Origin of the sequence: Streptomyces sp. NPDC059785, from assembly GCF_042732375.1 — a bacterium.
Classification (GTDB): Bacteria; Actinomycetota; Actinomycetes; order Streptomycetales; family Streptomycetaceae; genus Streptomyces.
Map to the genome: position 1 here is coordinate 1 of NZ_JBHWHV010000026.1, position 57,671 is coordinate 57,671.

Annotated in this window: 40 protein-coding genes, 7 tRNA genes and 1 riboswitch (1 of these 48 running past the window's edge); of the genes, 20 read left to right on the forward strand and 27 right to left on the reverse strand. The window is 72.1% G+C overall.

Going from position 1 to position 57,671, the window contains the following annotated elements; all coding sequences use genetic code 11:
• Window positions 1-450: 450 nt before the first annotated feature.
• Window positions 451-1,005: a MarR family winged helix-turn-helix transcriptional regulator gene (locus tag ACFV6E_RS20490; RefSeq protein ID WP_385161175.1), complete on the reverse strand. Its 555-nt coding sequence runs from the start codon at window positions 1,003-1,005 to the stop codon at window positions 451-453.
• A 127-nt stretch (window positions 1,006-1,132) separates the two neighbouring features.
• Between ACFV6E_RS20490 and ACFV6E_RS20495 the strand changes: the two genes are divergently transcribed.
• On the forward strand, window positions 1,133-2,404 hold the full coding sequence (locus ACFV6E_RS20495; protein ID WP_385161177.1) for an MFS transporter: 1,272 nt from the start codon (window positions 1,133-1,135) through the stop codon (window positions 2,402-2,404).
• A 61-nt stretch (window positions 2,405-2,465) separates the two neighbouring features.
• Here the strand turns inward: ACFV6E_RS20495 and ACFV6E_RS20500 are convergent, their stop codons facing one another.
• From ACFV6E_RS20500 to ACFV6E_RS20510, 3 genes are all read right to left on the reverse strand, one after another.
• Window positions 2,466-3,323 (reverse strand): class I SAM-dependent methyltransferase, encoded by an 858-nt coding sequence (locus ACFV6E_RS20500; protein WP_385463346.1) that lies wholly within the window; start codon window positions 3,321-3,323, stop codon window positions 2,466-2,468.
• Window positions 3,324-3,400: 77 nt separating this feature from the next.
• Window positions 3,401-5,092: a SpoIIE family protein phosphatase gene (locus tag ACFV6E_RS20505; protein ID WP_385161181.1), complete on the reverse strand. Its 1,692-nt coding sequence runs from the start codon at window positions 5,090-5,092 to the stop codon at window positions 3,401-3,403.
• Window positions 5,093-5,215: 123 nt separating this feature from the next.
• Window positions 5,216-6,616, reverse strand: coding sequence for an NAD(P)/FAD-dependent oxidoreductase (locus ACFV6E_RS20510; RefSeq protein ID WP_385161183.1), 1,401 nt, complete (start codon window positions 6,614-6,616; stop codon window positions 5,216-5,218).
• A gap of 375 nt (window positions 6,617-6,991) precedes the next feature.
• Between ACFV6E_RS20510 and ACFV6E_RS20515 the strand changes: the two genes are divergently transcribed.
• Together ACFV6E_RS20515 and ACFV6E_RS20520 are read left to right on the forward strand one after the other, a co-directional pair.
• A complete protein-coding gene (locus tag ACFV6E_RS20515) occupies window positions 6,992-7,765 on the forward strand; it encodes a TetR/AcrR family transcriptional regulator (protein WP_385161185.1) in 774 nt (257 codons plus the stop codon).
• A 242-nt stretch (window positions 7,766-8,007) separates the two neighbouring features.
• The gene (locus tag ACFV6E_RS20520) at window positions 8,008-10,014 is read left to right on the forward strand and encodes a sigma-70 family RNA polymerase sigma factor (RefSeq protein ID WP_385161187.1); all 2,007 of its coding nucleotides are present in this window, start codon (window positions 8,008-8,010) and stop codon (window positions 10,012-10,014) included.
• Here ACFV6E_RS20520 and ACFV6E_RS20525 read toward each other — a convergent pair.
• Complete coding sequence (locus tag ACFV6E_RS20525) at window positions 10,001-13,639, reverse strand: BTAD domain-containing putative transcriptional regulator (protein WP_385463348.1); 3,639 nt, start codon at window positions 13,637-13,639, stop codon at window positions 10,001-10,003. The two genes, ACFV6E_RS20520 and ACFV6E_RS20525, sit on opposite strands and share 14 nt — an antisense overlap.
• A 372-nt stretch (window positions 13,640-14,011) precedes the next feature.
• The gene (locus ACFV6E_RS20530; protein ID WP_385463351.1) at window positions 14,012-16,105 is read right to left on the reverse strand and encodes an asparagine synthase-related protein; all 2,094 of its coding nucleotides are present in this window, start codon (window positions 16,103-16,105) and stop codon (window positions 14,012-14,014) included.
• A 756-nt stretch (window positions 16,106-16,861) separates the two neighbouring features.
• Between ACFV6E_RS20530 and ACFV6E_RS20535 the strand changes: the two genes are divergently transcribed.
• The 4 genes from ACFV6E_RS20535 (at window position 16,862) to ACFV6E_RS20550 (ending at window position 22,047) form a co-directional block, all read left to right on the forward strand.
• Entirely contained in the window at window positions 16,862-18,286 is a 1,425-nt protein-coding gene (locus ACFV6E_RS20535; RefSeq protein ID WP_385161192.1) for an MFS transporter, read from the forward strand.
• Window positions 18,287-18,393: 107 nt separating this feature from the next.
• The gene (gene lhgO, locus ACFV6E_RS20540) at window positions 18,394-19,614 is read left to right on the forward strand and encodes an L-2-hydroxyglutarate oxidase (RefSeq protein ID WP_385161194.1); all 1,221 of its coding nucleotides are present in this window, start codon (window positions 18,394-18,396) and stop codon (window positions 19,612-19,614) included.
• Between the two features lie 122 nt (window positions 19,615-19,736).
• On the forward strand, window positions 19,737-20,603 hold the full coding sequence (gene trmB / locus ACFV6E_RS20545; protein ID WP_385161196.1) for a tRNA (guanosine(46)-N7)-methyltransferase TrmB: 867 nt from the start codon (window positions 19,737-19,739) through the stop codon (window positions 20,601-20,603).
• 61 nt (window positions 20,604-20,664) lie between these two features.
• The gene (locus ACFV6E_RS20550; RefSeq protein ID WP_385463354.1) at window positions 20,665-22,047 is read left to right on the forward strand and encodes a PrsW family intramembrane metalloprotease; all 1,383 of its coding nucleotides are present in this window, start codon (window positions 20,665-20,667) and stop codon (window positions 22,045-22,047) included.
• Between the two features lie 54 nt (window positions 22,048-22,101).
• Here ACFV6E_RS20550 and ACFV6E_RS20555 read toward each other — a convergent pair whose 3' ends face one another.
• From ACFV6E_RS20555 to ACFV6E_RS20580, 6 genes are all read right to left on the reverse strand, one after another.
• Window positions 22,102-23,046, reverse strand: coding sequence for an aldo/keto reductase (locus ACFV6E_RS20555; protein ID WP_385161200.1), 945 nt, complete (start codon window positions 23,044-23,046; stop codon window positions 22,102-22,104).
• A 73-nt stretch (window positions 23,047-23,119) separates the two neighbouring features.
• Entirely contained in the window at window positions 23,120-24,160 is a 1,041-nt protein-coding gene (locus tag ACFV6E_RS20560) for a M23 family metallopeptidase (protein ID WP_385463357.1), read from the reverse strand.
• Between the two features lie 11 nt (window positions 24,161-24,171).
• Window positions 24,172-24,329, reverse strand: a riboswitch (cyclic di-AMP (ydaO/yuaA leader).
• A gap of 300 nt (window positions 24,330-24,629) precedes the next feature.
• Entirely contained in the window at window positions 24,630-25,835 is a 1,206-nt protein-coding gene (locus ACFV6E_RS20565) for a PP2C family protein-serine/threonine phosphatase (protein ID WP_385161204.1), read from the reverse strand.
• Between the two features lie 288 nt (window positions 25,836-26,123).
• A tRNA-Met gene (locus ACFV6E_RS20570) sits at window positions 26,124-26,197 on the reverse strand.
• A 117-nt stretch (window positions 26,198-26,314) separates the two neighbouring features.
• Entirely contained in the window at window positions 26,315-27,529 is a 1,215-nt protein-coding gene (locus ACFV6E_RS20575) for an alginate lyase family protein (RefSeq protein WP_385463360.1), read from the reverse strand.
• Window positions 27,530-27,665: 136 nt separating this feature from the next.
• Entirely contained in the window at window positions 27,666-28,808 is a 1,143-nt protein-coding gene (locus ACFV6E_RS20580) for a dihydrofolate reductase family protein (RefSeq protein ID WP_385463363.1), read from the reverse strand.
• A 204-nt stretch (window positions 28,809-29,012) separates the two neighbouring features.
• On the opposite strand from ACFV6E_RS20580, the gene ACFV6E_RS20585 reads away from it, so the two are divergent.
• Window positions 29,013-29,528: a MarR family winged helix-turn-helix transcriptional regulator gene (locus ACFV6E_RS20585; RefSeq protein WP_385161210.1), complete on the forward strand. Its 516-nt coding sequence runs from the start codon at window positions 29,013-29,015 to the stop codon at window positions 29,526-29,528.
• A 204-nt stretch (window positions 29,529-29,732) separates the two neighbouring features.
• Complete coding sequence (gene ribA, locus ACFV6E_RS20590) at window positions 29,733-30,404, forward strand: GTP cyclohydrolase II (RefSeq protein ID WP_385463366.1); 672 nt, start codon at window positions 29,733-29,735, stop codon at window positions 30,402-30,404.
• Between the two features lie 47 nt (window positions 30,405-30,451).
• On the opposite strand, the gene ACFV6E_RS20595 is transcribed toward ribA, so the two are convergent.
• The 5 genes from ACFV6E_RS20595 to ACFV6E_RS20615 form a co-directional block, all read right to left on the reverse strand.
• A tRNA-Lys gene (locus ACFV6E_RS20595) sits at window positions 30,452-30,524 on the reverse strand.
• A gap of 114 nt (window positions 30,525-30,638) precedes the next feature.
• On the reverse strand, window positions 30,639-32,207 hold the full coding sequence (locus tag ACFV6E_RS20600; RefSeq protein ID WP_385463369.1) for an amino acid permease: 1,569 nt from the start codon (window positions 32,205-32,207) through the stop codon (window positions 30,639-30,641).
• A gap of 159 nt (window positions 32,208-32,366) precedes the next feature.
• Window positions 32,367-34,523, reverse strand: a complete 2,157-nt coding sequence (locus ACFV6E_RS20605) for a DEAD/DEAH box helicase (protein WP_385463372.1) — start codon at window positions 34,521-34,523, stop codon at window positions 32,367-32,369.
• Between the two features lie 409 nt (window positions 34,524-34,932).
• A complete protein-coding gene (locus ACFV6E_RS20610; RefSeq protein WP_385161218.1) occupies window positions 34,933-35,466 on the reverse strand; it encodes a hypothetical protein in 534 nt (177 codons plus the stop codon).
• Window positions 35,467-35,722: 256 nt separating this feature from the next.
• The gene (locus ACFV6E_RS20615) at window positions 35,723-36,073 is read right to left on the reverse strand and encodes a metallopeptidase family protein (RefSeq protein ID WP_041819691.1); all 351 of its coding nucleotides are present in this window, start codon (window positions 36,071-36,073) and stop codon (window positions 35,723-35,725) included.
• A gap of 83 nt (window positions 36,074-36,156) precedes the next feature.
• Between ACFV6E_RS20615 and ACFV6E_RS20620 the strand changes: the two genes are divergently transcribed.
• From ACFV6E_RS20620 to ACFV6E_RS20635, 4 genes are all read left to right on the forward strand, one after another.
• Window positions 36,157-37,719 (forward strand): metallophosphoesterase, encoded by a 1,563-nt coding sequence (locus ACFV6E_RS20620; protein WP_385463375.1) that lies wholly within the window; start codon window positions 36,157-36,159, stop codon window positions 37,717-37,719.
• An 80-nt stretch (window positions 37,720-37,799) separates the two neighbouring features.
• Window positions 37,800-37,872 (forward strand) — tRNA-Glu (locus tag ACFV6E_RS20625).
• 49 nt (window positions 37,873-37,921) lie between these two features.
• Window positions 37,922-37,996, forward strand: a tRNA-Asp gene (locus ACFV6E_RS20630).
• Window positions 37,997-38,020: 24 nt separating this feature from the next.
• Window positions 38,021-38,094: transfer RNA gene (locus ACFV6E_RS20635), tRNA-Phe, on the forward strand.
• A 495-nt stretch (window positions 38,095-38,589) separates the two neighbouring features.
• Here the strand turns inward: ACFV6E_RS20635 and ACFV6E_RS20640 are convergent.
• Window positions 38,590-39,642, reverse strand: a complete 1,053-nt coding sequence (locus tag ACFV6E_RS20640) for an ABC transporter permease (RefSeq protein ID WP_385161290.1) — start codon at window positions 39,640-39,642, stop codon at window positions 38,590-38,592.
• Window positions 39,643-39,787: 145 nt separating this feature from the next.
• Between ACFV6E_RS20640 and hrpA the strand changes: the two genes are divergently transcribed.
• The 3 genes from hrpA (at window position 39,788) to ACFV6E_RS20655 (ending at window position 44,519) form a co-directional block, all read left to right on the forward strand.
• Window positions 39,788-43,786, forward strand: a complete 3,999-nt coding sequence (gene hrpA, locus ACFV6E_RS20645; RefSeq protein ID WP_385463378.1) for an ATP-dependent RNA helicase HrpA — start codon at window positions 39,788-39,790, stop codon at window positions 43,784-43,786.
• 143 nt (window positions 43,787-43,929) lie between these two features.
• Window positions 43,930-44,004: transfer RNA gene (locus tag ACFV6E_RS20650), tRNA-Asp, on the forward strand.
• Window positions 44,005-44,321: 317 nt separating this feature from the next.
• Entirely contained in the window at window positions 44,322-44,519 is a 198-nt protein-coding gene (locus ACFV6E_RS20655; protein WP_385161224.1) for a DUF6274 family protein, read from the forward strand.
• Between the two features lie 458 nt (window positions 44,520-44,977).
• Here the strand turns inward: ACFV6E_RS20655 and bldC are convergent, their stop codons facing one another.
• Both bldC and ACFV6E_RS20665 read right to left on the reverse strand, forming a co-directional pair.
• Complete coding sequence (gene bldC / locus ACFV6E_RS20660; RefSeq protein ID WP_003949541.1) at window positions 44,978-45,184, reverse strand: developmental transcriptional regulator BldC; 207 nt, start codon at window positions 45,182-45,184, stop codon at window positions 44,978-44,980.
• A 717-nt stretch (window positions 45,185-45,901) separates the two neighbouring features.
• Window positions 45,902-46,744, reverse strand: a complete 843-nt coding sequence (locus tag ACFV6E_RS20665; protein WP_385161226.1) for a hypothetical protein — start codon at window positions 46,742-46,744, stop codon at window positions 45,902-45,904.
• Between the two features lie 233 nt (window positions 46,745-46,977).
• Between ACFV6E_RS20665 and ACFV6E_RS20670 the strand changes: the two genes are divergently transcribed.
• Together ACFV6E_RS20670 and ACFV6E_RS20675 are read left to right on the forward strand one after the other, a co-directional pair.
• Entirely contained in the window at window positions 46,978-48,069 is a 1,092-nt protein-coding gene (locus tag ACFV6E_RS20670; RefSeq protein WP_385161228.1) for a Leu/Phe/Val dehydrogenase, read from the forward strand.
• A 391-nt stretch (window positions 48,070-48,460) separates the two neighbouring features.
• Window positions 48,461-48,718 (forward strand): DUF3073 domain-containing protein, encoded by a 258-nt coding sequence (locus ACFV6E_RS20675; protein ID WP_385161230.1) that lies wholly within the window; start codon window positions 48,461-48,463, stop codon window positions 48,716-48,718.
• A gap of 208 nt (window positions 48,719-48,926) precedes the next feature.
• Here the strand turns inward: ACFV6E_RS20675 and purM are convergent, their stop codons facing one another.
• The 7 genes from purM to purS all read right to left on the reverse strand — a co-directional run bounded on the left by purM (window position 48,927) and on the right by purS (window position 56,665).
• On the reverse strand, window positions 48,927-50,006 hold the full coding sequence (gene purM, locus ACFV6E_RS20680; protein WP_385463380.1) for a phosphoribosylformylglycinamidine cyclo-ligase: 1,080 nt from the start codon (window positions 50,004-50,006) through the stop codon (window positions 48,927-48,929).
• Between the two features lie 58 nt (window positions 50,007-50,064).
• A complete protein-coding gene (purF, locus tag ACFV6E_RS20685) occupies window positions 50,065-51,591 on the reverse strand; it encodes an amidophosphoribosyltransferase (protein WP_385161234.1) in 1,527 nt (508 codons plus the stop codon).
• 61 nt (window positions 51,592-51,652) lie between these two features.
• Window positions 51,653-52,459: an META domain-containing protein gene (locus ACFV6E_RS20690; protein ID WP_385463382.1), complete on the reverse strand. Its 807-nt coding sequence runs from the start codon at window positions 52,457-52,459 to the stop codon at window positions 51,653-51,655.
• Between the two features lie 49 nt (window positions 52,460-52,508).
• On the reverse strand, window positions 52,509-53,306 hold the full coding sequence (locus tag ACFV6E_RS20695; protein ID WP_385161238.1) for a sterol carrier family protein: 798 nt from the start codon (window positions 53,304-53,306) through the stop codon (window positions 52,509-52,511).
• Between the two features lie 160 nt (window positions 53,307-53,466).
• Window positions 53,467-55,725, reverse strand: a complete 2,259-nt coding sequence (gene purL / locus ACFV6E_RS20700) for a phosphoribosylformylglycinamidine synthase subunit PurL (protein ID WP_385161240.1) — start codon at window positions 55,723-55,725, stop codon at window positions 53,467-53,469.
• The gene (purQ, locus tag ACFV6E_RS20705; RefSeq protein ID WP_385161242.1) at window positions 55,722-56,402 is read right to left on the reverse strand and encodes a phosphoribosylformylglycinamidine synthase subunit PurQ; all 681 of its coding nucleotides are present in this window, start codon (window positions 56,400-56,402) and stop codon (window positions 55,722-55,724) included. Before purQ ends, purL begins: the two co-directional genes overlap by 4 nt.
• On the reverse strand, window positions 56,399-56,665 hold the full coding sequence (purS, locus tag ACFV6E_RS20710; RefSeq protein ID WP_385161244.1) for a phosphoribosylformylglycinamidine synthase subunit PurS: 267 nt from the start codon (window positions 56,663-56,665) through the stop codon (window positions 56,399-56,401). Before purS ends, purQ begins: the two co-directional genes overlap by 4 nt.
• A 360-nt stretch (window positions 56,666-57,025) precedes the next feature.
• Here purS and ACFV6E_RS20715 point away from each other — a divergent pair, with 360 nt between their 5' ends.
• Entirely contained in the window at window positions 57,026-57,343 is a 318-nt protein-coding gene (locus tag ACFV6E_RS20715) for an Lsr2 family protein (RefSeq protein ID WP_385161246.1), read from the forward strand.
• 264 nt (window positions 57,344-57,607) lie between these two features.
• Window positions 57,608-57,671 (forward strand) — tRNA-Gly (locus ACFV6E_RS20720) (it continues 8 nt past the right edge of the window).

A 57,671-nucleotide genomic window follows, 5' to 3' on the forward strand; every position in this document is an offset into this window, starting at 1 on the left:
TACTCACCCGAGTTACTGTCTCGGGCTTTCCTCCGGGCTTTTCCCTTCGGTCTTGCGTTTCCGACTCTATCAGACCGTTTCCGGTTCCGATTTCCTCGGCGCTTTCCAGGTTTCCGCTCTCGCGGTTTCCTTTCCGGCGGTTCCGACTCTATCAGATCCTTTCGGGCCTGATTCCCAGTCAGCGGGTTTTGTCTTTCCGGCTGTTGGGCCGTTCCGACGTCCCAGACTTTAGCGGATCTTCTCGGTGCTTCCTAATCGGAGGTGCCGAGTGCCCACATCGAATCGAATTCGGGCGCGCCAAAATCCGACCCTTACGGGAGATCGTGCTGGTGGTTTGGGTGCCGCTTCAGCGGCGGAAGGTGCTGTCGCAGAACCGTTACGGCCCCGTGGCAACTCGAAGAACCTTACGGACCGGGCATCCTGGTGTCAAGGGCCTCTGTCAAGAACTTTTCAGTCGAGGTCGCTGAGCCGGCCGCCCGCGTCCGGCTGCTGGTCCTCCACCCTGCGCAGGAGGCGGGTGAGGACCTCGCCGAGGACACCGCGCTCCTCCGGGGAGAGGTCCTGGAGCAGGTCCTCCTCGAAGACCGTGGCGAGACGCATCGCCTCCAGCCACTTCTCGCGGCCCTCGGCGGTCAGCTCGACGATGACGCGTACCCGGTTGGACTCGTCCCGTTCCCTGGTGACCAGGCCCTCCGTGACCATGCGGTCGATGCGGTGGGTCATGGCGGCCGGGGTGAGGCCCAGCCTCTTGGCCAGGTCGCTCGGGCCCAGGCGGTAGGGCGCGCCGGAGAGGACGAGCGCCTTGAGGACCTCCCACTCGGCGTTGCTGATGCCGAGGGTGGCGGTCTGGCGGCCGTAGGCGACGTTCATCCGGCGGTTCAGCCGGCCGAGCGCCGAGACGATCTTCTCGACCTGGGGATCGAGGTCCCGGAACTCGCGCTGGTAGGCCGCGATCTGTTCTTCGAGGGTCGGCTCGCTGAGGCCGACGCCGGGGGTGTCACCCATGGCCGCAGTATGGCACGCCCTTACTTGGCGTTGAAGTCCTTCGAGGTGTACTGTTCAACTTCGAACTTTAGCTTCTAACTGTTCAGAGCTAACAGCACTACCAAGGCAGGTGAAAGTGACCAGGGCGATGGGCGCAGCGATGCGCCGGATCCATGTGGGCAACGCACTGAGCGCGTTCGGGCTCGGCTTCACGGTTCCGTATCTGTACGTCTATGTGGCGCAGGTGCGGGGTCTCGGGGCCATGACGGCGGGTCTCGTACTCGCCGTCTTCGCCGTGGCCGCGCTCGTCGTGCTGCCGTTCGCCGGGCGGGCCATCGTCCGGCGCGGCCCGCGGCCGGTCCTCGTCGTCGCCCTGGTCGCCGCCGCGCTCGGGGCGCTGAGCCTGGGGCTCGCGGGCAGTGCCGCGGCCGTACTGCTGTCGGCGGCGGTGCTCGGGGCCGGGCAGGCCGTGATGCAGCCGGCGCTGGCGACGATGATCGTGGACTGCTCGTCGGCGGAGACGCGGTCGCGCGCCTTCGCGATGCAGTTCTTCCTGCAAAACCTCGGCCTGGGCGTGGGTGGTCTGATCGGCGGCCATCTCGTCGACACCACGCGCGCGGGCTCGTTCACGCTGCTGTTCGCCATCGAGGCGGCGATGTTCCTGCTGCTGGCCGTGATCATGGCGACCGTACGGACGCCGCACGCGCCGCGGGTCGGGGACGCGCCGCAGGGCACGGGCGGCAGCTACCGCCAGCTCCTCGGCAACCGGGCCATGGTGCAGCTCTGCGTACTGGGCTTCGTGCTGTTCTTCGCCTGCTACGGGCAGTTCGAGTCGGGTCTGAGCGCCTACGGCGTCGAGGCGGCCGGTATCTCGACCTCCGCGCTCGGCACGGCGCTCGCGGCGAACACGGCGATGATCGTGGTCGCGCAGTTCGCGGTGCTGCGGTTCGTCGAGCGGCGCAAGCGGACGCGCGTCATCGCGGCGGTCGGGCTGCTCTGGGCCTTCGCCTGGGCGGTCGCCGGTTACGCGGGGCTCGGGCACGGCAGCCAGACCATGGCGACGGCCGCGTTCATCTCCACGTACGCGCTCTTCGGGCTCGGGGAGGCGATGCTGTCGCCGACGCTCGCGCCGCTGGTGGCCGATCTGGCGCCGACGGGGATGGCGGGGCAGTACAACTCGGCCTTCGCGCTGGTGAAGCAGCTCGCGCTGGCGGTCGGGCCCGCTATCGGGGGTCCCATGGGGGCGTCGTTGAACGCGCCGTACATCCTGACGTTCCTGTTGTTCTCCCTGGGGATCACGGTTCTGGCCGTACGCCTGGGGCGGCGGCTCACGCCGGTGCAGAACCAGCCGTCGCTGGCGCAGAGCCGGGTGGTGGCGCAGGGCGGTGCCCCGGCGGAGCCGATGGGAGTGAGCGCCTGACCGGCGAAAAAGGTGTGCACGCGCGCGTGGTCGTCACTTCGGTGGCGGCCACGCGCGCGTTTCAGCGGACGCCGGCGACCAGCGTGGCCGTGAACGGGAGGGTCGCCGTGCCGTCGGCGGCCGTGTGGTGGGTGAGCCGGTCGCAGACCAGCCGGCCCGCCGCGGCGAGGGCCTCGGGGCCGCCCGCGTCGACGACGGCCTGCCCCCATGGGAGGGCCGAGAGCTGGGCGGAGGCGTAGACCGTGAGGGGCGGCAGGGTGATGCCGAAGGTCGTGTCGTGGGCTGTCACGTCGTGGAAGCCGGCGGCGCGGACGGCGTCCGAGAGGTGGTCCGGGGCGCACGCGAAGGCGCGGGCGTGGTTCGCGGCCGCCTCCGGGCCGCCGTACTCCTCGACGGCCTCGTACTGGGCGGCGAAGTACGGGGAGCGCTCCTTGGGGGTCCAGACGGTGGCGGCGAAGCGGCCGCCGGGGCGGGTGACCCGGGCGGTCTCCGCCAGCGCCGCGTGCAGGTCGGGGAAGAACTGGGCGCCCTGCTGGCAGATCACCGCGTCGAAGGCGGCGTCCGGGTACGGGAGCGCGTCGGCGGGGGCGAGGGTGAACTCGATGCCGGGGTGCGTGCCGGGCATGTGGGTCGCGGCCACCCGGAGCATGCCCTCGTTGACGTCGGCGCCCGCGACCCGGCCGGTGGGACCGGCCCGCAGGGCGGCGGCGCGGGCCGCGAAACCCGTACCGCAGGCCAGGTCGAGGACCCTTGCCCCGGGGAAGAGCCCGGCGGCGTCCACGACCGCCGTCACGAAGGGCGCCATGATCGGCTCGACGTACCGCTCGTAGCGCTCGGGGGCGCCGCCGGCGAGCTGGAAGCCCGGCCGGTTCTCGCCCGCGTCTGCGTTCCCGCCCGCGTCTGCTTTCGCGTCTGCCATGGGTGAGCTACTAGCACCGGCGGCCGGAAGCGGCCAGACACCCGGCGGCGGCCGTGTACGCCGCCACGCGCAGCCCGTCAGGTCCGCGCGGCGCCCGGCAGGGCGAACTCGCACCAGACCGCCTTGCCGCCGCCAGGGGTGCGTCTGGAGCCCCAGCCGGAGGCGATCGTGGCGACGATCGCGATGCCCCGGCCCGCCTCGTCGGCGGGCTCGGCTCTGCGGCGGCGCGGCAGGTGGTCGTCGCCGTCGGTGACCTCGATGATCAGGCGGCGGTCGGTGCGGCGCAGCCGGAGGCGCATCGGCGGGGTGCCGTGCTGGAGGGAGTTCGCCACGAGCTCGCTGGCGGCGAGGACGCCCAGGTCGTGCAGTTCCCGGGGGAAGCGCCAGCTGGTCAGCACGCCGGAGGCGAAGGCACGCGCGCGCGGGGCCGCTTCCACGCCGCCGAGCAGCTCCAGGGCGGCGTTGCGGAAGAGCTCGCTGTCCGGTCCCGTACGGGCCGGGTGCTGGAGGACGAGGACGGCCACGTCGTCGTCGTGGTCGGCGGTGACCCCGGCGGCGCGCACCAGGCGGTCGCAGACCACCTGCGGGGTGCCGGTGGCGCCGGCGAGGGCGCGCTCCAGGGCGGCGATGCCGACGTCGAGGTCCTCGTCGCGGCGCTCGACCAGGCCGTCCGTGTAGAGGACCGCGGTGGAGCCGGGGCTCAGCGGGATCGAGCCGGAGGCGTGCATCCAGCCGCCGGTGCCGAGCGGGGGTCCGGTCGGTTCGTCGGCGCGGAGCACGGTGCCGCTCTCGTCGCGGACGAGGATCGGCAGGTGGCCCGCCGAGGCGTACATCAGCCGGCCCTCGTTCGGGTCGTGGATGGCGTACACGCAGGTGGCGATCTGGTTGGCGTCGATCTCCGTGGCGAGGCCGTCGAGGAGCTGGAGGATTTCGTGCGGCGGCAGGTCGAGTCTGGCGTAGGCGCGGACGGCCGTGCGGAGCTGGCCCATGACGGCCGCCGCGCGGACCCCGCGGCCCATGACGTCGCCGATGACGAGGGCGGTGCGGCCGCCGCCGAGGGTGATGACGTCGTACCAGTCGCCGCCGACGGCGGCCTCCGTGCCGCCGGGCAGGTAGGTGGCCGCGATGCGCAGGTCGTCGGGCTGCTCGAGCTCCTGCGGGAGCAGGGAGCGCTGGAGGGTGACGGCGGTCTCGCGCTGTCTGCGCTCACTGGCGCGCAGCCGCTCGGCCGCCTCGGCGTGGTCGGTGACGTCGGTGGCGAAGACCAGGACGCCGCCGTTCCTGCCGTCCGCGCCGTCCTTGCCGTCGGCGCAGTCCCCGGTGGCCGGGGCGTCGACGGGGGTGCAGGTGAACGTGTAGGAGCGGCCGTCGGGGGCCTTGCGGGACTTGAGCGTGCGCGGCTTGGCGCTGCGCAGCACCTGGTCGAGGAGCGGCAGCAGGCCTAGTCCGTCCAGCTCGGGCAGGGCCGTCCGGGCGGGCTCGCCGACGGGGCGGGCGCCGAAGGCCGTCACGTACGCGCCGTTGACGTACGCGATGCGGTGGTCGGGGCCGTGCAGCAGGGCGACGAGGGCCGGGACGCGGTCGAGGACCTCCCGCACCGGCAGTTCGTCGACCGCGGGCGCGGCCTGCGGATCGTCGGCCGGCGGCTCGGCCCGGGCCGGGGGTACCGTCCCTTCCCCGCGCCGGTCCGGGGTGGCCGGGTGGTCGGCCCGCGCGGCGGCGCGGCGCTGCGTTCCGGGAATTCGGGCGCTCCAGCGCGTGAAGTTCACTTGGGAAAAGCCTCGTGGGTTCGAAGAGCGAGCGGTGGGCCCGCCCAAAGTCGGGGACCAGTCTGGCCGACCGGACCGACATCCGTCAGACGCCGGTCTGTCCGCGGGAGTTCCTGCTTCCGGTCAGGACGACCCCTTCGGGTCCTGAGGAGGCTTTCCCCCGGCCGCGAGTTCGAACTCGGCCCGGGGGTGTTCGAGTGAACCGAGTGACACGATCTCCCTCTTGAAGAGTCCGGAAAGGGTCCATTCGGCGAGCACGCGGACCTTGCGGTTGAAGGTCGGCACCCGGCTCAGGTGGTACGCGCGGTGCATCAACCAAGCAGGGTAGCCCTTGAGCCGGCGTCCGTAGACGTGTGCGACACCCTTGTGCAGGCCGAGGGAGGCCACCGAACCCACGTACGCGTGCTCGTACGTCTGAAGGTCCTCGCCGCGCAGGGAGTGGGCGATGTTGTCGCCGAGGACCCTGGCCTGGCGCACCGCGTGCTGGGCGTTGGGCGCGGTCTGTGTCCCCGGCTTCTCGGCCGTCACGTCGGGCACGGCCGCCGCGTCACCCGCGCCCCACGCGTGCGTGGTGCCGTCGACCGTCAACCGGGCGGTGCACTTCAGCCGTCCGCGTTCGTCGCGCGGCAGGTCGGTGGCGGCCAGGACCGGGTGCGGTTTGACGCCGGCGGTCCACACGACCGTGCGAGTGGGGAAGCGGGCGCCGTCACTCAGTACGGCGACCCGGTCCGCGCACGATTCCAGCCGTGTCTCCAGGCGGACGTCGATGTTGCGCCGCCGCAGTTCGGTGACGGTGTACGTGCCCATCTCCTCACCGACCTCCGGCAGGATGCGCCCGGTGGCCTCCACGAGGATCCACTTCATGTCCTCGGGTGCGACGTTGTGGTAGTAGCGCGAGGCGTAGCGGGCCATGTCCTCCAGTTCGGCGAGCGCCTCGACGCCGGCGTAGCCGCCGCCCACGAAGACGAAGGTGAGGGCCGCGTCGCGGATGGCGGGGTCCCGGGTGGAGGAGGCGATGTCCATCTGCTCAAGGACGTGGTTGCGCAGGCCGATGGCCTCCTCGACGGTCTTGAAGCCGATGCCGTGCTCGGCGAGTCCGGGGACCGGCAGGGTCCGGGAGACGGAGCCGGGGGCGAGGACGATCTCGTCGTAGCGGACGGAGCGCGGCGCCGCGCCCTCCTCCTCGGCGACGAGGGTGGTGCAGGTCGCGGTCCGCCCCGCGTGGTCGACGGCCGTGACCTCGCCGACGATCACCGTGCACCGGTCGAGGACCCGGCGCAGCGGTACGACGACGTGCCGCGGCGAGATGGATCCCGCGGCGGCCTCCGGAAGGAACGGCTGGTACGTCATATAGGCGTCGGGGGAAATCACCACGATCTCCACCTCCCCCCGCTTCAGCTCGGGTTTGAGCTTTCGCTGAAGGCGGAGGGCCGTATACAGCCCCACGTAGCCGCCACCGACGACGAGAATGCGTACGCTCTTCCCGGGTTCAGGGGTCGTCCCCTCATTGATCGCAGCCGTCACCCGTCCATGACGCACCCGACTCCTGAGTTTGTCCACAGCCCCGGCAATTTGTGTGACCGGGCGCCATGGTCGCCCAGGGTTGGCCGATTTACCGGAGTGCGCGAAACACACGCAGGTCAGCGGGTGTGCGCAAGGTGGCCCGAGGGGGCGCAATCGGGACGTAACCGACCCGTGCCCCGATCGGGGGGCGCTCCGTGCGGAACCTGCCCCTTCTGAATTGACCCCCGCTCAACTATGTTCGTGTGACGACGGGGTGTAGGGGGAGGCTCGACGGGTCCGCTCGAGCGGCTCGGGCAACACGCTCCTTCCACACACCTCGGCTTCCAATGGCGGGGAGAGTCTCCGGGGGGAGACGTCATTACCGGGGGAAAGCTCATGCATATTCAGGACTCTCATTGGTCTTCCGCGTCCGCTGTCGCACCACCGGGCGGCGCGGTCGGAGCGGCGGGGGGCAACGGACGCGGTCCGGGCGAAGGGCCGGTCTCGCGTACCACCCCGCTGCGCGTGGACGCACAGCGCAATCTCGAGCACGTACTGCGCGCGGCGCGCGAGGTCTTCGGCGAGCTGGGGTACGGCGCGCCGATGGAGGACGTCGCACGCCGCGCCCGGGTGGGCGTCGGCACGGTGTACCGGCGCTTCCCGAGCAAGGACGTCCTGGTCCGGCGGATCGCCGAGGAGGAGACTTCGCGGCTGACGGACCAGGCGCGTTCGGCGCTCGGCCAGGAGGACGAGCCGTGGTCGGCGCTCTCGCGCTTCCTGCGGACCTCGGTGGCCTCGGGAGCGGGGCGGCTGCTGCCGCCGCACATCCTGCGGGTGCATGTGGCCGAGGACGCGGCGGACGGTGCTGTCGTGGACGGCGCCCGGGTGCCGCAGCAGCGGTCCGGGCCCGGTTCCGAACTGCGCCTCGTGGACCGGGCCGCCACGGTGGCCGGTGACGACGCCGGTGCCGCGGCGCTGCTCGACGTCGTGGGCCAGCTCGTGGAGCGGGCCCGCGCGGCGGGCGAGCTGCGGTCGGACGTGACGGTGGCGGACGTGCTGCTCGTGATAGCCACGGCCGCGCCCTCGCTGCCGGACGCCGCACAGCAGGCCGCGGCCTCGGCCCGGCTGCTGGACATCCTGCTGGAGGGACTGAGGTCCCGCCCGCTGTAGTGCGGCGGCCGTCGCACGGTGACGGCCGGCGCTCCTGAACGCGGGTGCTGCGCCACCCGCGTCCGGGCCCCGGTGGACGCACCGGGCGAATACTTCTTCCCCGTTCGGGTGATCTTCAGTACCGCGGTGCGGCAAGTCCCCACGGACGAGTGGTTGGTCCGTACGAGGGGAACCGCCGCGGGCCCCCTGTGGCAGCCTGTCCCGGTGTTCGGGTCCGAAGGTGCAGGTGGGGGCAGTCCGCGATGAGCGTTGACGAGCGGGACGAGTCACTCGGCGACGGCGGCACGCAGGCGGGCGGGCCCCGCTCCGGCGTCCCGCCGCAGCGCGAGCCACATGAGCGGCAGGGGCCGCAGAAACAGCAGGGGCCGCAGGGACAGGGGGATCAGGGGGACGACGGCGGGGTGCCGCCTTCCGCCGAGCCGCCTTCCTCGGACGCCGGTCTCATCGGGCGGATGCGCGCGGGTGACGACACGGCGTACGAGGAGCTGTACCGCAGGCACGCGGGGGCCGTCCGCCGCTACGCACGCACCTGCTGCCGGGACGGGCACACCGCCGACGACCTCACGGCCGAGGTGTTCGCCCGGATGCTCCAGGCGGTCCGCGGCGGCAGCGGCCCGAAGCACGCCGTACGCGCCTATCTCCTCACCAGCGTCCGGCGGGTCGCCGCCGGCTGGACGAAGTCGGCCAGGCGCGAGCAACTGGTCGACGACTTCGCGGTGTTCGCCGCCCAGGCCGTCCGCGGCTCCGAGATCTCCGACGCCGACACCCTCGACCTGGGCGCGGACGTACGGGCGATGCACGAGGCCGAACAGTCCATGGCCATGCGGGCGTTCCGGTCGCTGCCCGAGCGGTGGCAGGCCGTGCTCTGGCACACCGAGGTGGAGGACGAGTCGCCGAGCGAGGTCGCCACGCTGTTCGGGCTCGACGCCAACGGCACCCGTGTGCTCGCCAGCCGGGCCCGCGAGGGCCTGCGGCAGGCGTACCTCCAGGCGCACGTCAGCGCCGTGCTCGTGGCGGACGAGGAGTGCGCCCGCTACGCCGACCGGCTCGGCGCGTACGCCCGCGGCGGGCTGCGGACCCGGGCCGAGCGCGGGCTGCGCGACCACCTGGCGGAGTGCGCCAAGTGCCGGCTCGCGGCCGGGCAGATCAAGGAGGTCGCGGGCGGGATCCCCGCGGTCGTGCCGGTCGCGGTCATCGGCTGGTTCGGCGCCGCGGGCTATGCGAAGGCCGCCGCGATCGTCGCCGGGGGCGCCGGGGCGGGCGCGGCCGGTGCCGCGGGCGCGGCGTCCGCGGCGGGCGGCGGCTCCGGAGGAGCGGGAGCCGGGGCCGGAGCCGGGGCCGGAGCGGGAGCCGGGGCCGGAGCGGGAGCCGGTACGGGTGCGGCGGCGGGCGGTGGTTCCGGGAGCGGGGCGGGCGCGGGCGGTGGCGGGGCGGCGGCCTCGGAAGGGCTCGGCGCGCCGGTGAAGGCCGGTATCGCGGCGGGCGTCGTCGCGGTGGCCGCCGCGGTCGTGGCGCTCGCGCTCGCGGGCAACGCCACCCACGACAAGAAGCAGCCCGAGGCCGCGCCTGCCACCTCGCACGCCGTCGAACCGGTGAGCCCGACGCCGTCCCCGGCGCCCCCGAAGCAGGCGCCCGCGCCGACGCCCGCATCAGCGTCCCCGACGCCCACGCCCTCGCCCACGCCGTCCGTGACACCGGAACCGACACCGACGCCGACACCGACGCCGACCAGGACCACGCCGGCACCGGAGCCGACGCCCGGCCGGACGACGCCCACCCCACCGCCGCAGCCGACTCCCACGCCGCCGCCCGCACCGGCCGACTACCCGTGGAACGAGCTGACGTACGGCCTCCTCGGCGACGGCACCGAGCCCGAGATGCGGCTCGGCGAGAGCAGCTGGGTGTGGCAGCGCTGGGGCGTCTCGATCGGCGGGGTCCGGTACGCGCGCGGGGTGACCGTCCACGGCGACTCCTCGGTCACCGTCGACCTCAACCGCGACTGCACGTCGTACGACGCGATGGCCGGTGTCGACGACCTGATGGCCGGGATCGGCCGGGTGCGCTTCTCGGTGTACGCCGACGGCGTGCGACTCTGGCGGTCGCCGCTGGTGCGGGGCGGTGACCGGGCGGTCCCCGTCCATGTGGACCTCACCGGCCGCGAGACGGTCCGGCTGGTGGTCGAGCCGCACACCCCGTTCGACGGTGTGACGCTGGCGGACTGGGCGGACTCCCGGTTCAAGTGCCGCTGACGGGCGGGTCGTCGCCGGGCACGGAGTGCCGGTCGACGGGGCCGTCCGCGAGCGCGGCGGGGCTTTGCCCGACCGCGGTGGGGGCCTCCGCGAGCGCGTCGGCCAGTTCCCGCAGGACGTCGTCCGGGGTGAGGGCCGTACCGGCCGCGCGCTCGGCCTCGTAACGGGGGACGCCGAGGAGGGTGCGTGCCTCGGCCTCGATGCCTTCGACGTAGCGGCCCTCCGGGGCCGGGCGGCGGTGGCGGCCGCGCCAGTGGCCGGATGCGGCGACCAGGCGGACCGCGCGCGGGTGGTCGCCCGCCGCGGCCAGCATGCGGGCCGCGTTGTCCACGAGGGAGCCCGTCACCCACTCCGCACAGTGCGTCTCCACCGCCCCGCGCACGGCCTCCGTCAGCTCGGCGAGGCCCTTCAGGGGGCCCGACTCGGCGGCCGTGACCATCGCTTCCGCCTGTCTCAGCAGCGCGATGAACTGCGGCGGCGGGGTGCCGTGGCCGGCCTCGGCGAACGCCGCCCGGCACAGCTCGCGCGCGCGGGACACCGCCCCGTCGTCCAGCGCCAGATGGGCCCGGAGCAGCAGCACGAACGCGCGGGAGTCGACGACCCCGTGGCGGTCGGCGGCGGTGGCCGCCTCGTCGAGCAGGTCCTCGGCGACGGGCCGGTCCCCCGCGCGGTACGCCAGCTCGGCGAGCCGGGCGATGAGGAACGGGGTCTCCGCGTAGGCACCCACCTCGTAGGCGAGCCGGAGCGCCTCCTCGTACTCGCCCTTCGAATCGTCGAACCGGCCGCGCGCCATGGCCGCCTCGCCCGCCGCGCTGGCCACCTGGGCGCGCATCCAGCGGTCACCGGTGCGACGGCTGAGCGTACGCAGTTCCGCCAGGTCGTCGTCCACCTCTAGCAGCCCGCCCGACGAGTCGACGATCATGTGCGTACGGAACATCAGGACGACGCCGATCTCCCAGTCGCCGCCGTACTCACGGCAGTTGGCGAGGGCCGCGTCCAGGCCGGCCCGCAGGGCGGCCGACGCGCCCAGGAAGAACTCGCCCATCGGCCAGATCAGGCCGGGCAGCCGTGCCGCCTGCGGGCCGCCCTTGTTGAAGTGGTCGCACACCCGCCGCATGTACGCCGCCGAGAGCCGGTCCCGCAGGACGTCCGCCGGCTGTGTCTCGGAGAGCAGGAAGACCTGCTGCATCCGCAGGCTCATCCGCATCTCGTGCAGCGGATGGTCCCGCTCACCGTCCTCGGCGGTGAGGAAGGCCGTGAAGTGCCGGACGGCCTCCGGGTCCTCGAGACGGCCGTCGGCGATCCCCGCCGGGTCGGTGTCCAGCAGCGCGCCCAGACGCAGTACGTAGTCCGTCCACTCCGCGCCCTCGAGCCGGAAGTTGCGCAGCCACCAGAACCAGCCCATGGCCAGGGCCACGGCGCCGGCCTCCTCCTCGGCGCCCGCGAGGGCCGCCCGGTGCAGGGCCGCTCTGATGTTGTCGAGTTCCGTCTCCAGGCGGCCGATCCAAGGAAGCTGTCCGGCGGAGCGGAGCTGGGGCTCGGCCTCCTCGGTGAGCGCGCGGACCCACGCGCGGTGGCGCAGCTCGGCGGCGGCGCGCAGCCCGGGGGATTGGGCGGCACGCTCGCCCGCGTACTCGTGGATCGTCTCCAGCATGCGGTAGCGCATACCGGTGCCGCCGGTGGCTCTGGTGCCGCCGTGACCGTCGTGGTCCCCGTGGTCGCTTCGGCCACCGTGGCTGTCGTGGTCGCGGCCGGTGTCCCCGTACGGCGTCGCGACGATCAGGGACTTGTCGACCAGCGCGCCCACGAGGTCGGCCGCCGGGCCGGTGCACACGGCCTCGGCGGCGGCGAGGTCCCAGCCGCCCGCGAACACGGACGCCTCGCACAGCACCGTCCGCTCCTGCTCGTCCAGCAGGTCCCAGGACCAGTCGACGACGGCCCTCAGGGTCTGCTGCCTGGGCAGCACCGTACGGCTGCCGGAGGTGAGCAGCCGGAAGCGGTCGTCCAGGCGGTCGGCGATCTGCCGGGGGGTGAGCAGCCGCAGGCGGGCGGCGGCCAGCTCGATGGCCAGGGGCAGGCCGTCGAGCCTGCGGCAGATCTCGTCCACGGCACCGGGGTCCCGTACGGCGTCCGTGCCGGGGCGCACGGCGGCGGCACGCTCCATGAAGAGCCGGTGCGCGGCGCTGGGCGGCAGCGGCTCCACGGGGCGGGCCAACTCGCCGGGCACGCCGAGGGGTTCCCTGCTGGTGGCGAGGATCGTGAGCCCTGGGCAGCGGGTCAGCAGCGTCTCCGCGAGGGCGGCGGCGGCGCCGATGACGTGCTCGCAGTTGTCAAGGATCAGGAGCAGGCTGCGCGGGGCGCAGTACTCGACGAGCAGGGCGAGGGGGTCGTCCTGGAGCACCGCCGCGGACATCTCGTTGGTGATCAGCACGGTCTCGCGCAGGCCGAGCGCGCTGACCACCGCGCCCGGCACCGCCTCCGGCCGGTCGAGCGGGGCGAGCTCGGCCAGCCATGCCTGCGGGAGCCCGGTGGCGGCTTCCTCGGCGAGGCGGGTCTTACCGGAGCCGCCCGGCCCGGTCAGAGTGACCAGACGTGCCCTCTGCACATCCGAACGGATGGCGTCGATCTCCGGTTCCCGCCCCACGAACGAGTCAAGCCGCCGCCGGATGTTGCCATTTCGGGGGGCTCGGGGGATGGGGGTGTGCGGATCGGCCGCGAGGGCGGAGGCGGCACCTGAGGCGGGCGCAGACCCGGAACCCGAGGCGGGCCGGGGCTTGGGCGCGGGCCCGCGCGCAGATGCGAGGCCGCGCCCTGTCCCAGGGTCAGTACCGGGCGGAAGCCCGTGATCAGCTACCGGTGGGGCCTCCGGCGAGACCCCCTGCGACGTGTCCCGCGAGATCCCCGACGTGTCGTTCGTCAGCATCTCCCGGTGCAGGGCACGCAGTTGCGGACCGGGGTCCGTGCCCAGGCCGTCGGCCAGAGCGCGGCGGACGGTCTCGTACGCGGTGAGGGCGTCCGCGTGCCGGCCCGCGGCGCGCAGCGCGCGGATGAGCAGGGCGTGCAGAGGCTCGTCGTACGGGTGGTCGGCGGTCAGTCCGTGCAGTTCGGGTACGGCGTCGGAGGCGCGTCCGAGCCGCAGGTCCGCGGTGAGGCGGGCGCGCGTCGCCTCCATGCGCAGGGCTTCGGGCCGGGCCGCCGCGCCCCGGTCGGGCAGGTCCGCGAGGGCGGGGCCCCGCCACAGGGCGAGCGCCTGCCGCAGTTCGGCCGCGGCGGTCACCGCGTCGTCCCGGCCCAGTGCGGCGGTGCCCGACCGTACGAGGCGCTCGAAGACGAACAGGTCCACGTCGTCCCGGGTGGCGGTGAGCCGGTAGCCGCCGGTCTCGGAGGCGACCGCGTCCCTGCCGAGGGCACGGCGTAGCCGGCCGACGAGTGCCTGGAGGGCCGCGGGGGCGTCCTGCGGCGGGTCGTCCGCCCACACCTCGTCGATGAGGGTTTCCGGGGTAGCCGTGCGGCCGCCGCGCAGCGCCAGTGCGGTGAGCAGCGCGCGCAGCCGCGGGCCGCCCACCGTGATGGGGGTCCCCAGGTCGTCCGCCGCCTGGGTGACGCCCAGGATTCCGTACCGCACCGGCCCATTCTCGCCGGGCCGGCCGACCGGGGCACGGCTTTCCCCGGTGAGCCGGGGGCCGGGGGCCTGGCGGGAGGGCTGAAGGGTCGGTAGAACGTAGCCACGGAGTGGACGTCGCCCCCGCCGGGCCGGCGGGGGCGCCGCTTTCCCGGGGGCCCGGGGCCCCGGCCGGGGGCCGGCAGAGCGGCAGAACGTATCCGCGGAATGGGGCGTCAGCCCCGCCGGGCCCCGCGTCCGCCCCTAGGGGCGATATCCGCGGGCAAGGCGCGCTGTCCGGCCGGCGGGGCCGGCCAGGGCGGCGCTTTCCCCGGTGTGCCGGGGCGGGAAGGCCGGACGGACGAGCGCGCCGGAACGTATCCGCGGATGTGAGCGTCAGCCCCGTCGGGCCCCCGCGCCCAGGGCTCGTCCCTGGGGGGCGATGCCCGCCGGTACGGCGCGTTGGCGGGCCGGGGTGCCTGTCCAGCAGGTGCCGCGGCGGGCCAGCAGTCTGCGGAGCCACAGTTCCAGGGCGACCAGGTCGGCGAGGCCGTCCAGGGGCAGGGGTTCGCCCTCGGCGGCGGCCCGCAGCGCCTTGCGGACGACGCGGGCCTCGACCAGTCCGGCCTCGGCGAGCAGCGGGGTGTCGAACAGCGCGATGAGCTGGTCTATGGCGACCCGCAGTCCCGCGCGCGCGGCGGCGGCCGAGGACGCGTGGGAGGGCGCGCCCCAGCCCGGCGGCAGGTCGCCGACCCCGGCGCCCTCCAGCACCGTGCGCAGTATCGCGGCGCGGGCGCCCGGCTGGACCCGCAGGGCCTCGGGAAGGGCGCGGCAGGCGCGGACGACCTGGTTGTCCAGGAACGGTGCGTGCAGCCGCTGGAATCGGACCTCGGCGGCCTGTTCCAGTACACGCAGGTCGGTCGCGTGCCGGGCGAGGGCCGCCCGCGCGCGGAAGTCGCCGGGCCGCTGCCCGGGGCTGACACCGGGACGTCCGGTCGCCCCCTGGAGGCGAACCGATACTTCAGCGAGGGCCTCGCCGGTCAGCCAGCGCGCGGCGGGTCCCGGCCTCGCCCAGGTCAGGGCGGCCAGTGACGCGCCCACCGCGCCGCCGGGTTCCTCGAAGCTGCGGTGCATCAGCCGGTCGGCGAGGACGTCGACGCCGGCCCGGTAGGACGTACGGGCCAGCTTGCGCGCGGCACCGTACACGCGCGCGGGGACCATGACGGAGCCGTCGGCCTTGGCCAGGGCGGCGACGGGCCGCACCAGGTGGCGCCGTCTGCGGTCCATCAGCAGATCGGCCAGGCGCGCGGGGTGCGCGTCCAGCACCTGCCGTGCCCCGTAGCCGGTGAAGTGGTCCGCGCTGCCGGTGGCGAGCCGGGTCCGGTGCCGGGCGGCGGTCACCAGCGAGGGCCCCGGCTCGTCGGTCAGCGGCCCATCGAGGTCGGCATAGGGGAGGACCTCTTCGCCGCCGGCGACGACCACGTGGTGCAGCCGGGGGTTGGCGGCGAGCGATCCGGCCCGCTCGAGCTCGGCCTCCCGGCCGCCGACCGCGAGGTCGTTGAAGGTGACCGCCAGCAGCCGTTCGCCCGCGCCGGTGCCGTGCCCGAGGACCGTGCCGGGCATCCCGGGGAGTCCGGCGGCGAGCAGGGCGAGCGTGCCGGAAGCCGGTCCCCCGGAGAGGTCGGCGCCGATGCCGGGCACCGGCATGCCGCGCTCGGCGCGCCGCTCGGCGGGGCCCATCCCGGGGACGGGCCCGGGGTCGACGTCGGTCCCGGGGACGTGCCTCGGCGCGGCGAGCCGGGCGCGTACGGCTTCGACCAGGGCGTCCCGTACGGCGTCCACGGCGCTGGTGGGGTCGGCCGGGGGTGCGGCGACGGCGAGGGAGGCGACCGGCTCGTACCCGGCGATCTCGCGCGCCCCCGCCCGCAGGATCAGCGCGTGCCCCGGCGGGATGCGCCGCACGCCGTCGTAGGGCGTGGAGTCGTGGACGGCGGCCGGTACGTCGGGGGCGGCGAGGAGGGCGGCGAGGTGTCCGAAGTCGAGGTTGGCCTCGATGAGGTCGGCCAGCGGCAGGGCGGCGGTCGCGTACGCGGTGCCGCCCGCCCAGGGGGTGTAGAACACCGGCCGGGCGCCCGCGAGATCGCCGCAGACGGTGACCCGGCGGCCGACCTGGACGACGGCCGTGTAGCTGCCGGCCCAGTTGGTGAGGTGGCGCAGCGCTCCGCCGCGGGCGGCGAAGAGGCCGACGCGCAGCTCCTCGTCGGAGGCGCCGCAGGTGCCGAGTACGGCGATCCGGGTCTGGGCGTCGGCCTTGACCACGCGGACTTCGTCGGGACGCCAGTCGCCGACCGCCCAGAGCGGATCGGGGTCGCCCCACAGGAGCTGGGAGCCCACGGGGTGCACGGTCTCGCCGTCGCTTCCGGTGGCCCCGGCCGAGCCGAACCCGGGCGCTCTGGCGGCGGTACTGCTCCACCCCACCAACCACCGCATCGCCGCCTCCACAGGCTGTGGACAACCAGTGCACCGCACGAACTGGGCACCATGCTGCCACGAAGGAGGCACACAAGAGGCTCTGTGCGACTGCTTGCGCCCCCTGTTATGCGCCCCCATGGGCCCCTGCGGGCCCCTCCGGGGACGTGCGGGAACGGATGGTCGACCGCCGGTATACGGAGGGTCGGCGCGGGCCGGGAGGGTCACCCCCGGGGCCCTTTCAGGGCGTTGACGAGGGACACCTTCCAGTACATCGACGCGAATGCGCCCCCGAAACGCTCCCCCAAAACACCCTGCGCGCCCTCAAGTATCGTGGTGAGAGCGCTAATCGACCTCCAGGGGCACCGTCGATTATCAGCCAAATTGGCGCCGCGCGATCCGCGATGCACACTCTCCGTACATGCCGTGCGCAACGCAGGGTGTGCACAGTCCGGGAGGCGGAGCACGCCTCCCGGACCGGTCCGCCGCCCGCGGGGATGGAGGCGGCGGTGTCCCCCAGCCCACTGGATCCAGTACAGCGGGCCGACCCACGCGTGTTCCATGGAAGCGCTCCCCCGATGGCCGGAGAAGAGCGCACGGACGGGCGCACGGCCACACAGCGGGAGCACGTCGCAACCCTCCGTGCTGTCGTGCGGACCGCATTCCCGCCATCCGGAATTACGCCCCTTAACGCTTGGGATTGGGCGAACTACGCTGGGTTTACGAATGCCGCGTGGTTATGCCATCGCGGCAGCCGTCTGTGTCGAGGGGTGGCGCATGTCCAGGGAGCAACGCGGGCCGAACGAAAAACTCGGCACCGTTCTCGCCCTCGCGGGGATCAGCAATGCCGGCCTCGCGCGACGCGTCAACGACCTTGGCGCACAACGCGGGCTGACTCTTCGCTACGACAAGACGTCGGTGGCGCGCTGGGTGTCGAAGGGAATGGTGCCCCAGGGTGCTGCCCCGCACCTCATCGCCGCTGCCATCGGCCAGAAACTCGGCCGCCCGGTACCGCTCCACGAGATCGGTCTGGCGGACGCGGACCCCGCACCCGAAGTGGGTCTCGCCTTTCCCCGTGACGTAGGACAGGCGGTTCGGTCGGCGACGGAGTTGTACCGGCTCGATCTCGCGGGGCGCCGGGCCGGGAGCGGAGGTATCTGGCAGTCGCTCGCCGGATCATTCGCAGTCAGCGCATACGCAACTCCCGCGTCGCGATGGCTGATAACCCCGGCCGACAGTTCGGTGGCGCGCGACGCGAACCCGGCCGAGGGCTCCGGCGCACCGCTGAAAGTCGGCCACAGCGACGTGCAGAAGCTGCGCGAGGCCGCCGAGGACGCGCGGCGCTGGGACTCCAAGTACGGCGGCGGCGACTGGCGTTCGTCGATGGTCCCCGAGTGTTTACGGGTGGAGGCGGCGCCGCTGCTGCTCGGCTCGTACTCCGACGAAGTCGGAAGAGCCCTCTTCGGCGCCAGCGCCGAACTGACCCGGCTGGCCGGCTGGATGGCCTTCGACACCGGCCAGCAGGAGGCCGCCCAGCGCTACTACATCCAGGCACTGCGCCTGGCCCGCGCGGCCGCCGACGTCCCCCTGGGCGGGTACGTACTGGCCTCCATGTCCCTGCAGGCCACCTACCGCGGCTTCGGTGACGAGGGCGTCGACCTCGCGCAGGCCGCCCTGGAGCGCAACCGCGGACTGGCCACCGCGCGCACGATGAGCTTCTTCCGGCTGGTCGAGGCGCGGGCCCACGCGCGCGCGGGCGACGCCCACGCGGCCGGCGGCGCCCTGAAGGCCGCCGAGGGCTGGCTGGAACGGGCCCGCGACGGCGACCAGGACCCCTCCTGGCTGGGCTTCTACTCGTACGACCGGTTCGCCGCCGACGCCGCCGAGTGCTACCGGGATCTGAAGGCACCGCGTCAGGTGCGCCGCTTCACCGAGCAGGCCCTGTCGAAGCCGACGGAGGAGTTCGTACGCTCGCACGGGCTGCGGCTCGTGGTGTCCGCGGTCGCCGAGCTGGAATCGGGCAATCTGGACGCGGCATGCGAGCAGGGCGTGCGGGCGGTGGAGGTCGCGGGGCGCATCTCGTCGGCGCGCACCACCGAGTACGTGAAGGACCTGCTGCACCGCCTGGAGCCGTACGGCGACGAGCCGCGCGTGGTGGAGCTGCGCGAGCGCGCGCGGCCGCTGCTGATGGCGCCGGCCTGACGCGCTCCGGCATCGGACGTGACGCGCGTCGATCCAGTCCGCGGGTTCGGCGGCTTCCCGGGTTTGAAGGCATTGTCAGTGGCGCAGTGCACTATCGGATCCGGGAGGTGGAGCGAGTGCGGCGACGTGTTGCATACGACTGCGATGTGCTGGTGACCGGCGGCGGGATCGTCGGCCTGTCCACGGCGTATGCGATCTCGCGCGTCGCGCCGGGCACCCGCGTGACGGTGCTGGAGAAGGAGCCGGGCCCGGCCCGCCACCAGACGGGGCGCAACAGCGGCGTCCTGCACAGCGGGATCTACTACCGCCCGGGCTCCCTCAAGGCGCGGTACGCGGTGCGGGGCACCGCCGAGCTGGCCAAGTTCTGCGCCGAGCACGGCATCGCGCACGCCCTCACCGGCAAGCTGATCGTCGCCACCGAGAAGTCGGAGCTGCCCCGGCTGCACGCCCTCGTCCAGCGCGGCCGGGAGAACGGCATACCGGTGCGCGAGCTGGGCCCCTGCCAGATCGCGGAGTACGAGCCGGAGGTCCGCGGCCTCGCCGCCATCCACGTCGCCACCACGGGCATCTGCGACTTCGTCTCGGTGGCCCGCCGGCTCGCGGAGTCCTCCGGCGCCCGCGTCGAGTACGGCGCGCGGGTGGTCCGCATCGACCGCCGCCCCGACCTCGGCGTCGCCGTGCGCACGGCCGCCGGACGGGTCCTCCGCGCGCGCGTGCTGGTCAACTGCGCCGGGCTGCACTGCGACGAGGTGGCCCGCCTCGCCGGGGACGACCCCGGCATGCGGATCGTCCCGTTCCGCGGCGAGTACTACACGCTGGCCCGCCCCGAGCTGGTGCGCGGCCTGGTCTATCCGGTGCCGGACCCGGCGTTCCCGTTCCTCGGCGTGCACCTCACCCGCGGCATCGACGGCAGCGTCCACATCGGGCCGAACGCGGTCCCCGCCCTGGCCCGCGAGGGGTACGGCTGGGGCACCGTCCGGGCGCGCGACCTCGCGTCCACGCTGGCCTGGCCCGGCTCCTGGCGCATAGGCCGCCGCCACTGGCGGTACGGGGCCGGGGAGCTGCGCCGCTCGCTGTCGAAGACGGCGTTCACCGAGGCGGTACGGCGGCTGCTGCCCGCGGTCACGCCGGAGGACCTGATACCGGCGGCGGCGGGCGTCCGCGCCCAGGCCGTGCTGCGCGACGGGACGCTGGTGGACGACTTCCTGATCCAGGAGCGCCCCCGCACGGTGCACGTGCTGAACGCGCCGTCCCCGGCGGCCACGGCGTCCCTGCCGATCGGCCGCGAGATCGCCGACCGGACGCTGGCGGCGCTGGAGGCCGCCTGACCCGGGCGGCCCCCGCTCCCGTACTCCGGGCACGGTCACGCGCCACGGGCGCCCAGCTCACGCGTGTGACGGGCCGGCGCGAGCGCATGCCCGCCCCCTCCGGCCCGTAAAATCGACGCACTGTGTCTGCATCCCGCAACTTCTCCGAAGAACCCCGGCCCGCCCCCGAGGCCGAAGGCGTTCCCGCTGTTCCCGGGGGCACCGGCCCCTCGCCGCGCCCCAGCCGGGCCAAGGGCGAGCCCCGCTTCCCCGACGGTCCGAGGGCCGATCCCGCCGGATCGCACTTCGAGCGGCGGATCCGGAGCTTCCAGCCGCGGCGCAGCCGGGTGACGGCCGGGCAGGCGGACGCCTTGCAGCGGCTGTGGCCCAAGTGGGGATTCGACATCGACGGGCAGCGCGTCCTGGACCTCGCGGAGCTGTTCGGCACCGGCCGGCCGGTCGTGCTGGAGATCGGCTTCGGGATGGGCGAGGCCACGGCGCGGATGGCGGCCGCGGACCCGCACACCGGCATCCTCGCCGTGGACGTGCACACCCCGGGTCAGGGAAATCTGCTGAATCTGGCCGACCGCGACGGGCTGGACAACGTCCGGGTGGCCAACGGGGACGCGATCATCCTGCTCCGCGAGATGCTGCGCCCCGACTCGCTCGACGGGCTGCGCGTCTACTTCCCCGACCCCTGGCCGAAGAAGCGGCACCACAAGCGCCGGCTCATCCAGCCGGAGTTCCTGACCCTCGCCGCGGCCCGGCTCAGGCCCGGCGCGATCGTGCACTGCGCGACCGACTGGGAACCGTACGCGGAGCAGATGCTCGACGTGCTGAGTGGGCACCCGGACTTCGAGAACACACAGCCCGGCGGCGGCTACGCGCCCCGGCCCGAGTTCCGGCCATTGACCCGTTTCGAGGGCCAGGGCCTTGACAAGGGTCATGTGGTGCACGACCTGCTGTTCCGCCGTGCCGAACACCGAGACGAACCCCCCGCCGGCGACTGAGGACCGCACGGGCCACCCGGCACCGTCGCGGCCGGCGCCCCTCCTCGTTAGGGTCGATGCCGTGGCCACCTGCCCCCCGTATCCGACGCACCCCAGCGGCCCCGCCGACGGTGCGCGCCGGCATGCGCACTGGTGGCAGCGCGCATGGGTGCGCTACGGCGCGCTGATCACCCTGCTCGCGCTCTCCGGGCTCGTCATCCTGGCCCTGGTGCGGCAGCAGACCGGCACCCAGGGCTTCCTGGTGGGGCTCGGCCTCGCCGTGCTGCCCGTGCCGCTGCTGACAGCCGCGTTCCGCTGGCTGGACCGGGTGGAGCCGGGCCCCTGGCGGAACCTGCTGTTCGCGTTCGCCTGGGGCGCCTGCGCGGCGGCGCTGATAGCGATCGTCGCCAACAGCTTCGCGACCCGCTGGATAGCCACCGCCACCGCCGATCCGTCCAGCGCGGACACCCTCGGCGCGACGGTGATAGCGCCCGTCGTGGAGGAGTCCGCCAAGGCCGCGGCGGTCCTGCTGGTCTTCCTGTTCCGCAGACGGGACTTCACCGGGATCGTCGACGGCGTCGTGATAGCCGGGGTGACCGCCACCGGCTTCGCCTTCACCGAGAACATCCTCTACCTCGGCACCGCCTTCGGCACCGACCAGCTCAGCGGGGAGAGCGGACTCGCCTCGGTGACCGCCGCGACGTTCTTCGTGCGGGTGGTGATGTCGCCCTTCGCGCACCCGCTCTTCACCGTCCTGACCGGCATCGGCTTCGGCGTCGCGGCCCTGTCGGCGGAGCGCCAGCATCTGCGGCGGGTGTTCCTGCCGCTGTCCGGACTGCTCCTGGCGATGGGCATGCACGCCGTGTGGAACGGCTCGTCGTCCTTCGGCGAGTACGGGTTCTTCGCCGTCTACGCCGCGTTCATGGTGCCCGCGTTCGGGCTGCTCACCTGGCTCGTCATCTGGACCCGGCAGCGGGAGCTGCGCACGGTGCGCGCGGAGCTGCCCGCGTACGCCGCGGCCGGCTGGCTGGCCGCGCCCGAGCCGTTCGTACTCGGCTCGATGCGGGCGCGGCGGATGGCCCGCGACTACGCGGCGCACCACTTTGGCCGGGCCGCCGCCCGCTCCGTCGCCCAGTACGAGGCGTACGCGACGTCACTGGCGTTCCTCAGGCACCGGGGCCGCCTCGGCCGCGCGGGCGCCGACTTCGCCGTACGGGAGCGGGAGCTGCTGCACGAGCTGTGGCGGCGCCAGGAGGTCGCCCGGCCCGCGCTCGCCTACGCGGCCCGGTCGGCGGCTCCCGCGCCCGCCCCGCCGCCGTGGCCCGTGTACATGCCGGTCTACGGAACGCCGAATTACGGAAGCCCGGGGTACGGAACGCCGGGGTACGGACGCCCGCACCCCGGCCCGGCGGCGCCCCCTCCGGCGTACGGCCCCGGGCCCGCGTACAACCCGTACCGCTCGTGACGGCCGGGCGGTACGGGGGTTCCCGTACCGCTGCTCAGGGGCGCCCCAAGGGGCTCAGGCCGACGCCTCCGTCAGCTTCGCCAGCTCCGCGTCGGTGAGTTCCAGGTCCGCCACCGCGAGCAGGGCGGGGAGCTGCTCGACCGTGCGGGCCGAGGCGATGGGCGCGGCCACCGTCGGGCGGGCGGCGAGCCAGGCCAGGGCGACGGTCGCGTGGGCCGCCCCGCGCGCCCCGGCGATCTCGTCGAGCGCCGCGAGGACGCGGGTGCCCCGCTCGGTCTCCAGGTGCTTGCCCGCGCCCGCGGCCCGCGCCGAGTCGACGTCGGTGCCGGGGCGGTACTTGCCGGTCAGGAAGCCGGCGGCCAGCGCGTAGTACGGGACGGCGGCGAGCCCCGAGCGGGAGGCGACCTCCTGGAGCGGGCCCTCGTAGGTGTCGCGCGAGACGAGGTTGTAGTGCGGCTGGAGGGCGACGTAGCGGGCCAGGCCCTCGCGGTCGGAGAACTCCAGGGACTCGCGCAGCCGCTCGGGCGAGATGTTGGACGCCGCGATCTGCCGTACCTTGCCGGCCCTGACCAGCTCGTCGAGCGTGCCGATGATGTCCTCGACGGGGACCGCCGGGTCGTCGTAGTGGGTGTAGTAGAGGTCGATGTAGTCCGTGCCCAGGCGGCGCAGCGAGGCATCGGCCGCTGCCCTGATGTTGGCGGGGGCCAGGCCCTTGTAGTCGGGGTGCGCGCCGACCTTGGTGGCCAGGACGACGTCGGAGCGGTTGCCGCGCGCGGCCAGCCACTTGCCGATGACCGTCTCGGAGACACCGCCGCCGTTGCCCGGCACCCACGAGGAGTAGGTGTCGGCGGTGTCCACGAAGTTGCCGCCCGCGGCCGTGTAGGCGTCGAGGACGGCGAACGACTGCGTTTCGTCGGCGGTCCAGCCGAAGACGTTGCCGCCGAGGGAGAGCGGGAAGACCTTGAGGTCGGACGAGCCCAGCTTGCGAAGAGAAGTCATGCCTGTGGTCAACGTACGACGCTGAACCACGTATTCCGGACGTTCGGCCCTGTACTCCGGACGTTCGGCCCTCTTACGGGTTGAGGCCCTTGCTCTGCAACCACGCCATCGGGTCGATGCCGGTGGCGGCGCCGCCGGGGTGGACCTCCAGGTGCAGGTGCGCGCCGGTCACGTTGCCGGTGGCGCCCACGCGGCCGATGACGTCGCCGGTGTTCACCTTCTGGCCGACGCTGACGCTGATCGAGGACTGGTGGCAGAACCAGAGCTCGGTGCCGTCGTCCAGGGTCAGGATCGTGCGGTAGCCGTAGGAGCCGGCCCAGCCCGCCTCCGTGATGGTCCCGGAGTGGATCGCCTTGATGAGGGTGCCGGTGGGCGCGGCGAAGTCCAGCCCGGTGTGGTAGCCGGAGGACCACAGGGAACCGGCCTGCCCGAAGGTGGAGGTGATCGTGTACGAGGAGGTCGGCAGCGTGTACTGCTTGGCCAGCTTCGCCAGACGCTCGGCCTCGGCCTTCTTCTCGGCCTCCTCCTTCGCCTTCTTCTTGGCGGCGGCTTCCTTCTTCTCGGCCTCGTCCTGGGTCTTGGCCGCGGCCTTGACGGCCTTCTGCGCGGCGGCCTCGGCGGCGGCCTGGGTGGCGGCGTTGTCCACCTGGTCCTGCTGCGACTCGGCCTGCTGCATGATGCGGGCGCGCAGCGCCTCGCCCGCGCCGGTGCTGCCCTGCGCGGAGTCCGCGTTGGTCAGGCCGACGTTGCTGAGCGGTGTCGTGGAGCCCTGGTCGGCGTCGGAATCGCCGTCCGACATCAGGGACTTGGCGGAGTCGGTGACCGAGCCCAGGTCGGGCATCGAGATGGAGACCGGCGTCTTGCCGGGCGCCGCGGTGGCCATGCCGCCCGCACCCACGGCGGCGATGACGCCCACGCCGAGGACGGTGGAGCTGCGGGCGAGTCCCCCGCCGCGCTGCTTGGCGACGCGGTGCCGGCCGCGGACGGGACGGACGGATTCCGCGGTGGGATTCCACTCGTCCCAGGTGCCCTCCCCGGCGCCGTAGCCGAAGGTGTCGCTCTGCTTCTCGGACGGCGCGAACGAGGTGGACTGGGCAGGCCGGTTTGACGCCACGTGGGCGTGCTCCTTTCCTTCCTTCTCGCCTACCGGGTTAGCTGACGGGTTCGGAGCAGGAAGGTCTCCTACGCGCGTTGATCACGGCCTGATTCACCGTGGCAAACGCCCGATTCACCCCAAGTTGGTGGTTCCCCGGTTCCCTCGCGGGATTCGGCACGTGCGCACGGAGCCGCCTCTTGTGACGGCTGGGACGACCGCGCTGCGTTATCGAACGTTAATAGACCCGGGCTGGGTATTCCAAGCCGTTCGGACTGATCATTAACGTTTTCGCCACGGACTTAGGGGTCAGCCGCGGTGAAATCCGGGCGAGTTGACCACGATTCGTAAACTCGCATTCAGTTGATGGTTCGTCACTTGTTACCTCTCGGGCGTCGCTCGATCACGGCTGGTGACGGCCGCACCTCTGTGACGGAACCGGACGGCGGTCACCGGCCACGGCGTACGAGGGCAGGGCGGTGTACGGCGGTCACGGGCGGCGTACGGCGAGCAGTGCCAGGTCGTCCGTCGTCCCGCCGCCGGTGTGCCGGCGCACGTCCCGGGTGAGGGTGTCGAGGAGCGCGTCGGGCCCGGGGAAGACCCGGCCGGCCAGGCGCGCCGCCGGATCGTAGAACTCGCCCTGCTTGTCGCGGGCCTCGGACAGACCGTCAGTGTAGAAGAGCAGCGTCGACCCGCACGGGAACGGCGTCTGCTCGGCGCGGTCGGGCCAGCTCCCCAGCTCGCCCATCCCGAGCGGCAGGGCGGGCTCGCTCGCCGCCAGCACCAGCAGGGCGCCGCCGGAGTCGAGGAGCAGGGGCGGCGGGTGGCCGCGGTTGACGACGCGGACGACGCCCTCGCCGTGCGGGATCTCGGCGAGCACGGCCGTGGTGAACCCCTCGAAGGCGTCGAGCCCTTCGCGCCGGGTGCCCTCGCGCGCCAGGGACCGCTCCAGACGCTGGGCCACCGCCTCGAGCGACGCCTCCTGCTGGGCCGCCTCCCGGAAGGCCCCGATGACGACGGCGACGGCCGCCACCGCGCCCATCCCCTTGCCCCGCACGTCCCCGACGAGCAGCCGTACGCCGTGCGGGGTGTCCTGCACCGCGTACAGGTCGCCGCCGATGAACGCGTCCGCCTGCGCGGCCTCGTACCGGGCCGCGATGTCGAGTCCGCCGATCCGGTCGTCCGGGCGGGGCAGCACGGCGCGCTGGGCGGCCTCCGCGATCTCCTTGGCGGAGGCGAGCTGCTGGTCGCTGCGCCGGACCAGGAGGTTGATGAGGACGGCCAGGACGGCGACGGTCGCGACGGTGGCCGCCTCGGTGACCGCGTCGGCGTCCATGACGATGCCGAGCCCGATGTGCACGGTGACGACGGCGATCACCGACATGATCCCGGTGACGACCGTGGAGCGCAGCGAGAACAGCGGCGCCGCGACGAGGGGGGCCGCGGTGAAGAAGGGCGCCGCGGTGAACTCCGCCGGGGTGAGGCAGTCGTAGACCACCCCGACCGCGATCAGCAGCACGGGCAGCATCCGCACGAAGGCGCGCGCGTAGGAGTACCGCCGGCTGCCGGACGGCTCGGCGCGACCGGGCGACGGCCCGTCCCCGAGACCGGGGTCGGGCACGGGGTCACCGGGCAGCCGGCCCCCGGCCCGCTCGGACAGCCGGCTCCCGGCCTGCTCATCCGGCCGGAAGGCCACGCGGTCGTCCGGCAGAGGACCCGCACGGCCGCCGGTCCGCGGGCGGGGCCCGTCGTCGCCGCCCGCAGGCCCCCGGTCGCCTCCGGGAACCCCGTCTCCGGTTCCGCCGGTCGGTTCCGTCGGCCGTTGCCCGCCTTCTCGCTGCCCCACCCGTCCAGGCTTCCCGGAGCGCGGACGGGCGGCGACCGCTGTGGGCCGACCGGATGACACGGGCGCCGCGGGGCCAAGGTCGTGGAACGCACCGAGGGCCGGAACTCGATCTCTCGAGTTCCGGCCCTCGGCCTTCAGTAGCGGGGACAGGATTTGAACCTGCGACCTCTGGGTTATGAGCCCAGCGAGCTACCGAGCTGCTCCACCCCGCGTCGGTGAAACCAGTGTACGTCATCCGCAGGGCCGGGGCACACGCGTATCCACCGCGCCCCCTCCTGCCGCCGCCTCACCCGTCCGCGGCCGCCGTTCCACCCGCCCGCGGACGCGGCTCAGGCGGCGGGGTTGCCCGCGTGCGTGAGCGTCTCCCAGGCGACGAAGAGATCGTCCGTCCCGGCGGGCCGGGTGCGCTCGGCGTACGTGCGGGCGGCGGGGACGCGGTCGCCGAGGCGGCCCTCCAGGTGGTTCAGGGCGACCTCCAGGTCGGGCCCCATGTTCCGGTCGATCCGGCCGCCGCACAGCCAGCGGGGCGCGGGCTCGCCCGACTGGTAGCGGGCGTGGAAGGACACCGCCGCGCGCAGCCGGTCCTCGACCTCGCGGTAGAGGTCGACGCCCTGGTGCCAGGCGGTCTCGGCGATGTGCGCCGTGGCGGCGAGGGCGTATCCCACGTGCTTGAAGTTGCGGCAGGTCTCCTGGGCGACCCCGTCCTCGTAGCGCCGCTGGCCGAACCAGTAGGTGGTCATCTTCTGCGGGGTGTCGACCGTGCTGCCCGCCGGGGTGACCGGTTCCTTGCCGTCCTTGCGCAGGTAGAAGTAGGCGGGCACGCGCTCGCGGAAGCGTTTCAGCGCGTGGTCGAAGGCCTGCTGGTCGTCGAGGAAGACGGCCATGCCGATGGCGGCGTCGGTCATCACCAGGTCCCAGTTCCCGTTGAAGTCCGGGACCTCGCGGGTGACTTCGGGGAGGTAGGCGGTGCGCAGCATGGTCTTGAACCGCGCGACGTCCGCCCGCGGCCAGCCCGCCCCCGTGTGCCGGACGATCTCCGCGGCGCGCGCCCACGTCGAGCCCGCCCAGGCGGTCTGGAGCCCCGCGTTCGCGGCCGTGTGCCGCCGTACCCTCGCCGACCAGGCGTCCATGATCTCGATCGCCTTGCCCGCGTGCTTCCGCTCGCCCGTGACGCTCCACAGCAGCGCCTGGGTGTAGGCGGCGATGGCGTCCTCACGCTCTTCGACGCAGCCGTGCCCGGCCGCCGCGTCCGGCGGGCACTCGACCGTCTCGTACGGCTGCGCCCGGTACGCGTACGAGCCGTACTTGCTGTCGCGCATGTCGAGGAACGCGTTGAGCCACGGCTGCTTCCCCTCGTCGACGTGTGTGCGCGCGGCGTCGAGCTGCGCCTTGCTGACCAGCACCCCTGGGTGGACGAACGCCGCGCCCTTGGACCGCGCCCGCACCACCGAACGTCCGTGTGTCGTCGCCCCGCACGACACCATCAGCCCCACCAGCAGCGGTGCGAGCAGCGCCGCCGCCATCCGGCGCCCCACTGAACTCATCGTTTCCAACCTCCGAGTCGGTTCACTCGCAGCCTGGCTCTCCGGTGGCGCGTCCGCAGATTCTCTTAGCCCGTCCGGCGGGAGCCCGCGCCCGTCCGGCGGGAGCCCGCGCCCGTCCGGCGGGAGCCCGCCGGTGTCACGGGAGCAGGTGGCCGTTGGGCGCCTTCGCGGCGGCCGCGTACTCGGGCAGGACGACGACGTCGGCGCCCGCGGCCGTGAGGATGCCGTTGCCGTCGGCCCCCGGCACGAACGTGTCGGGCTCGCGCCAGGCCGTGACGACGCGCCGCACCCCGGCGTCGAGGATCAGCCGGGCGCACGGGGCGGGCCGGGAGGCGCGGCGGGCGCACGGCTCCAGGCTGCTGTAGACGGTGGCGGAGGCCAGCCGGGGGTCCGCCGGGTCGATCTTGGCGAGGGCGGCTTCCTCGGCGTGCTCCACGGGGTCGCCCTCCCGGGAGTGGCCGCGGGCCAGTTCGGTGCCGTCGGCGGCGACCACGACCGCGCCGACGCTGAACGCGGTCCGCGACGGCGGGCACAGTCCGGCCAGTTCGCAGGCGAGCGCGAGCCAGTACCGGTCGGCTGCGGAAGCGTACGGGCCGGTGCCGGGCGCCGTCGGCACGTACCGCATGAGGACGACGTCCCCGACGGGACGGGTCTCCGCCAGGCGCAGCCGGCCCGCCGGGCCGCCCGGGTAGGGGCCGGGGCCGAACAGGCGCGGCGCCCCCGGCTGGCCGACCAGCAGCGGCGCGAGCGCGAGCTGGAGCTCGTCGGCGAGGCCGAGCCGGAGGAGCTGGGTGTGCACCCGGCCGCCACCCTCGACCATGAGCCGCCGCACGCCCCGGACGTCGTACAGGTGCTCCAGGACGACGTGCCAGTCCAGGTCGGGGCCCGCCGGGACGACGTCCACGCCGAGGCCGTCCAGCGCCTCGGCGGCCCGGGCGGCCCCCTTGTCGGTCGTGTAGAGCACCTTCTCGCCGCCCGTGTGCCAGAACCGCGCGTCCGGATCGAGGTCCCCGGAGCCGCTGACCGTGACCTTCAGCGGGTACTCCGGGCGCCCGGCGGCGACGCGTGCCGCCCGCCGCTCGGCCGAGTTGACCAGCAGCCGCGGGTTGTCGGCGCGGATCGTCCCGGCGCCGACCAGGATCGCGTCACTGGCCGCCCGTACCTCGTCGACCCGGTCGAAGTCGGCCGGGCCGGAGAGCAGCAGCCGGTCGGGCCCGGTGTCGTCCAGGAAGCCGTCGAGGGAGACGGCGGCGGACAACAGTACGTAGGGGCGGGGCATGGCGCTCACTCCTGCTCCGAGCTCACGGCTCGCATCGACGGAAAGGGACGGGAGGGATGGACGGGAGGGATGGATGGGACGGAGAGGGACGGGACGGAGAGGGACGGGGCCGGGGCCTGCCGACCGGACACGTCCCCGGGTGCTTGGGTGCGTGGAATAGCGCTTAGGTGCTTCAACTTTTGAACAATACCTAGACTGGCCGGCATGACGACGACCCGCTGGCTCACTCCCGAGGAACAACGCGCCTGGCGCGCGTACGTCGCCGCCTCCTCGCTCCTGGAGGACGCGATCGACCGGCAGCTCCAGCAGGAGGCCGGCCTGCCGCACCTGTACTACTCCGTCCTCGCGACCCTCTCGGAGGCGCCCGGCAGGCGGCTGCGCATGACCGACCTCGCCGAGGCCCTGAAGATCACCCGCAGCCGCCTCACCTACGCCGTGACGCGCCTGGAGAAGGACGGCACGGTACGGCGCGAGGGGTGCCCCACGGACCGGCGGGGCAGCACCGCCGTGCTCACGGACGCCGGGTTCGCGCTGCTGGAGCGGACGGCGCCGGGGCACGTCGACACGGTGCGCGCCGCGGTCTTCGAGCGGCTGACCGCGGAGCAGGTGGGCCAGCTGGAGGCCATCTGCACGACCATTGCCGACACCCTCCAGTCGGACCGGTCCGGCGCCGTGTGCGACGACCTGCCCTGGCGTCGGCGGGCCGGGCAGACAAACTAGTTGCTTGAACTTTTAAGCACGAGTTAGAGTCTGGCCCCTGGTTGTGCTTCAAATCTGAAGCACAACAGCACACGCCCGAAGCACCACCGCACACGCCCGAAGCACCACAGCACACGCCCGAAGCACCACCGCACGAGCCCACGAACCGCAGCGGACCCGCAGCGGACCCGCAGCCGCCGTCCTACGCCGGACCGGAGAACTCATATGCGCGACACAGTCCAGGGGCGCGACCTCCCCACCGCCACGGTGCGCACCCGCGTCCCCGTACCGCTGCGCTTCGGCGACGGCTACGCGGTCGACGCCGAACTGGTCACCTTCCACGGCCTGACCGACGGCCGCGAACACTTGGCCGTCGTGCTCGGCACCCCGGCCGCCGGGACGGTCCCGCTGGTCCGGCTGCACTCCGAGTGCCTGACCGGAGACGTCTTCGGCTCCGCCCGCTGCGACTGCGGGCCCCAGCTCCGCGAGGCGGTGGAGCGCATCGCGGAGCGCGGCGGCGTACTGCTCTACCTCCGCCAGGAGGGCCGGGGCATCGGCCTCTACAACAAGCTCGACGCGTACGCCCTCCAGGACGAGGGCCTGGACACCTACGCGGCCAACGCGGCCCTCGGCCTGCCCGAGGACGCCCGCGACTACGCCCCCGCCGCCCAGATGCTCGAAGCGCTCGGCATCGGCGCCCTGGACCTGCTGTCCAACAACCCGGACAAGGCCGCCCAGCTCCGCGGCCTCGGCCTGGACGTCCAATCGCGCGTCCCGACCGGCGTGTTCGCCACCGAGCACAACGTCCCGTACCTGCGCGCGAAGGTACTCCAGACGCAGCACACGCTCCCGCTGCCGGAACTCCCGGGCCAGCAGCGGTGGAGCAGCACGGCATGAAACGACCGAGCCCCCGGTCAGACGCGCTCTGACCGGGGGCTTCTCGGTAGACCCTGTGGGACTCGAACCCACAACCAATGGATTAAAAGTCCACTGCTCTGCCAATTGAGCTAAGGGTCCACACACCGCACCGGCCGGAGCCGATGCATCCCCGAGCATAGCCCGACGCGGCCGCGACTCCGATCGGGTATCGGTACCCGGCCGCGCCGGACTGCCGGAAGTGGGCGGAGACGGTCAGGGATCGACCGGTTCGGGCGCGCCCGACCGGGCCGCCTCGCGGGCGATCGTGCGTTCGTGATCGGGGTTGAGGAACCAGTGCCGTGCCGAGGCCAGCCACCAGGTCGCGGCGAATCCGAGGACGACCAGGACCGCGACCGGGGCGTAGTTGAAGGACTCCCAGGTGACGGGCGAGACCTGCGGCAGCATGAACAGGACGGTGATCACGCCGACCCAGGAGACGGCCACCACACCGATCGTCCGGGACCAGCGGCCCAGGTGCCACGGCCCCCGCTCGAACGCCTCGCCCTTGCGCAGCCGCAGCAGCGTCGGGATGACGTACGCGACGTACAGACCGATCACGGCGATCGACGTCACCGCCGCGTACGCCGTCGCGTTGATCAGGTACGGCAGGCCGAGCGCCATGGCTCCGAACGCCGCCAGCCAGACCGCCGCCACCGGCGTGCGGGTCCGCGGGTTCACGCTGTGCCACACGGCCGAGAACGGCAGCGCGCCGTCCCGCGAAAAGGCGTAGATCATGCGGCTGTTGGCGGTGACCGACGCCATCCCGCAGAACAGCTGGGCGCCGATCACGACCAGCAGCAGGAGTTTGCCCGCCGTCGCCCCGAGCGCGTCCAGCAGGATCTGCGCCGGCGGCGCGCCCGTCGGCGACCGAAGCGCCCCGTCGTACGACTGGATGGCGAAGGTGAAGCCGAGGAGCAGGACGAAGCCCGCCACCCACGAGGTCCAGATGGAGCGGACGATGCCCTTCGGGCCCGCCGTCGACGCGTCGTGCGTCTCCTCGGTCATGTGGGCCGAGGCGTCGTACCCGGTGAAGGTGTACTGCGCCATCAGCAGGCCGATGAGGACGACGTAGAGCCCGCTGCCCCAGCCGGTGTTGTTCACGAACTCCGTGAACACGAAGGACGTCGACCGGTGATGATCGGGTACGAAGGCCAGCGCGCCGACGATGACCGCGACGCCCAGGACGTGCCACCACACGCTGATGCTGTTGAGCAGGCCGACGATCCGCACCCCGAAGGTGTTCAGCAGCCCGTGCAGGACGAGGATCCCGGCGAAGAGCAGCATCGTCCGGCCCGGGGTGACCTCGAAGTCGAACTGGAGATTCAGATACGCGCCGAGGAACGAGGCGGCGCCGAAGTCGATGCCCGCGGTCACCGCGACCTGCCCCAGGACGTTGAACCAGCCGGTGAACCACGCCCAGGCCGCGGCCGTACGGGGCGGTGCGAGCCGGTGGGCCCAGAAGTACAGGCCCGCCGAGGTCGGGTAGGCGGAGCAGATCTCGGCCATCGCGAGTCCGACGAACAGCGTCATCAGTCCGACCGCGACCCATCCCCAGGTGATCACGGCGGGACCGCCGGTGTTCATCCCGAACAGGTACAGCGTCAGACAGCCCGACAGCACCGAGATGATCGTGAAGGACACCGCGTAGTTCGAGAACGCGGACATACGGCGGGCGAGGACCTGTGTGTAGCCGAGCTGGGCGAGCCGCTCCTCGTCGGAGAGGGGGGCCGGGCCGGGGCCCTCGGCCGGGTCGCGCGCGCCTGCGGCGGAAGGTGTTGTCATGCCCCCAGCGATTCCCGCGCCGGCGACCCGACATGCGCCGCACGGCGGAAGGGCCCGTACGGCGACGGGATGCGTCGTCGTACGGGCCCTTCCGGTCAACCGGGATCAGCCGGCGATCGGCCTCACTCGGTCCTGCTCAAGCCTGCTCGGCCCTGCTGCTCAGCCGTTGCGCTTCCAGCGCGGCTTCTCGTCGCGGCGGCCGCCGAAGGAGCCGGTGCCGCGGTGGTCGTCACGCCGGCCGTAGGGGCGCTCGTGGCCGCCGGAGCGGTAGCCACCCGAGGGGCGGTCGCCCTGCCGGTCGCGGTTGAAGGGACGGTCGCTGCCCCGGTGGCCGCCGCGGTCGTCACGGCGCTCGAAGGAACGGCCACCGCGGTCGTTGTCCCGGCGGAAGCCGCCGCGGTCGTCGCGGCGCTCGAAGGAACGCCCGCCGCGGTCGCCGTCACGGCGGTCGTCACGACGCTCGAAAGAACGGCCGCCGCGGTCGCCGTCACGACGGTCGTCACGGCGCTCGAAGGAACGCCCACCGCGGTCGTCACGGCGGAAGCCGCCGCGGTCGCCCCGGTCGTCACGACGGTCGTCGCGGCGGTCGAAGGAACGGCCACCGCGGTCGCCGTCACGACGGTCGTCACGACGCTCGAAAGAACGGCCGCCACGGTCGTCACGGCGGTCGAAGGAACGGCCGCCACGGTCACCGTCACGACGGTCACGGTCGAAGCCACCGCGCTCGTTACGGTCGTCGCGGCGGTCACGGCGCTCGTAGTTGCCCCGCTCGTCCCGGCGCTGGCGCGGCGCCTCGTACGACGGACGCTCCTCGCGCTCGGCGGACTGCTCGGGCACGACGGCCTCGGCCGGAGCCTCGGCGGCCTGCTCCGCGGCGGCGGCGACGGCCGCCTCCGGGTCGTCACCGCGCTCCCGCGCGGCGCGGGCCACCAGCCGGTCGGCCTCCTCGCGCAGCTCCACCGCGCGCCGCTGCGCCCGCTCGAGCTGCTTGGTGAGGTGCGAGACCTCGCGCTCGGCCTGCTGCGCGGCGTTGCCCGCGGACTCGGCCTGGACCTCGGTCATCGACCGGGCGCCGGTGATCTCGGCGACCTCGGGCTCGAAGGCCGTACCGGAGTTGATGATGTGCCGCGAGGCGTCGACGCCCGCGTCCTCCATCAGCCGGAAGATCTGGCGCCGCTGGTGCGGCAGGGACAGCGAGACGACGGTGCCGGACCGGCCCGCGCGGGCCGTACGCCCTGAACGGTGCAGGTAGTCCTTGTGGTCACCGGCCGGGTCCACGTTCAGCACCAGGTCGATGCCGTCGACGTGGATGCCGCGGGCGGCGACGTCGGTCGCGACGAGGACGTTGACGTAACCGTCCTTGAAGTCCGCCAGGGTCCGGGTGCGCGCGCCCTGCGTCATGCCGCCGTGCAGCGCGTCGGCCTTCACGCCCGCGTCGCGCAGCTGCTCGGCGACACGGTCGGCGCCCAGCTGGGTGCGGACGAAGATGATGGTGCGGCCCTTGCGGGAGGCGATCGCGGCGGTGACCGGCGCCTTGTCCTTGGGCTTCACGATCAGGATGTGGTGCGACATGGTCGTCACCGCGCCCTGCGCCGCGTCGACCTCGTGCGTGGCCGGGTCGGTCAGGTAGCGCTTGACCAGGGTCGCGATCTCGTTCTCCATCGTGGCGGAGAAGAGCATGCGCTGGCCGCCGGACGGGACCTGGTCGAGCAGCTCGGTGACCTCGGGCAGGAAGCCCAGGTCGGACATCTGGTCGGCCTCGTCGAGGACGGTGACCTGGACGTTCTCCAGGGAGCAGGCGCCGCGGTTGATGATGTCGCGCAGCCGGCCCGGGGTGGCGACGAGGATGTCGACGCCACGCTCCAGGGCGTAGATCTGGTTGCCCATCGACGTACCGCCGCAGACGACCTTCATCTTCAGGCCGAGGACGTCGCCGTACGGCTGGAGCGCGTCCGCGACCTGCATCGCGAGCTCACGGGTCGGGGTGAGGATGACGGCGCGGGGCTTCTTCTTCTCGGTGTGGCCGCCGGCCAGCGTGGCCAGGGTCGGCAGACCGAAGGAGAGGGTCTTGCCGGAGCCGGTGCGACCGCGGCCGAGGATGTCCTTGCCGGCCAGGGCGTCCGGGATGGTCGCCGCCTGGATCGGGAAGGGGGTGGTCACGCCGTTCTGCGCGAGCTTGCGGACGACGCCCTCGGGGAGACCCAGGTCGCCGAAGGTGATCTCGGGGGCCGCGGCCTCGGTGGCCTCGGCGGTCTCGATCGTCTCGGGACCCTCGTTCTCGGGCACGACGACGTGGTCAGTACTGGAAACAGACATGCGAAATGCGAACCTTCCGGAGTTCTACGGCACGCGCCCACAACTCCGTGAAGTCGCAATCGACCGCCTCTATGCGGTCCGGCCACGGCAAAGGAGAGAACGCGCCACGCGGCGCTCTCTGCAATGGCGCCGGGCAAATGGGATCAAACGATCTACCACCATACGCACCCTCCACCCCCGAAGGCAAACCGAGCCACAGAACCCCGGACCGCCGGCAGTGCGTACAGCGCCCCCGCGCCGCCGCGGCACCGGCCCATCGGCCGGCCCGGGAACACGGGGACATGAGCCTGAACACCGGGCTCCGGCCGTTTCATTCCCGACCGGTGTGCGGGCGCCCGGCTCCGGTGTTCCCGCCGGTGCACGGGGCGCCCGGCTCCGGTGTTCCCGCCGGTGCACGGGGGCGCCCGGCTCAGGTGTCCCCGCCCGTGAACGGCGCGCCCGCCCGGGGGGCCGGCTCCCGCTGCACGAGCTGGGTCTCCTGCTCGTGCGCGGACGACGAGGGCTCGGCGCTCGGGTCGGCCGTGGGCGTCGGGGACGGCGTGGGCGTCGGCTGCGCCGTGCGGGTGGGAGCCGGTACGTCCTTGGTCGGCGCGGGCCGATTCGTCCCGCCCCCGCCGCTGCCGCCGCCCCCCGGGGTGGTCCCGGCCGAGGGCCGCGCGGACCGGGACTTCGCGGGCGACGCGGACGCCGGTCCGGAGGAGGAGCCGTCCGACCGGGAGCGGGCCTCGCCGTCCCCGCGCCCGTGTCCGTGCCCGTCGGGGCGGCCCGCTCCGCCCCCGGTCATCGCGGACTCTCCGTCGGGCACCGCACCGCCGCCGGGCCCCGCCGAGTGCGCGGGCCCGGACCGACCCCCGCCGCCGTCGCCCACGCTCATACAGCCGGCGGCCGCGGCGACGGCGATGAACGTGGCGGCCAGACGGACGGGTACGTACACGGCGCGCACGGGCAGCCACCTCCGGTCGTGGGTCTCCCCGGCACGAGCGGCCACGAACGGCACGGGGAGGGGTCAGGGAGTACCTCTGCCCAACTCCGCCCGCCCGCGCGAGGACACGCGCCCTTCACACACCCACACATCCGGTCCGACCGCGCCCCGCACCCCGTACGGCGCCGTACCTCCCCTACGGACCGGCCGGTCCCGCGTACGGCGCCGCACCTCCCCTACGGACCGGCCGGTCCCGCACCGCCTGCGCCACCGCGTCTCACCCGTAGCCGAGCGCGTGCAGCCGGGCGTCGTCGATGCCGAAGTGGTGGGCGATCTCGTGCACCACCGTGACCTCGGTCTCCGCGACCACGTCCTCGCGGGAGTCGCACATCCGCAGGGTCGGCCCCCGGTAGATGGTGATCCGGTCCGGCAGGACGCCCGCGTACCACTCGCCGCGGTCGGTGAGCGGCGTGCCCTCGTACAGCCCGAGCAGCTCGGGGTCGTCGGCGGGCGGCTCGTCCTCGACGAACACCGCCACGTTGTCCATCAGCCGCGTCAGCTCCGGCGGGATACGGTCCAGCGCCTCGGCGACCAGTTCCTCGAACTCCTCGCGCGTCATCTCCAGCACACGGCCATTGTCGGGCACGCCCGCCCCGGGGGGAGGGCGGGACGGCCCGCATATCCGGTCACCGGGTTGGGCATACGGGACCAATGGTCCGCGTCCCCGCCGCCGCCCTGCACCGCGCACACAGCATCGCCCGTACGGCACAGCGTGCCGCCGCCCGCCGCTACCGGGCCCGCCGCCCGCACCCGGCGGTCGAACTCGTCCCCCAGCCGCACCCCTACGTCCGCGCCCTCGGCCTGGTCGGAGTCGTCCTGCTGGGCGCGTGGCTCGGCCTGCTGATCGTCGGCAACGTCCGGGTGCCGGTCGGCCCGATGGACACCACGATGACGCTGCGGCCCTCCCTGACCGGCGGTACGAAGATCAACGTCTCGCCGCTCGGCGCGCTGGAGCTGAGCAGCCACGAGGCGCCGCTCCGCCTCGACGTGGACGTCGACCGGCTCGACCCGGACCGGTCGCAGGCGCTGGTCGACCACCCCGAGCGGATCTCCGGCCTCCAGGACGAGGTCGCCCGGGACGTCGAGCACGGCACCGTCGACCTGGCCGTGCGCTCCTGCGTGGCGGTGGTCTCCGGGGCCACGGCGCTCGGCCTCGCGGTCTACCGCCGTCCGCGCCGCGCGCTCGCCGCCGGCGGGCTCGCGCTCGCCCTGCTCGCCGCCTCGGGCGCCACGGCGTTCGCCACCTGGAACCCCAAGTCGGTCCTGGAGCCGAAGTTCTCCGGACTGCTCTCCTCCGCCCCGTCCCTGGTCGGCAACGCGCGCAGCATCGTCACCGAATTCGACGCCTACCAGAAGGAGTTGGCGCGCATGGTGACGAACGTGACGAAGCTGTACGACGTGACGTCCACGCTGCCCGCCTACCAGCCGGACCCGGCCACCATCCGGGTGCTGCACGTCTCCGACATCCATCTGAACCCGGCGAGCTGGAAGATCATCGCGTCGCTGGTGGAGCAGTACGACATCGACGTGATCGTCGACTCCGGCGACACCATGGACCACGGCTCGGCCGCCGAGAACGGCTTCCTGGACCCGATCCCCGACCTCGGCGCGCCGTACGTCTGGGTGCGCGGCAACCACGACAGCCGGGGCACGCAGCGCCACCTCGAAGGCATGAAGAACGTGCACGTCCTGGACGACGGCAAGGCGGTCTCCGTGGCCGGTCTGCGGTTCGCGGGCACGGGCGATCCGCAGTTCACCCCCGACCGGTCGGTGGCGGCGGGGGGCGATGCGGCGGAGGAGCTCGCCGGGGCGCGGCTGGCGTCCGCCCTCAGCGACCAGAAGGCGGCAGGCACGCCGGTCGACGTCGCGATCGCCCACAATCCGGACGCGGCCCGGCAGACGGACGGGGACGTGCCGCTGGTCCTTGCGGGGCACATCCACCATGAGAAGACGGAGGTCCTGAAGTACGGCACCCGGCTCCGGATCGAGGGTTCGACCGGCGGGAGCGGGCTGCGCGCCGTCGAGGGCAAGTACCCGGATCCGATCCAGGCCTCGGTGCTCTACATGGACCGCGACACCCGCCGGCTCCAGGCGTGGGACGAGATCGAACTGGGTGGCCTCGGCCTGACGACGGCCGAGGTCAGCCGCCACCTGGCGGAGGAGAACCGCCCCGGCGCGACGGACTCCCCCAGCCCCTCCGCTTCGGCTCCCTAAACCGTTTTGGCGATACCTCCCGCCATCCCATATGCTTCTCACGTCCCCGACGCGCTGAGAAGCGCCCAGGCGGGCCGATAGCCCTCATCGTCTAGCGGCCTAGGACGCCGCCCTTTCAAGGCGGTAGCACGGGTTCGAATCCCGTTGGGGGCACGCAACACCGTGTGCGACACTGTCTTACGCAAGACGCACACAACAGCTTGGTCCTGTGGAGCAGTTTGGAGTGCTCGCCACCCTGTCAAGGTGGAGGCCGCGGGTTCAAATCCCGTCAGGACCGCTGGAGTCTTTCCTAAGACTCCGTGGCTGGGTAGCTCAGTTGGTACGAGCGATCGCCTGAAAAGCGATAGGTCGCCGGTTCGACCCCGGCCCCAGCCACAACCCAGAAGGCCCCGTCCCACACAGACGGGGCCTTCGCCGTACCCAACCCGACCCGGCCCGACCCGGCCGTCACCGCATACGCATCGGCCCGCCCCGCAATGCAGGCCCGAGAGCTCCACCCGCCTCCCCGAACCACCCCGGAGGCCGCGCCCGCGGCGGAGCCGCAATCGATACAGCAAATCCCGTCAGGACCGCTGGAGTCTCCCCGCGGACTCCGGCACCAGGCAGCCCAGTCGGCACAAACGATCACCCGAAAAGCAACAGGCCGCCGGTTCGACCCCAGCCCCAGCCACAACCCAGAAGACCCCGTCCCACACAGACGGGGCCTTCGCCGTTCCTTCGTCGAAGAACTCGGCCCGTGGGCGATACCGCCACCGTCCGCTCCCTCGACCACCCGCAGGCCGCGCCCACGGCAGAGTCGCGGTCGGTACGGCGATTCCGGGCCGCCGTACCCCGGCCCGGCAGCCTCAGCCCCTGTACCCGTCCGGCAGGTCACGGGGCCGCGTGAGTAGGGCGAGGTGGGCGGCCGCCCGGGTGGCGGTGGCGCCAGGTCAGGAAGACCGCGCAGGAGACCAGGGCCCAGCCGGCGAGCACCAGGAACGGGAACACGTGCTGGTGGCCGGCGAAGTACACCGCTGTGTGCTGCGCGTTCACCGAGGCGCCCGGCGGCAGCCAGCGCCCGATCGCGCCGAGCGCGGACGGCAGCAGCGGCCAGGACACCGCACCGCCCGAGGACGGGTTGCCGAGCAGCACCATCAGCCCCCAGGTGGGGATCATCGCCCACCGCTGGAAGAGGGTGTTGAACATCGTGAAGACCATGCCGGAGGTGAACATGGTCAGCGCCAGGATCAGCCAGGACTCGACGAACGGCAGGTTCAGCGCGCCGAGCCCCCAGTCCACCACCGCCGCGATCGCGAACCCGCCGAGCAGCGCGTACGCGACCGTGAACGCGATCCGTTCGAACGGGTTCAGCGCCCGCGCGTGCACGGAGATCTGGATCGCCCCGACGAACCCGATGATCACGGCCGCCAGCGAGATGTAGAAGATCGCCAGCCCGCGCGGGTCGCCCTGCTGAAGGGGCTTGATGTCCCGGACGGTGACCGCCGTCCCCGTCTTCTTCCCCACGGCCGGCGCCGCCTGCTCCAGCAGTTGCGCGACCGAGGACCCCGACGCCCCGGACACGTCGAACGTGACCGCCCGCCCGGCGTCCTCGATCTCGATGATGCCGAACGCCTTCTGGTCGTCCACCGCCTCCACGGCCGCCGCCCGGCTGTCGTACGGGCGGATCTTCAGCGAGGCGTTCAGCGCCTTCTCCATCCCGGCGAGGAACGCCTTGCCGCGCCCCTCCTCGTACGGGCCCACCACCGCCGTCGGCACATGCCGCGGCGTCGGGTTCGCCATGGAGTACGTGTACGAGCCCGCGAAGAGCCCCGCCGCCGCGGCGACGATCAGCACGAGCACGGTCGCGGGCAGGAACGGCGACTCCTTGAAGGCCGCCCACCGCTCACCGCGGGTGGGCCGCCTGCCGTGAGCACCGTGCGGCATCTCGGACATACGGCCACGCTAAAGGGGCATACGGAATATTTCTCACCTCAGGACTCAAGGGAGTCGTCTTCGACCGGTCTCCGACAAGTCCGCGACGCAAAAGCGTTCGCCACTCTTTTCGCCGAAGTGAGATCCTGGAACGCGTATGTCTACGCACCCTGCTCCCGTTCTCGGCGATCTCGCCGCCCGTCTGGCCGAGCTGTCCCTGCGCGACGCGCACCGGCTCGGGCGCAGGCTCGAAGGCGCGCGCAAGATCCGTAAGCCCGAGGCCCGCTCCGCTGTGCTCGCAGAGATCGAGACGGAGACCGCGAAGGCCGAGGCCCGGATGGCCGAGCGCCGCGCGCGCGTGCCCGCCGTCACGTACCCCGAAGAGCTTCCGGTCAGCCAGAAGAAGGACGCGATCGCCGAGGCGATCCGCGACCACCAGGTCGTGATCGTGGCCGGTGAGACCGGTTCCGGCAAGACGACCCAGATCCCGAAGATCTGTATGGAGCTGGGGCGCGGCGTCCGCGGCATGATCGGGCACACCCAGCCCCGCCGCATCGCCGCCCGCACCGTCGCCGAGCGCGTCGCCGACGAGCTGGACACCCCGCTGGGCGAGGCCGTCGGCTGGAAGGTCCGTTTCACCGACCAGGTGAACCCGGACGGCACCTTCGTCAAGCTGATGACCGACGGCATCCTGCTCGCCGAGATCCAGACGGACCGCGAGCTGCGCGCGTACGACACGATCATCATCGACGAGGCCCACGAACGTTCCCTCAACATCGACTTCCTGCTGGGCTATCTGGCCCAGCTGCTGCCGAAGCGCCCGGACCTGAAGGTCGTCATCACCTCGGCGACCATCGACCCCGAGCGGTTCTCCCGGCACTTCGGCGACGCCCCGATCGTCGAGGTCAGCGGCCGTACGTATCCCGTCGAGGTCCGCTACCGCCCGCTGCTCGAAGAGGACAGCGAGGACGCCGACCGGGACCAGATCACCGCCATCACGGACGCGGTGGAAGAGCTGATGGGCGAGGGCAAGGGCGACATCCTCGTCTTTCTCTCCGGCGAGCGGGAGATCCGCGACACGGCGGACGCGCTCACCAAGAAGCAGTACCGGTTCACCGAAGTCCTGCCCCTCTACGCCCGGCTGTCGCACGCCGAGCAGCACCGCGTCTTCCAGCCGCACACCGGCCGCAGGATCGTTCTGGCCACGAACGTCGCCGAGACCTCCCTCACCGTCCCGGGCATCAAGTACGTCATCGACCCGGGCACCGCCCGCATCTCCCGCTACAGCCACCGCACGAAGGTGCAGCGGCTGCCGATCGAGCCCGTCTCGCAGGCCAGCGCCAACCAGCGCAAGGGCCGCTGCGGCCGTACGTCCGACGGCATCTGCATCCGCCTGTACAGCGAGGACGACTTCCTGGCCCGCCCGGAGTTCACGGACGCCGAGATCCTGCGGACCAACCTGGCCTCCGTCATCCTCCAGATGACCGCCGCCGGGCTCGGCGACATCGAGAAGTTCCCCTTCATCGACCCGCCGGACCACCGCAACATCCGCGACGGCGTCCAGCTCCTCCAGGAGCTCGGCGCGCTCGACCCGGCCCAGAAGGACCCGCGCAAGCGGCTCACCCAGACCGGCCGCAAGCTCGCCCAGCTCCCCGTCGACCCCCGGCTCGCCCGGATGGTCCTGGAGGCCGACAAGAACGGCGCCGCGCGCGAGGTGATGGTGATCGCCGCCGCGCTCTCCATCCAGGACCCGCGCGAGCGCCCCGCCGAGAAGCAGACCCAGGCGGACCAGCAGCACGCCCGGTTCAGGGACGAGTCGAGCGATTTCCTCGCCTTCCTCAACCTCTGGCGGTACGTCCGCGAGCAGCAGAAGGAGCGCGGCTCGTCGTCGTTCCGCCGCATGTGCAAACAGGAATTCCTGAACTTCCTGCGCATCCGCGAGTGGCAGGACATCTACACCCAGCTCCGCACCGTCGCCAAGCAGATGGGCATCCAGCTCAACGAGGACGACGCGCCCGACCAGAGCGTCCACGTCTCGCTGCTGGCCGGCCTGCTCTCGCACATCGGCATGAAGGACGTGAAGGAGAGCGGCCAGGACGGCGGACGCGGCAGCGGCACGGGCAAGGACGGCGGGCGGAGCACCGGGCGGAACGAGTACCTGGGCGCCCGTAACGCCAAGTTCGCGATCTTCCCGGGTTCGGCCCTGTTCAAGAAGCCGCCGCGGTTCGTGATGTCCGCCGAGCTCGTCGAGACCTCCCGCCTGTGGGCCCGGGTCAACGCGAAGATCGAGCCCGAGTGGGTCGAGCCGCTGGCCGAGCACCTGCTCAAGCGCACGTACAGCGAGCCGCACTGGGAGAAGGACCAGGCCGCGGTGATGGCGTACGAGAAGGTCACGCTGTACGGCGTCCCGCTCGTCGCCCAGCGCAAGGTGAACTACGGGCGCATCGACCCCGAGGTCAGCCGCGAGCTGTTCATCCGCAACGCGCTGGTCGAGGGCGACTGGCGCACGCACCACAAGTTCTTCGCCGACAACCGAAAGTTGCTTGTCGAGGTCGAGGATCTTGAACACCGGGCCCGGCGCCGCGACATCCTCGTGGACGACGAGACGCTGTTCGACTTCTACGACCAGCGGGTGCCCGAACACGTCGTGTCGGGGGCGCACTTCGACTCCTGGTGGAAGCACAAGCGCCACGAGGAACCCGAACTGCTCGACTTCGAGCGGTCGATGCTGATCAACGAACGGGCCGGGGACGTCAGCAAGGACGACTATCCGGACTCCTGGCGCCAGGGGCGGCTGAAGTTCCGGGTCACGTACCAGTTCGAGCCGGGCTCGGACGCGGACGGTGTGACCGTCCACGTCCCGCTCCAGGTGCTCAACCAGGTGACGGACGACGGCTTCGACTGGCAGATCCCCGGGCTGCGCGAGGAGGTCGTCACGGAGCTGATCCGCTCCCTGCCGAAGCCGATCCGCCGCAACTACGTCCCCGCGCCGAACTTCGCGCAGAAGTTCCTGGAGCGGGCCGTGCCCCTTCAGGAGCCGCTGCCGGTGACGATGGCCCGCGAGCTCAAGCGCATGGTCGGCGTGCCACTGACGGCCGACGACTTCGACTGGTCGAAGGTCCCCGACCACTTGAAGATCACCTTCCGGATCGTCGACGAGCGGCGCCGCAAGCTCGCCGAGGACAAGGACCTCGAAGCCCTGAAGCTCCGGCTCAAGCCCAAGGCCCGCAAGGCGATCTCGCAGGCCGCCGCGGCCACCGCCGAGCGCACCGGCGGCGAGTCCCTGGAACGTACGGGCCTGGCGGACTGGACGATCGGCTCGCTCAGCCGCGTCTTCGAGACCCGGCGGGCCGGCCAGCCCGTCAAGGCGTTCCCGGCGCTGGTCGACGACGGCGACACCGTCTCCGTACGCCTCTTCGACACCGAGGCGGAGCAGCAGGAGGCGATGTGGAAGGGCACCCGGCGGCTGATCCTGCGCAACATCCCGGTCAATCCGGCGAAGTTCGCCTCGGACAAGCTGACCAACGCCCAGAAGCTCGCCCTGTCCGCGAACCCGCACGGCTCCGTCCAGGCCCTCTTCGACGACTGCGCCATGGCCGCCGCCGACCGGCTGATCGCGGACTTCGGCGGCCCCGCCTGGGACGAGGAGTCCTACCGGAAGCTGTACGACAAGGTCCGCGCGGAGATCGTCGACACCACGGTGCGCACGGTCGGCCAGGTGCAGCAGGTGCTGGCCGCCTGGCAGGCCTGCGAGCGCCGGCTGAAGTCCGCGAAGAGCCCGGCGCTGCTCGCCAACCTCACGGACGTACGGACGCAGCTCGACGCCCTGGTGAAGCCCGGGTTCGTCACGGCGACGGGGCTGCGCCGGCTGCCGGACCTGATGCGCTACCTGGTGGCCGCCGACCGCCGGCTCCAGCAGATGCCGACCGGCGTCCAGCGGGACACCACCCGCATGGAGAAGGTTCACGAGATGCAGGACGAGTACGCCTGGCTCCTGGAACAGCTCCCGCAGGGCCGTCCGGTGCCGCAGCAGGTGCGGGACATCCGCTGGATGATCGAGGAGCTGCGGGTCAGCTATTTCGCCCACGCGCTGGGCACCGCGTACCCCGTCTCCGACAAGCGGATCGTGAAGGCGATCGACGCGGCGGTGCCGTAGCCCGCGCCGCGGCCCGCGCCGCCGTCCGTGCCGTCGTCCGTGTCGTAACGGGGCGGGCACAGTGGGTGAGTTCGACCACCGGGCCCACCCTCCTGTAGAGTCTCTTCTCGCAGCCCAGCGCAGGAAAAGTGGCTGCGAGACCAGGTCCTGTGGAGCAGTTTGGAGTGCTCGCCACCCTGTCAAGGTGGAGGCCGCGGGTTCAAATCCCGTCAGGACCGCACGTACTGAGAAGGGCCCCGATCCGGCGACGGATCGGGGCCCTTCTCGTGTCTCCCCTTCCCCGCGCGCCACACCCGTCGCGGCGTTCCGCCGGTGCGACCGCCCGTTCGCCGTGCACGGTCGGTGCGGGCACTCGTTCGCCGTACGCCGCCCGTTCAGGGCCCGGCCCGGGCCCGCGGTCGCCTCGTGAGCCCCACGGCGTCTCACGGGCCGTCAGGCGCCCGTCGGCCCGGTGTCCGGCGCCGCAGGGTGTCTTGACGCCGTCACATTCCGCCGGTACTCACGAACCAGGCCCTCGACCTCCCGGAGGTGGCGTATGGCGGCGACCGCCAGGCACGAGACGCGAGCCCTGCTCCGCGCCCACCTGTCGGCCGCTACGCGGTACCGCCATCTGACGCGGCACTGCGCGATCTGCCATCGCCTCCAGCGCCTGGCCCTGGAACACCCTCCGCACGGCGAGGAGAGCACACGGACGGCCCGGCCCTGCGCGGACGGCGGCTCCTCCAGGGCGTGATCCGCCCGGCGCCTCCCGAATCCGGCCTCCATTAGCGCAGGCCGCCCAACCGCAACAAGCGGCCCGGCATGTGACGGGTGTCACCGCATAAGTTCTCTGGGGTGCGGTACTTACACCCCTCCTACAACGGGTCAATTTAATATGTGCAATTGCACCGGCCTCAGAGGTCGCGCACAGGAGATCCGACACCCCTCCCCAGACTCCGACAAGGCCGCGCACAGTCGGCCCGTTCAGCACACAACACGGGCAGAAGCAGGACACATTCGAAGCCGGATCAGGGCATAAAAAGATCGCGCTGGACCCGGCGGAGTCCAGCGCGATCTACGACGCACCCTTGTCACAAGTTCATTCAGCGTGGGCGTGGGTCCTGTTGGGGCAGCACCCGCGTCGCTTGGAGCTGTGATCCAGACGTTTCGGCAGGTTGGGGGACGTACCGAAATGCCCGGCTATGCAGTTGTTCAGGCCTCGCTGCGCTGCTGCGGGATGCCCGCGAGCAGTGCACGGACCTCCGCCTCGCGGTAGCGGCGGTGCCCGCCGAGCGTACGAATCGAAGTGAGCTTGCCGGCCTTCGCCCACCGCGTGACCGTCTTGGGGTCGACGCGGAACATGGTGGCGACCTCAGCGGGGGTCAGCAGCGGCTCGGCATCAGGGGTGCGAGCGGTCATGAGCGGCCTCCTCGGGAGAACCGAACCTTCTCGGTTCTTTCCTCTAAATTCTGCACCTTGACCCGCGTTGCCCGAAATGGCGGACGCGAGTCGAGTCGGTTATAGGACGAACGGCTTGTCCTCGGCACTACAACTACACCATCTGTCCAGCCGCGTCGGCCAAACCGATGGAATTGCCCTCCCAGGTGTTCATCAGCGACGGAAGCCGATGGACCATGCCATAGCGGACAGTCACGCCGCTGTGACGATCAGTCACAGTGGCGATCAGGAGTCACCAGACCCCCTATAGCGTGCAATGCTGAGATTCCACCCAAAGTTGGACGGAGAGAGCCCTCCCCGGACTCCTTGTCCTATTTTGGCATGAGGAGGGGCAAGCGGCGCAAGGGGTGAGTACGTGCGGTCCGTCACGCTTGCGACAAAAGCCCGGATCGGGACCTACGTCCCAGACCGGACGAACGCCGACGTTCGGCACTTGTCCCGCCTGCCGTCGGAGCCGTCCGACCCGGTGCCGACAGTCAACCCTTGGCCAATGGTGGTCAGTTCACCACGACTGCCCGGTTCTGTCAGCCCCTTCCGTCACACGAGTATCACCCGCTGTCCCGACATGGCCGGTCCGCGCACACTTCTGGACGGTTTCTGATCGGATCACGACCGTCAGGCGCCCGGACGTCGCTCGGTCCGCCGAGCGGCCCGCCCCGCGTCCCTGGCGCTTCGGGGTCAGTTCGCCGAGCGACGGTCCCGGACCGAGCGCCAGCGCTCCACGAGCCGGCCGTACGCCTCGCCGGCCGCCTCCCCGTTGCCGTTGCGCAGCGCCTCGATGCCCTCCGCGACGTCGGCCGCCGAGTGATCGCCCTCCAGCTCGCCGGCCGGCAGCACGTGCACGAGACCGGCGTAGTCCAGCTCCACGAGGGAGCGCGGGTGGAACTCCTCCAGCCAGCGCCCGACGTCCAGCAGCCCGTCGATCAGCGGGCCCTCGTCGATGGTGTCCTTGAGCGTCTTCAGCCCGCGCGCGACCCGGCGCCGCGCCTGCACCATCGGGGTCCGGTAGCGCAGCACCGGCGGCTCCTCGCCCGACCCCTTGTCGTACTCCCGCTCCTCGTCGCCGACCAGGACGAACCAGTTCAGCGGGATCTGCCAGGTGGAGGTGCGGATCCAGGGGCGGGCGTCCGGGTTGCGGGCCAGCCAGCGCTCGTAGTCCTGGGTGGCCTGATGACGCACGAACGGGGGCAGCAGCGCGTCCAGGACCGGTCCCGGGAACTCCTCGGCCAGCTCGCCCAGGGCCTGCCAGCCGCGCAGCCTGGTCCGCCAGGGACAGACGCAGATCACCCCGTCCTGCTCCAGGACGAAGGCGTCGCCGCTCTCGTGCACCGGCACCGCAACGGGCGGCGTGGGCAGCAAGTCGGCCAGCGAACGCCGCAGTTCGTCCTGGTACGACGGACGCTCCGGGCGCCGGGCATAGCGGGCCCAGTGGCCGCGCTCCGGCTCGGGGAAGGCGGCCAGTGGTTCGTACACCCGCAGATAGGACGCGTAAGGGACGATCACCGAGGACACCTTGGGCACGCCTGCTCCCTCCCCAACGGACCGGTCACGTAACCCGCTCGACCCGTGCACAAGTGACCGGGAAAACACTGCAAATCGTCCCACGGCCGTACGGGAAGCTACTCCGCGAGGGGGTGATCCTGAACACTGCGGCGATGGCGGTGGGACACAGGCTTTAATCTCGTGCCCACGGGAGCCCGCCACCCGCACGGGCACCGCCTTCAACCGCCGCTACTTACCTGGGAGTCACCACAGTGACCGACGTAAACGGCAGCCCCTCTGACGTGCTCCACTCACTGTTCCAGTCGGATCAGGGTGGACACGAGCAAGTCGTGCTCTGCCAGGACCGGGCCAGCGGTCTCAAGGCCGTCATCGCCCTCCACTCCACCGCCCTGGGCCCCGCCCTCGGCGGCACCCGCTTCTACCCGTACCCGACCGAGGCCGAGGCCGTCGCCGACGCGCTGAACCTCGCGCGCGGCATGTCCTACAAGAACGCCATGGCCGGGCTCGGCCACGGCGGCGGCAAGGCCGTGATCATCGGGGATCCCGAGCGGGACAAGACCGAGGAGCTGCTGCTCGCCTACGGGCGGTTCGTGGCCTCCCTCGGCGGCCGGTACGTCACCGCCTGCGACGTGGGCACCTACGTCGCCGACATGGACGTGGTGGCGCGCGAGTGCCGCTGGACGACCGGCCGCTCCCCGGAGAACGGCGGCGCGGGCGACTCCTCCGTGCTGACGGCGTTCGGGGTGTACCAGGGCATGCGGGCCAGCGCCCAGCACCTGTGGGGCGACCCGACGCTGCGCGGCCGCAGGGTGGGCATCGCCGGGGTCGGCAAGGTCGGGCACCACCTGGTGGAGCACCTGCTCCAGGACGGCGCCGAGGTCGTGATCACGGACGTCCGGCGGGACGCCGTCGAGCGCATCGTCCAGCGGCACCCGTCCGTACGGGCGGTCGCGGACACGGAGGCGCTGATCCGCGTCGAGGGACTGGACGTCTACGCCCCGTGCGCGCTGGGCGGCGCGCTCAACGACGACTCCGTGCCGGAGCTGACCGCGAGGGTGGTGTGCGGCGCGGCCAACAACCAGCTCGCCCACCCGGGTGTGGAGAAGGACCTCGCCGACCGCGGGATCCTCTACGCGCCGGACTACGTGGTGAACGCCGGCGGTGTCATCCAGGTCGCCGACGAGCTGCACGGCTTTGACTTCGACCGCTGCAAGGCGAAGGCGGCGAAGATCTTCGACACCACGCTCGGGATATTCGCACGTGCGAAGTCCGACGGTATTCCGCCGGCCGCGGCGGCCGACCGGATCGCCGAGCAGCGGATGGCGGAGGCGCGCACCCGCTGACCCCGGACGCCCGCCGCGCGGACCCGGAATCGGCCGCCGCACCGCCCGCGGGACCCGCCGTCCGGCCGCCGGAAAAGCGGCATTCGCGCCCGTCGGACGGCACCGGGGCATGCTTGTCAGGGACTCGCCGACGGTCACTTCGAGAGAACTCTCACGCCTGTCGGCGGGTCGGACCCCGAGAAGAGGTTAAAATCGCGGTTGACCAGCGGGGACGGGGCACCTCGCGGGTTCTGGGCCGAGGCACGTCCTGCGGGCGACGTACCGTATGGGCGCGGGCTCAGGTACCGTGGAAGCCCTACGGACCGGTCTCTCCACGGAGAGCCCGTTCCAGATCATGAACGCGTGTCAAGACTCTGGGGCCGTCGAGCCCCGTCACCGAGGGGGTCGAGCCATGGGGCGCGGCCGGGCCAAGGCCAAGCAGACGAAGGTCGCCCGCCAGCTGAAGTACAACAGCGGCGGGACTGACCTGTCGCGTCTGGCCAACGAGCTGGGCGCTTCGACTTCGAGCCAGCCGCCGAATGGCGAGCCGTTCGAGGACGACGACGAGGAAGACGACCCGTACGCCCAGTACGCGGATCTCTACAACGACGACGACGAGGACGACGACGACCAGTCCGGTCCTCAGTCGCAGCAGCGTCGCGGCGCTTGACGCCGATCAGCGGGCTCAGCAGGTTCCTCGGCTCTCGTAGGACCTCCTAGCACTGCACCTCACCCGGTCCGGGGCGGTTTCGCGCCGGACCGGGTTCTGTGCTGCCCGTGCGATCCGGCGTCCCCGGGCGACCCGGCCGGGATCTTCGCCCGCGGCTCCCCCGCCGCCCCATGCTGGGCATCGGCGGGGGGCCGCGAGCGTCGTGGGTCTATGCGGCGTACTCCCCGGTCAGCTCCGCGCCCGTGCCGTGCCCGCCGCGCTCGGTGATCTCGCCGGCGACCCAGGCGTCGACGCCCCGGTCCGCGAGGGTGGCGAGGGCCGCGTCCACGGAGTCGCCGGGCACGATCGCCATCATGCCGACGCCCATGTTCAGCGTCTTCTCCAGCTCCAGGCGCTCGACCTGTCCGGTCCTGCCGACGAGGTCGAAGACCGGGGCCGGGGCCCAGGTGGAGCGGTCGACGGTGGCGTGCAGGTGGTCGGGGATCACCCGGGCCAGGTTGGCCGCGAGGCCGCCGCCGGTGATGTGCGAGAAGGCGTGCACCTCGGTGGTCCTGGTGAGCGCCAGGCAGTCCAGCGAGTAGATCTTGGTGGGCTCCAGGAGTTCCTCGCCGAGGGTGCGGCCGAATTCCTCGACCTGTCCCTCCAGGCGGAAGCCGGCCCGGTCGAGGAGGACGTGCCGGACGAGCGAGTACCCGTTCGAGTGAAGTCCGGAGGACGCCATGGCGATCACCGCGTCGCCCTCGCGGATGCGGTCGGGGCCGAGCAGCCGGTCCGCCTCCACCACGCCGGTGCCCGCGCCCGCGACGTCGAAGTCGTCGGGGCCGAGCAGGCCCGGGTGCTCCGCCGTCTCGCCGCCGACCAGCGCGCAGCCCGCGAGGACACAGCCCTCGGCGATGCCCTTCACGATGGCGGCGACCCGCTCCGGGTGCACCTTGCCGACGCAGATGTAGTCGGTCATGAACAGCGGCTCGGCGCCGCACACCACGATGTCGTCCATGACCATCGCGACGAGGTCGTGGCCGATGGTGTCGTACACGCCGAGCTGCCGGGCGATGTCGACCTTCGTGCCCACGCCGTCCGTCGCGGAGGCGAGCAGCGGGCGCTCGTAGCGCTTGAGGGCGGAGGCGTCGAAGAGGCCGGCGAAGCCGCCGAGGCCGCCGAGGACCTCGGGGCGCTGCGTCTTCTTCACCCACTCCTTCATCAGCTCGACGGCGCGGTCGCCCGCTTCGATGTCGACGCCTGCGGCTGCGTAGCTGGCGCCGCCTCCGGCACTGGGGATCTCAGGCATGGCTGGGAACTTTCGTGTCGTACAGCTGAGTCGCTGCGCTGTCTTACCTGGCGGCGGATTACGGGCGGCGGATCGCGTCGGCCGCGGCGGTGGCCGCGGGTCCGGCGGCCAGCTCCGTCTCCAGCAGCTGCTTGCCCAGCAGCTCCGGGTCGGGCAGGTCCATCGGGTACTCGCCGTCGAAGCAGGCGCGGCACAGATTCGGCTTGGCGATGGTGGTCGCCTCGATCATGCCGTCGATGGAGATGTACGCGAGCGAGTCGGCGCCCAGGGACGTACCGATCTCGTCGGTGCTCATGCCGTTGGCGATCAGCTCGGCGCGGGTCGCGAAGTCGATGCCGAAGAAGCAGGGCCACTTCACGGGCGGGGACGAGATCCGGATGTGGACCTCGGCCGCGCCGGCCTCGCGGAGCATGCGGACCAGGGCGCGCTGGGTGTTGCCGCGCACGATCGAGTCGTCTACGACGACCAGTCGCTTGCCCTTGATGACTTCCTTGAGCGGGTTCAGCTTCAGGCGGATGCCGAGCTGGCGGATCGTCTGCGAGGGCTGGATGAAGGTCCGGCCGACGTACGCGTTCTTCACCAGTCCTGAGCCGAACGGGATGCCCGACGCCTCCGCGTAACCGATCGCCGCGGGCGTCCCGGACTCCGGGGTCGCTATGACGAGGTCGGCCTCGGCGGGTGCTTCCGCGGCCAGCTTGCGGCCCATCTCGACGCGCGAGAGGTACACGTTGCGGCCGGCGATGTCCGTGTCGGGACGGGCCAGATAGACGTACTCGAAGACACAGCCCTTGGGCTTTGCCTCAGCGAATCGCGACGTACGCAGACCGTTCTCGTCGATGGCGACGAACTCGCCCGGCTCGATCTCGCGGACGAAGCTGGCGCCGCAGATGTCGAGGGCGGCGGACTCGGAGGCGACCACCCAGCCGCGCTCCAGGCGGCCGAGGACCAGCGGGCGGATGCCCTGCGGGTCGCGGGCGGCGTACAGCGTGTGCTCGTCCATGAAGACGAGGCTGAAGGCGCCCTTGACCTGCGGGAGGATCTTGGCGCAGGCCTCCTCGATGGTCAGCGGCTTGCCGTCGTCGTCCACCTGGCCCGCGAGGAGCGCGGTGACCAGGTCGGTGTCGTTGGTGGCCGCGACCCGGGTGGTCCGGCCGTCCTGCTTGGGCAGGTCGGCGACCATCTCGGCGAGCTGCGCCGTGTTGACCAGGTTGCCGTTGTGGCCGAGCGCGATGGAGCCGTGCGCGGTGGCACGGAACGTCGGCTGGGCGTTCTCCCAGACGGAGGCGCCGGTGGTCGAGTAGCGGGCGTGACCGACCGCGATGTGACCCTGGAGCGAACCGAGGGAGGTCTCGTCGAAGACCTGGGAGACGAGGCCCATGTCCTTGAAGACGAGGATCTGGGAGCCGTTGCTGACCGCGATTCCCGCGGATTCCTGGCCCCGATGCTGGAGGGCGTAGAGCCCGAAGTAAGTGAGCTTGGCGACCTCTTCGCCCGGGGCCCAGACCCCGAAGACGCCGCATGCGTCCTGGGGGCCTTTCTCACCGGGGAGCAGATCATGACTGAGTCGACCGTCACCACGTGGCACGTCTCCGAGTGTAGGCGAGGCCGACCACTGGTCCGAATTGGGGATCTCGGCCCGGCATGCATCACTTGTCGGCGACGGCCGTCACGGTCTCGCCATTTGTGCTGGTCAGCGTGATGGTGCGGTGGTCGAGCCGGTAGTCGATCCGGCCGTCGAGCGCGGACAGAAGGCTCTTCTCGGCCTTCATGAGTGAGCCGTCGCACATCACGCGCGTGGTCTTCGGGGTGCCCAGGGTGATATGCCCGTCGCGCACGGTGGCCTTCGCGGTCCCGCTGTTGCAGCCGAACCGGCCGCTCAGGGTGCCCTTGTCCTCGTCGAGCACGAAGTACGCCTTGCCGTCGGCGCCCTTCGGCAGGGACTCGGCGACGTCCTTGTCGCCGAGCGCCGTGACGCGCCACTTGGTGCCGTAGAGGGAGGCGTCCTGCTCCTTGGAGAGGCGGACGCGGTCGCCGTCGCCGGTGGTCAGGGTGAGCCGCTGGTCCTTCACCCGGGTCTTCAGGGAGCCCGCGGTGAGCGTGCGGGTCAGCGTCGTCTCGAAGCTCGCCGGGACGTCCTCGCAGGCCATCTCGGTGGACGAGGTGTCGCCGAGGTCGATGCTGTCGCCCTTGAAGGTGGCGGTGGCGGAGAAGTGGTTGCAGCCGGAGTTCCCCTGCACCCTGCCGTTCTCGCCGATCTCCACATGGGCCCCCGAGGGGGCGTCGTGGGTCTTGCCGTCGACGGTGACGCTGTCGATCGTCCAGTGCGCGCCCGTCACCGAGGAGGCGGCGTCGCGGGCGTCCGAACCGACCGAGCCGCTGCCTGTTTCGGTGCCACAGGCCGCGGCCAGCGGTAGCAGGGTCAGGGCGGTGAGGATCAGTCGCTGCCTGTACATGCCGGTTGGACGGGACGGGTGGGGTGATTGGTTCCCCTCGTGGCGCGAATCAGCTGAGGAGCGGGAGCAGTGCGCTCAGGTCGGCGCGCTCGCCGCTCGCGCTGACCTGGGCCTCCTTGAGCGCGGTCGGCCAGTCGAGGCGGCCCGTGGCGAGCCGGAGCCAGGTCAGCGGGTCGGTCTCGACGACGTTCGGCGGGGTGCCGCGGGTGTGCCGGGGACCCTCGACGCACTGCACCACGGCGAACGGCGGGATGCGCACCTCGGTCGAGGCGCCGGGGGCCTTCAGGGCGAGCGCGTCCGCGAGGAGCCGGGTGCAGGCGGCGAGCGCCTGGCGGTCGAGCGGGATGTCGAGCTCCGGCACGGCGCGGTTCAGGTCGTCGGTGTGGACGACGAGTTCGACCGTGCGCGTCACGAGGAAGTCGGTCAGGGTCATCGCGGCGGCGCGCATGTCGACGACCCGGTCGCCGGGCACCCCCGCCAGCCGCTCCGTCAGGCGTTCCTCAGTACGGGCGTACAGCGCGTCCAGGTCGGGTTCGGCCGCGGCGAGCGCGTGGCTGCCCTCGGCGATCGCGTCGGCGAACGGGGCCGTCACGGACGGGTACTCCGGCACGGTCAGCCCGGCCCGTGGCGGCGCCGGCCGGTCCAGGGCGAGGCTGACGCTCTCGACGGTCATGCAGATGTGCGCGGCCAGGTCGCGTACGGACCACTCGCCGAGCCCGCTGGACAGGGCGAGCTGCCGCTCGTCAAGGGTACGCAGACCGGCGCGTACCGCACTGAACTGGGTCAGCACCGCCGTGCGGGTCCGGGCGGCGTCGTAGGTGCGGGAGCGTTTCTTGGCCGGGGGCATGACAGCGACCCTAGTCGGGTGGGGAGGCGGAGGCCCCAGGTCCCGCGTCGGCGCGGGTTGGGGGGCCGGGTGGCGGTGTCGGGTCGTGGGACGGCGAAGGCCCCGCCCATTCCCCGGGCGGGGCCTTCGTCTGCCGAGTCGCGACGTGCCGCCGCTCCCGTTACGCCAGCAGCGCCGGGATCGTCGCCTCGTGCGCCGTGCGGAGTTCGTCCAGGGAGAGGGCGAACTCGCCCTGCACCTCGACGGCGTCCCCGTCGACGACGCCGACGCGGGTGACGGGCAGCCCCCGCGCCCCGCACATGTCGTTGAAGCGGAGCTCCTCCGAGCGCGGGACGGCGACGACCGCGCGGCCCGCCGACTCCGAGAACAGGAAGGTGAACGCGTCGAGACCGTCCGGTACGACCAGCCGCGCGCCCTTGCCGCCGAGCAGCGCGGACTCGACCACGGCCTGGACCAGACCGCCGTCGGACAGGTCGTGCGCGGAGTCGATCATGCCGTCGCGGGAGGCGGAGATGAGGATCTCGCCGAGCAGCCGCTCGCGCTCCAGGTCGACCTTGGGCGGCAGCCCGCCGAGGTGGTCGTGGACGACCTGCGACCAGGCCGACCCGCCGAACTCCTCGCTGGTGTCACCGAGCAGGTAGAGGAGCTGGCCCTCCTCCTGGAAGGCGACCGGCGTGCGGCGCGCCACGTCGTCGATGACGCCGAGGACGGCGACCACCGGCGTCGGGTGGATGGCTGCCTCGCCGGTCTGGTTGTACAGCGAGACGTTGCCGCCGGTCACCGGGGTGCCGAGCTGCTGGCAGGCGTCGGCGAGACCGCGGATGGCCTCGGCGAACTGCCACATGACGGCCGGGTCCTCGGGCGAACCGAAGTTCAGGCAGTCGGAGACCGCGAGGGGCTTGGCGCCGGTGGTGGCGACGTTGCGGTACGCCTCCGCGAGCGCGAGCTGCGCGCCCGTGTACGGGTCGAGCTTGGCGTACCGGCCGTTGCCGTCGGTGGCGATGGCGACGCCGAGTCCGGACTCCTCGTCGATGCGGATCATGCCCGAGTCCTCGGGCTGCGCCAGCACCGTGTTGCCCTGCACGAAGTGGTCGTACTGGGAGGTGATCCAGGACTTGGACGCCTGGTTCGGGGACGAGACCAGCTTCAGGACCTGGTCCTTCAGCTCCTCGGACGTGGCGGGCCGGGGCAGCTTGTTGGCGTCGTCGGCCTGGAGGGCGTCCTGCCAGTCCGGACGGGCGTAGGGGCGCTCGTAGACCGGGCCGTCGTGCGCCACCGTGCGCGGGTCGACGTCGACGATCTTGCCGCCGTGCCAGAAGATCTCAAGGCGGTCGCCGTCGGTCACTTCGCCGATGACGGTGGCGATGACGTCCCACTTGTCGCAGATCTCCAGGAACCGGTCGACCTTCTCCGGCTCCACGACCGCGCACATGCGTTCCTGCGACTCGCTCATGAGGATTTCCTCGGGCGAGAGCGTCGAGTCGCGCAGGGGCACGTCGTCCAGCGTCACGCGCATGCCGCCGGAGCCGTTGGAGGCCAGCTCGGACGTCGCGCAGGACAGGCCGGCCGCGCCGAGGTCCTGGATGCCGACGACGAGCTTCTCCCGGAACGCCTCCAGGGTGCACTCGATGAGCAGCTTCTCCTGGAAGGGGTCGCCGACCTGGACGGCGGGCCGCTTGGAGGGCTTCGCGTCGTCGAAGGTCTCGGAAGCGAGGATGGAGGCGCCGCCGATGCCGTCGCCGCCGGTCCGGGCCCCGTAGAGGATGACCTTGTTGCCGGCGCCGGACGCCTTGGCGAGGTGGATGTCCTCGTGCTTCATCACGCCGATGGCACCGGCGTTGACCAGCGGGTTTCCCTGGTAGCAGGCGTCGAAGACGACCTCGCCGCCGATGTTCGGCAGGCCCAGGCAGTTGCCGTAGCCGCCGATTCCGGCGACGACGCCGGGCAGTACGCGCTTGGTGTCGGGGTGGTCCGCGGCGCCGAAGCGCAGCGGGTCCACGACGGCGACGGGCCGCGCGCCCATGGCGATGATGTCGCGCACGATGCCGCCGACGCCGGTGGCCGCGCCCTGGTAGGGCTCGACGTACGACGGGTGGTTGTGCGACTCGACCTTGAAGGTGACCGCATAGCCCTGGCCGACGTCCACGACACCGGCGTTCTCACCGATGCCGACGAGCAGCGCGTCGGACTGCGGCGCCTTCTCGCCGAACTGGCGCAGGTGGACCTTGCTGCTCTTGTACGAGCAGTGCTCGGACCACATCACCGAGTACATGGCGAGCTCGGCGCCGGTGGGCCGGCGGCCGAGGATCTCCACGACCCGCTCGTACTCGTCCTTCTTCAGACCGAGTTCGGCCCAGGGCAGCTCGACGTCCGGGGTCGCGGCCGCGTTCTCGACCGTGTCCAGAGGAGTGCGGCTCATGCGTTGACCAGCTTCTTGAGGATCGAGGTGAAGAAGGGCAGGCCGTCCGTGCGGCCGGACCCGATGAGGGGCTCGACGGCGTGCTCGGGGTGCGGCATCAGACCGACGACGTTGCCCGCCTCGTTCGTGATGCCGGCGATGTCCCGCAGCGACCCGTTGGGGTTCATGCCGAGGTAGCGGAAGGCGACCCGGCCCTCCGCCTCCAGCATGTCGAGCGTGCGCTCGTCGGCGACGTACCGCCCGTCCATGTTCTTCAGCGGGATGTGGATCTCCTGGCCGGCCGTGTAGTCGGTGGTCCAGGAGGTGTCCGCGTTCTCCACCCGCAGCTTCTGGTCACGGCAGATGAAGTGCAGGTGGTCGTTGCCGAGCATCGCGCCGGGCAGCAGATGGGCCTCGGTGAGGATCTGGAAGCCGTTGCAGATGCCGAGGACCGGCATTCCGGACTTCGCCCCGTCGATCAGGGTCTCCATGACCGGCGAGAAGCGCGCGATCGCGCCGGCCCGCAGATAGTCGCCGTAGGAGAAACCCCCGCACAGCACTACGGCGTCGACCTGCTTGAGGTCCTTGTCCTTGTGCCAGAGCGCGACGGGCTCGGCACCGGCCAGCCGGATCGCACGCTGTGTGTCCCGGTCGTCGAGGCTTCCCGGAAAGGTGACGACGCCAATGCGAGCGGTCACTTTCCGACCTCGGCCTTCTCGTCCTCCACCTTCACGGTGAAGTCCTCGATCACGGTGTTGGCGAGGAAGGATTCCGCGAGTTCATGGATGCGGGCGAGCGCGGCGTCGTCCACCGGCCCATCCACTTCGAGCTCGAATCGCTTTCCCTGACGTACGTCGGAGACGCCCTCGAAACCGAGGCGCGGCAGTGCACGCTGCACCGCCTGGCCCTGGGGGTCGAGGATCTCCGGCTTGAGCATGACGTCGACTACGACGCGTGCCACTGGCACTCCCGGTGTTGGTGCTGAGCAGGTCCCTTCAGACTACCCGCACAAAAATTCTACTCGCGTAGATTTGTAGAATCCTACGTGACCCCGATCACGATCGCGCATCGACGCGGCGGCCTCCACGGAAAATCCTGGGAAAAACCCAAGAAGTCACCCGCCGCTCCATTGCCCGCGGACACGCGGGCGGATTTAGTCGAGGTCCACGCTGCAATGCGGGGCACTGTACAAAGGAATTGGCAATAGCCGATACTTGCCCCATTAACAGCCGGACAGCCGGCATCTCTTCGTCCAGTCCATGGCGTCCCAGCACGTCATGCGCCGTGATCGCGGAGATGCCGCACGAAGGGACCGATATTCGTGGCGCAGCGTGTCGTGGTCACTCTCTTTGACGACATCGACGGCTCGGAAGCGGCGGAAACGATCGCCTTCGGACTGGACGGCAAGTCGTACGAGATCGACCTCAACCCAGCCAATGCCAAGGAACTGCGGAAGGCACTCGCCCCCTACGTCGAGGCCGGCCGCAAGCGCGCGAGGTCCGGCAAGGCGTACACCCACACGGCGCTGAACCCCGACCCGGCCGCCGTCCGAGCGTGGGCCCGCTCCAACCAGCTCGACGTACCGCCGCGCGGCCGCATCCCCAAGAAGGTGTACGAGGCGTTCGCCGAGGCGCACTGAGACGTTCGCCGGGGGCGCGCCGGGGTGTCCACTGGGGCGTTACCGAGGCGCACGGGGGCGGGCCGCCGCGGGGCGGGTCCCGGGGGCAGGTTTCTACGGGGTGGGTCCCCGGGGGCTTCTACGGGATGCGATGCACTCCCTGGGGCCGCGAAGACCCGTCACGAGGCGCTGCGGGCAACCGACTTGCGCTTCCCCCCTGCTGGTCAGCTAAAGTCTGGAGCACGCCGAGGGGCGAGGCCGAAAGGCCGGACCTCACGGAGTCACGCGGGTGTAGTTCAGTAGTAGAACATCCCCCTTCCAGGGGGAAGGCGCAGTGTGCAATTCCTGT

Bases quoted from the DNA above. Each gene is read 5' to 3' on its own strand.
- ACFV6E_RS20690 (WP_385463382.1), bottom strand. From the start codon at position 52,459: ATGTACAGGCAGCGACTGATCCTCACCGCCCTGACCCTGCTACCGCTG.
- ACFV6E_RS20675 (WP_385161230.1), top strand. From the start codon at position 48,461: ATGGGGCGCGGCCGGGCCAAGGCCAAGCAGACGAAGGTCGCCCGCCAG.
- ACFV6E_RS20575 (WP_385463360.1), bottom strand. From the start codon at position 27,529: ATGAGTTCAGTGGGGCGCCGGATGGCGGCGGCGCTGCTCGCACCGCTG.
- ACFV6E_RS20640 (WP_385161290.1), bottom strand. From the start codon at position 39,642: ATGCCGCACGGTGCTCACGGCAGGCGGCCCACCCGCGGTGAGCGGTGG.
- ACFV6E_RS20495 (WP_385161177.1), top strand. From the start codon at position 1,133: ATGGGCGCAGCGATGCGCCGGATCCATGTGGGCAACGCACTGAGCGCG.
- ACFV6E_RS20605 (WP_385463372.1), bottom strand. From the start codon at position 34,523: ATGTCTGTTTCCAGTACTGACCACGTCGTCGTGCCCGAGAACGAGGGT.
- ACFV6E_RS20600 (WP_385463369.1), bottom strand. From the start codon at position 32,207: ATGACAACACCTTCCGCCGCAGGCGCGCGCGACCCGGCCGAGGGCCCC.
- ACFV6E_RS20695 (WP_385161238.1), bottom strand. From the start codon at position 53,306: ATGCCCCCGGCCAAGAAACGCTCCCGCACCTACGACGCCGCCCGGACC.
- ACFV6E_RS20655 (WP_385161224.1), top strand. From the start codon at position 44,322: ATGGCGGCGACCGCCAGGCACGAGACGCGAGCCCTGCTCCGCGCCCAC.
- ACFV6E_RS20530 (WP_385463351.1), bottom strand. From the start codon at position 16,105: ATGCGGTGGTTGGTGGGGTGGAGCAGTACCGCCGCCAGAGCGCCCGGG.
- ribA (WP_385463366.1), top strand. From the start codon at position 29,733: ATGCGCGACACAGTCCAGGGGCGCGACCTCCCCACCGCCACGGTGCGC.
- ACFV6E_RS20520 (WP_385161187.1), top strand. From the start codon at position 8,008: ATGAGCGTTGACGAGCGGGACGAGTCACTCGGCGACGGCGGCACGCAG.
- ACFV6E_RS20515 (WP_385161185.1), top strand. From the start codon at position 6,992: ATGCATATTCAGGACTCTCATTGGTCTTCCGCGTCCGCTGTCGCACCA.
- purL (WP_385161240.1), bottom strand. From the start codon at position 55,725: ATGAGCCGCACTCCTCTGGACACGGTCGAGAACGCGGCCGCGACCCCG.
- ACFV6E_RS20500 (WP_385463346.1), bottom strand. From the start codon at position 3,323: ATGGCAGACGCGAAAGCAGACGCGGGCGGGAACGCAGACGCGGGCGAG.
- hrpA (WP_385463378.1), top strand. From the start codon at position 39,788: ATGTCTACGCACCCTGCTCCCGTTCTCGGCGATCTCGCCGCCCGTCTG.
- ACFV6E_RS20555 (WP_385161200.1), bottom strand. From the start codon at position 23,046: ATGACTTCTCTTCGCAAGCTGGGCTCGTCCGACCTCAAGGTCTTCCCG.
- ACFV6E_RS20535 (WP_385161192.1), top strand. From the start codon at position 16,862: ATGTCCAGGGAGCAACGCGGGCCGAACGAAAAACTCGGCACCGTTCTC.
- ACFV6E_RS20580 (WP_385463363.1), bottom strand. From the start codon at position 28,808: ATGCCCCGCCCCTACGTACTGTTGTCCGCCGCCGTCTCCCTCGACGGC.
- ACFV6E_RS20620 (WP_385463375.1), top strand. From the start codon at position 36,157: ATGGTCCGCGTCCCCGCCGCCGCCCTGCACCGCGCACACAGCATCGCC.
- ACFV6E_RS20585 (WP_385161210.1), top strand. From the start codon at position 29,013: ATGACGACGACCCGCTGGCTCACTCCCGAGGAACAACGCGCCTGGCGC.
- purM (WP_385463380.1), bottom strand. From the start codon at position 50,006: ATGCCTGAGATCCCCAGTGCCGGAGGCGGCGCCAGCTACGCAGCCGCA.
- bldC (WP_003949541.1), bottom strand. From the start codon at position 45,184: ATGACCGCTCGCACCCCTGATGCCGAGCCGCTGCTGACCCCCGCTGAG.
- ACFV6E_RS20490 (WP_385161175.1), bottom strand. From the start codon at position 1,005: ATGGGTGACACCCCCGGCGTCGGCCTCAGCGAGCCGACCCTCGAAGAA.